Raw genomic sequence first — 57,671 nt, forward strand, 5'->3', positions numbered from 1 at the left:
CCGCTATTCTGGTGCCTACCACTATTCTGGCTTTACAGCATTTTAAAACCTTCTCTTCGCGCTTAAAAGATTTTCCGGTTACGGTTGATTACATTAACCGTTTTAAAACCAGTAAGCAGATTAAAGACACACTCGCTGAAGCCGCCGCCGGTAAGGTTGACATTTTAATCGGCACACACCGTTTGCTGAGCAAGGACGTGAAGTTTAAAGATCTCGGCATCATGATTATTGATGAAGAGCAAAAATTTGGTGTTACCGCAAAAGAAAGATTAAAAGCGGTACGTGTAAATGTCGATACTTTAACACTTACGGCTACGCCGATTCCGAGAACGCTACATTTTTCTTTAATGGGTGCAAGGGATTTATCCATCATCAGTACACCACCACCTAACCGCCAACCGGTGAGTACGGAATTACATGTTTTTAACGATAAGCTGATCCAGGAAGCCGTTCAATTCGAATTGGATCGTGGCGGGCAGGTTTTCTTTATCCACAACCGCGTAAACGACCTGATGCAGTTGGGAGGGTTAATCCAGAAACTGGTCCCAAAAGCAAGGATAGGTATAGCCCACGGTCAGCTAGATGGCGATCAACTGGAAGATGTAATGCTCGATTTTATTAATGGAGAAAAAGATGTTTTAGTGGCTACCACGATTATCGAAGCTGGTTTAGATATCCCAAATGCCAATACCATTATCATTAACCATGCACATATGTTTGGTTTGAGCGATCTGCACCAAATGCGTGGCAGGGTAGGCCGGAGCAACAAGAAAGCCTTCTGTTATTTGCTTTCGCCACCATTATCTACTTTAACTTCTGAAGCCCGAAAGCGCTTAAGCGCTATTGAAGAGTTTTCTGATCTGGGAAGTGGTTTTAACGTAGCCATGCGCGATTTGGATATCCGTGGAAGTGGAAATTTATTGGGCGCCGAACAGAGCGGTTTCATTGCCGAAATCGGTTTTGAGATGTACCACAAAATTTTGGACGAAGCCATCCAGGAATTAAAAGAAGCTGAATTTAAAGGCCTCTTCGAAAATGAGCCTGCGCGTCCGTTTGTAGGTTTTACACAAGTAGATACCGACTTGGAACTATATATTCCTGATGCTTACATCACCAATATTACCGAGCGTTACAATTTATATACCGAACTTTCTAAACTCGATAACGAGGCCGAACTGGCCATTTTTGAAAAACATCTGGCCGATCGTTTCGGACCGGTTCCTTCACAGGTGAAAACCATGCTGAGCGTGGTACGCCTGCAGTGGCTGGGTAAAAAATTGGGCTTCGAGAAAATCAGTTTCAAGAAAAATAGTTTGCGCGGTTATTTCTTAAGTGATAAACAATCGGCTTATTTCGACTCGAATACTTTCACCAGGATTTTAACCTTTGCTCAAAATCACCCTAGGATGTGTAATTTAAAAGAGGTAAAAAACACTTTAAGAATAGCCTTCGATAATATAAGTACCGTTGAGGAAGCGATTGAAACTTTAGAATTGATTGATTAAAAACATTAATTGAGTCAGTCGGTTGACTGAATTAACGTTAATTGAGTCAGTCTATTGACTGAATTAACGTTTTTTACTACATTTGGCTTAATGGAAAGTCAAATTATTAGATCTTTGAAGCCTATTATCCTCAATAAAATTGGGAAAAATAAGGTCATATTAATTTTCGGGACAAGGAGAGTAGGCAAAACCTGGCTAGTGGAAAGCATTATTAAAGATGCCAACATCAACCATCTTTCTTTAAATGGAGAAGATCAGGATGTACAGGTATTACTATCTACCCTTACTGCGGCTAACTATAAAAGAGTTCTGGGAGATGCCAAATTACTCATTATTGATGAAGCTCAGGTTATACCAGAAATCGGTAAAGTATTGAAATTGCTTATCGATACCTTTAAAGACCTTACGATTATTGCAAGCGGATCGTCTACTTTTGATCTTTCTAACCAAACAGGCGAGCCGCTAACGGGAAGAAGTTTAACCTATTATCTTTATCCAATAGCACAGGTTGAATTGAATAAGCAGGAAAATGCTTTACAAACCGCGCAAAACCTGGAAGAACGTTTAATTTTTGGTTCGTACCCAGAGTTATTCCATTTAAATTCAATAACAGAAAAAGCACAATATTTAACAGAGCTGGTTAAATCATACTTGTTAAAGGATATTCTGATGTATGAGAATATTCAGAATAGCGCTAAATTATTAGAATTATTAAAACTTATCGCCTACCAAGTGGGCTCAGAAGTTTCTATAGATGAGATTTCGCGCAACCTGGGCATCAGTAAAAATACTGTTGACCGTTATCTCGATTTACTTTCAAAGGTTTTCATCATCTATAAAGTTGGTGGATATAGCAATAACTTACGTAAAGAAATTACAAAATCTTCAAAATGGTACTTCCATGATAATGGCATCCGCAATGCAATAGTTAATGATTTCAGGTTAATTGCACTCCGGAACGACCAAGGGCTTTTATGGGAAAATTATTGTTTTAGTGAGCGTATAAAAAAAATGGAATACGAACAACACAATGCCACTTACTACTTTTGGAGAACCTATGACCAGCAGGAAATTGACCTAATAGAAGTAAAAAACGGAGAAATTTTAGCTGCCGATTTTAAATGGGGGAACCAAAAGAAAAAAATACCAGGCTTTTTTGCCAAAAATTACCCAGAAGCCACATTTTCTGTAATTAACAAAGAGAATTATTTAGACTTTATATTATAAATGTTAGACCCCGCCTTATTGCTCGATTTAGTGAAGATGCAAATGCCTTATGGAAAATATAAAGGTTATCTGATCTGCAATATCCCTGAAAGTTATTTGCTTTGGTATAAAGACAAAGGCTTCCCGAAAGGAAAATTGGGCGATTTAATGGCTACCATGTTCGAAATACGGGTGAATGGATTAGAGTATCTGTTAACACCATTGAAGAATCAAAATCGATAGTTAAGAATGATAGGTTAATGCGAACATTTATTCCGGGCTATTGTCTTCCCAAACCAAAAAGTGATAGTGGCAGATATAGAGGAATCGTCATTCCCAACTTGATTGGGAATCGTAATGCCTTAGTAGGGTCGCAGGTTGCATTAAGATTCCCGCCTGCGCGGGAAAGACGACCGTTTTGAATAGATCTCTCCATTGCGCTACGCTGCAGTCGAGATGACGACTAATCTGTAAAAACCGCAGATCAAAATGGCTTTCGCAAAAAATTTGCGGCGATCAGCGTAATCTGCGGGAAACAAATCTATATCGCACAACCATTCTCATCACAAACCGCATCATCATTTTTGTTTAATGAAGTCAGTGTTGTTTTGGGTTGAGCTTCTTTCCACTCCGTAAAACTTTGGGTAAGTGCATCGGTAAAAGCCTGAACAGGTTGGGCACCCGAAACGCCGTACTTGCGGTCCATTACAAAATAAGGTACACCGCGGATCCCTAAATTCTGACTTTCATAAATATCATAGCGAACAGCCTCGGCAAATTGATCTCCCTTTAAAACTTCTTCTGCCTCTGTGCGATCCAAGCCAATTTCTACTGCAAGATCAACCAAAACATCGGTTTCGCCGATATTTTTGCTGTTTACAAAATGAGCTTCAAACAGTTTCTCTTCGGCTAAATCCTGAAGCTTATGTTTTGCGGCCAAATGGATCAAACGGTGTGCATTAAAGGTATTTGCAGGGATATTGGTATCAAAATCGATGGTTAAACCGGCATTTGCAGCCATATCAACCACTTGTTTGGTCATTTGTTTGGCTTGTTCAACAGGCATTCCTTTGCTTCGCGAAAGGTAATCGTATACCGTTTCATTATTGGTATTATGGTATTCAGGGTTGAGCTGATAACTTTTCCAATCCACTTCAATTTCATTTTTGAACGGCAATTTTTCTATCGCCTGTTCAAAATGTCTTTTCCCGATATAGCAAAACGGACACATTACGTCCGACCAGATTTCTACTTTCATAACACAAAATTAAGGTGATTATACTTGCCCATAGTAAGGACAAAGTAAAAAGCCACTATCGTTCAGGATAGTGGCTTTGATATTATTATAGAATTGACATCCTGAGCCTGTCGAAGAACCGCCATAAATGCGTTTTTTCGCGTTTCGACTACTTGTCCCGATTCTTCGGGAAGCTCAACCTGACAAATTCGAGTAATTATAGATCGGATGATTTGTACAACTGGTTAAATATCAGTTTAAAAGTGCCATGCGTTTGTGCCCTGAAAGCAATTTCTGGCCCGAAAGCAAGCAATTTGCCTTTACCAACCTTAGCTTCAAAAGCGGTTACCCCGTCCTGCAGGTAAGCCTGGCCCCAGGCCCAGCCGCTGCGTAATGGTGTCGCATTTTCGAACCACATTAAAGGTTTAATCTTTCCGGCTACCATAGCATCGCCAGTGAGTTTAAAAACAGGACTATTGTCGAAGTATACATCTGCTTCTTTTTCCATGCCCCAATTGGTTGGTAAAGTATTATCAACACCAACGTTTAAAACACTTCCCGGAACATAATATTTTTCAGCAGGTAACCGCTTTTCCTCTCCATTTACAATTTCGACCATTGCATTTCGAACAGGGAGGTTTAAATGATAGGCTAAATTGGTACTACTACCAATGGTTACAATATTCCCACCGGCTTCTAAAAATTTCTTTAATTCAGGGATCGATTTATCTGCCGTAATCCTACCCAAACGATTTCTAAACTCCTGAGGGATTTCTTCTGCTTTTGGTCCGAAAGATCTGTTTCCAAACCCTCCGCCCTGAACAGCAGGTATTGCTCCGCCCACAAAAACAATTACATCGTATTTAGATTTTAAATTGCCCGCATCAATATCCTGTGGATAAATTACTGTTGCGTTATAATGGTATTGCTCCATTAAAAAGCGCACCCAACCCGAAGCCATAGAACCTCCATAGGTGTCCCAAAGGGCAATTCTTCCAGCAGAAATTTTAATTTTATCTTTTGGTACAGCTGCGCTTTTTAATTTGATATTCGCTTTTTCCAATATGGATTTCCCTGCCGATGAAACATAAAAATCGCCATTCTCCGTCGAACGATACACCTCAACTTTGTTTTTCAATAAGTCGTTTACTGCAGTATAAGAATCGTTTTGCGCCGCACTCAATACATAACCCGATCCATTTGGCAATTTATGCTCAAATTTCAATAAAGCACCATAAGGATTTCTCTCAAACGGCCCTGAAAAATCGTTGAGAATCCGATCGAACTTCACATCCATTAAATAAGCCAGGGTCCATCCTGCAGCATCATATGGTGGAATTGGTGCACCTCCCTCGTATTTAAAATCGTTCGGATGATCCTGAGGCTCGAACATATCCAAAACATGTGGACGAAACGCCTGATCGGTTTTAACCACATAACTTCCGGCAGGATAATTTTTGCCGGCAACAGTAAACGGAGCCGTCGCTTTTTGAACTACAATACCTGTCCTGATCAAAGCATTTAAAAACTTAACAGCAGAATTGAAGTCTGGCTGATCGGCTGATAAAATATATCCCCGTGGATCTCTGTTTACCGGTGCTTTCATTACGGTATCAAAAGCTTTCATGCTAATTTGCCGTCTTGCACCAAAATCGGTATCGCCCCCAGCAACCGAAGCACCTTTTTCGCCTTTAGCAGCATTATTAATGGCCTCTATTTTTTTTGGAGAAAAAGACCAGGTATCTTTCTTACCCCGCTCAATAGAATTTCTGCCCATCTGGTAAATATTAAACAGCAATTCATCGCGGTAACGTTGTGCATAATTTAAAACGGCATAATTTAACGATACCGAATAATCGATCGAGTTTTTAAAGTACCATTTCCTTGGGGTAATTGGGTTTGGTGAATCGCCGTTCGGCAATAATCTCGAAGGAACTAGTGGAATTTCAGCAGGTGTAGGGTTCCCGATAATTTCAGTTAACAGCCCAATCATGTTATGAAAATAGGTGGTGGTTCTTAGTCCACCATTGTACCAGGTAGAATAAACAGATCCCCCTCGCTGGGTATAACCAGGTTTGTTTTCTACGTTCATCCTATTGTGCATGGCCGCACCAACAGCATCTAAACTGGTTAACAGGGTTGGGTCGAAAACATAATTGAACGGGTCGCGGTAGGGTGGACCTGCCACAACGGTTCCCGCCGGACCAGCCTGATGGTGGTTATACATAATCTGCGGGATCCATTCAACAAAAAGCTGGCGTCCAATATTCTGCGTTTCTTTAAGGTTGAGCATAAAGAAATCGCGGTTGTTGTCGTGCCCTGCATATTTTTCATACAAAACAGGCAAGCCTGAGGTTGTTCTTTTCTTGGGATCTTTCTCTCGCATATACCAATTGCTCACCAGTTCTTGCCCATCAGGATTGGCATGGGTAAACAAGATGATTACATTATCCAAAATACGAAGGGTTTCAGGATCCTTTCTGGAGGCAAACTCATAAGCGGTTTCGATTAGCTGATGTGCACCCACTACCTCGTTTGCATGCAAGCCACCATCTATCCACACTACCGCTTTGCCTTCCTGGGCTAATGCTTTTGCCTGCTCAGGTGTAATTTCAGCATGCGCCAGTTGTTGCGAAATTTCCTTATAACGGTCTAATTTCTTCAGGTTTTCCGGTGAAGAAACAATCAGCATATACTGGCTTCTGCCTTCTTCGGTTTTACCGATATCAACCAGTTTAATGCGGTCAGAACTTGCCGCGAGTTTCTTAAAGTAAGCTTCAGTTTGGGTATAATTGGCCAGTTGGTAATCGTCGCCGATATCAAAACCAAAATGCGCCTTTGGCGTTGGTACTTCCTGTGCCAGCACCGCACAGCTATTTACCATTAAAAAAGCAATACAAAGCCTTTTAAAGTAGATTTTTATCATAATAAGGGTTTAGTTAGGTAATCAAATATAATAGAGAATAAGCTCCAAAAACGGCTTGCTGTAAATTTGTTACAAGTTTTAAATCCTAATCCATACATTTGCCCTGATGTAAGTTCTTAACTTTATTTTTCATCAACCGATACAGGTTCCCGGAATTACACCCGGGATTAATAGGGAATCGTGTGCAAATCACGAGCTGTCGCGCAACTGTAAATTCTGTCTTTATTTAAAAGACAACGGTCTTATCATTCATGCCACTGTGCCGTTTACCGGTATGGGAAGGCGATAAGATCGGGAATAAGCCAGGAGACCTGCCTATATTGAATTGACGGTGCTTTCGCGTTATAAAGTAATTGGTCAGGTCTGATTGTACACCATAAAATTAAAATTTTATAGGCTTGCTTTAAGCTTTTGGCTGATGAGTAGGCGGGCTGTGCCATAACCTTTCCTTTTAATTTTTAACATAAAGTATTACAAAATATTGCTTGAGGGCTTTTAAACGATTTATTTACTTAATCTTTAAAAGAGATGCTAACGCAAAATCTGGGCTATCCGCGAATAGGTAGCCAAAGGGAATTAAAGAAAATCTGCGAAAATTACTGGGCAGATAAAACTGGGTACAAAAATGTGCTTCAGGTGGGAAAAAACATTCGCCACGAAAACTGGAACCTTCAAAAAGAAGCTGGAATTGATGTTATTCCTTCGAACGACTTTTCTTTTTATGATCATGTGCTCGATCATTCTTTAACTTTTGGGGCCATCCCAAAAAGGTACAACGAAGTAATCCTGAAAAAAGGAAATTCTGAGCTTGATCTTTATTTTGCCATGGCCAGGGGTTATCAAAAGGAGGGATTGGATGTAGTAGCCATGGAAATGACCAAGTGGTTCGACACCAATTATCATTACATTGTTCCTGAATTTTATAAAGACCAGCCTTTTAAACTTTTCTCTACTAAAGTGATCGATGAGTTTTATGAGGCGAAACAATTGGGTATTACGACCAAGCCTGTTTTAATCGGTCCGGTTTCTTACCTTTTATTAGGAAAAGAAAAAGAAGCTGGCTTTGAAAAAATCGACCTGATCAAAAATCTCCTTCCGGTTTATATTGAGATTTTATCCCGGTTAGATGCTTTGGATGTAGAATATGTTCAGTTTGATGAGCCCTTTTTGACCCTAGATCTTACCGATAAAGACAAAAAAGCTTACGAATATGTTTATAAAGAGATCAGAAAGACTTTCCCAAGGCTAAAAATTGTTTTGGCTACTTATTTCGAAGGTTTGGGCAATAATTTAGCCCTAACGACTTCATTACCGGTAAATGTTTTACATATCGATCTGGTACGTGCTGAAGATCAATTATCGGCTGTTTTGGCTTCATTAAAAGAAGAGACCATCCTTTCGTTAGGTTTGGTAGACGGAAGAAATATCTGGAAAAACGATTTCGAAAAATCCGTTTCAATCATTAATCAAGTGGTAGAAAAAAGAGGATTAGATAAAGTTTGGATCGCTCCATCTTGTTCACTAATCCACTCACCGGTTGATTTAGACAATGAAACCAATGAGCAAAATCTTTCAGCAGAAATTAAACAATGGCTGGCTTATTCGAAACAAAAAATTTCGGAGCTAGCGACCTTAAAAAAGCTAATTACCAACGAAAGCCCTGCATCTACCCTGCAAAAACTGGAGGAAAACAAAATTGCCATTGCTAACCGCAAAGTTTCTAAAATCATCCATAACCCCGAAGTAAAAGAACGTGTATTAGGTTTAAAGGCGCAGGATGCAGAGCGTTTAAGTCCATTTTCAAGCAGAAAAATTAAGCAACAGGAACTTAATCTCCCTATTTATGCCACTACCACCATCGGATCGTTTCCGCAAACAGCAGAAGTAAGAAGCTGGAGGGCCAAACTTAAAAACGGAACTTTTACCGTGGAAGAATATGATGATCTGATCGCCAAAGAAACAGCAAAAGCCGTAAACTGGCAGGAAGAAATCGATCTGGACGTGTTGGTTCATGGCGAATTTGAACGTAACGACATGGTGGAGTATTTCGGCGAGCAACTGGATGGGTTTGCTTTCTCTAAAAATGGCTGGGTACAGAGTTATGGCTCACGCTGTGTAAAACCACCGATCATTTTTGGTGATGTTTCGCGCCCTAAACCCATGACCGTAAAGTGGACGGCCTATGCACAGTCGCTTACCTCGAAATACATGAAAGGGATGTTAACAGGTCCGGTAACGATTTTACAATGGTCGTTCGTCCGTAACGATCAACCAAGATCCGAAACCTGCACGCAAATTGCCCTGGCCATCCGTGATGAGGTTTGCGACCTGGAAAATGCAGGGATAAAGATCATTCAGATTGACGAGCCCGCCATCAGGGAGGGTTTACCATTACGCAAAGCCGATTGGCAAAACTATTTGAATTGGGCAGTTAAAGCCTTTAAAATTTCGGCCAGTGGCGTGAAAGACGATACACAGATCCACACGCACATGTGTTACTCCGAGTTTAACGATATCATCCAAAACATTGCCGATATGGATGCAGATGTGATCACCATTGAAACTTCACGGTCGCAGATGGAATTGTTAGACGCTTTTGCCGATTTTAAATATCCAAATGAAATTGGCCCGGGTGTATACGATATCCACTCTCCAAGGGTTCCGAAGCGGGAAGAAATGGTTCAGTTACTCAAAAAAGCAAAGGCTGTTATTCCTCCCGAACAACTCTGGGTAAACCCTGATTGTGGTTTAAAAACCCGTGGTTGGGACGAAACCAAAAAGGCTTTAATAGAAATGGTCGAGGCCGCGAAAGAGATGCGTAAAGCCGAAGAGGTTTTGGCTGCAGCTCTTCAGGCGAATTAACCCTGCTTATTTTTGCTACGGAAACACGGATTTTTCTATTCCTGTTATCCATAGCGAAGCTTTACTTTGACAACTTTCTAATAAAGAAAGTTGTCAAAGCTTTTTACAGCACCTATATTTAACCCATGACCCTAGAAGAAAGAATAGAAAATTCTAAAACCAGCATTTTTAAAGCCGTTTTCCCTAATACAACCAATCATTACGATACCCTTTTCGGAGGCACCGCCATGCACTTAATGGATGAGGTTGCTTTTATTACCGCAACCCGATTTAGCCGTCAGATTATGGTTACTGTAAGCAGCGACCGGATAGATTTTAAAAAACCAATCCCGGCAGGCACTATTGTAGAGCTTATCGGTAAGGTAAACCATGTGGGAAATACCAGTTTAAAGGTTAATGTAGAAATTTATATCGAGCAGATGTATGCTGAAGGAAGAGAGTTGGCCGTACATGGCGATTTTACTTTTGTGGCCATTGATGAAAATAAAAAACCGGTTCAGGTAATTAAATAATCTTATAAGCTTTGGCCAAAAAGATGTAAAAATCATACCGCCGGAATCTTTAAATTTGATTATGGAACAGCAACTTTCTGAGGAAGACTTAAAAAATATTGCCAGGCAATTGGCTTGTCCCGAAGGCGAACACGGCATTAAAACAGGTGAAATGATGCATGCCAATAATATCGGCATGACGACCGCTGCAATTGATTCACTTGATCTTCAAAACAATGAAACTGTTTTAGAAATCGGTCATGGCAACGGCGGACACATCGCTCAATTATTATCAAAAGCCGAAAACCTCCATTATTTTGGTGCCGATATTTCACCAACCATTATTGCTGAAGCCAGGAAGATCAATCAGGATTTCATAACAAAAGGAAAGGTTCACTTTCAGCTAACAGATGGCATTACATTGCCTTTTGATGATTATCGGTTTGATAAAATTTTTACGGTTAATACAATATACTTCTGGACAAATCCCAGCGAATACCTTAACGAAATTAAGCGAATATTAAAACCTAAGGGCACTTTTTCTATAGGTTTTGCTGATAAAACTTTCATGCAAAACCTCCCTTTTACCCCTTATGGCTTTACACTTTACGAAGTAGAAACCGTAAAAGAATTATTAGAAAAAGCAGGTCTTACCATTAAAAATACCCTTAAAAAATTAGAGCAGGTACAAAGTAAAACCGGCGAACAGCTGGAAAGGGAATATTACATTGTAACGGCTACTGCATAAAAAAAACATCATTGTCCTGCTTTGTAATGAGGATCTCATTCATCCCCGTTGCAAATGAGGGCGATAATAAGTTCAATTTTAATACAAAATCAGGTACAGATAAGCATAAACTACTGGAGCTGCCAGTAACAAGCCATCAAAACGATCTAACAAACCACCGTGGCCGGGTAATAAACCACCACTATCTTTCGTATCCAGGCTCCTTTTAAGCATCGATTCTACTAAATCGCCCAGTGTACCAAAGCAGGCAATCAATACAGCCATACCAATCCAAACCCAGGCAGGACTTTCGGTAAACAGAAATGATAAACCAAAAGCAACCAAAACACTGGTAAACATGCCTCCGAAAAAACCTTCCCAGCTTTTCTTTGGCGAGTGGCGCTCGAACAATTTGCGTTTACCATATTTTACGCCGAAAAGATATGCGCCTGTATCATTTGCCCAAAGCATCAGTAAAAATGCCAGGGGAAGATGAAAATTGTATTCGCTCCAGTTTTTTAAAAAACCCAGCGCATGAAAAAAACAGAAAGGAATGGTTACATAAACAAAGCCCACAAAAGTGTAGGAGATATTGGCGAATGGAATTTTGTTCTTTTTATATAACTCCGTAATAAAAACCGAGAAAATTAGCGGGATACAAAGCAAAAGGTATTTAACATCGTATTTGAGGTAGTGTAAACCTGCAGCCATTAAAAATATTAATGAGCTAGCCGCCAAACCAATATTGCGGTGTGGCCTGATTCCAGCGTTTTTAATCAGCTTATAAAACTCAAACAAAGCCAAAACACTTAAAACAAGATAAAAAATAGTAAAAGTATAACTCCCCAGTAAAATGGAGCCAAGCATTACAATGGTAAAAAAGAAAGCGGTTATTGCCCTGGTTTTCATTTAAGGTAAGAGGTAAAGGGTGTAAGGTTTAAGGTCATTATTACTACTCAATTTCGTTTTCAACGATGTATTCTATGGCTTTATCGAAATCTACCTTGTTCACCAAAACATTTATTTCGCCAATATTATAGGCCGAGAGCTGTTTATTCATCGTTACTGCCGGAATCCCGGCTTCTGTTAATCCCTGTTTTAATACCTCGGCCGCAAAGGCATCGCTGGTGGTATATACTTTAACCCAATTTTCGCTCACGTGTTGCGCTATCTTTAAAAAATTTAAACAAAGCTATGGTAATTATTGCACTAATTAAATAGCCATACCATGGAAAACCGATTGGTTCATCCGCTTTATCCAGTGGCATATGGTGTTTCTGCATATAAAAAGCCGCACAAACCGCATAAGCATTATTTATAAAGTGCGCCAGCATGGCATACCAGATGCTTCCGCTAAAATAATACAGGTAACCAAATCCTGCGCCCAATAACATACGGGGTACAAAACCATAAAACTGCACATGGATGGCACTAAAAATAATGGCTGATAACCAGATAGCCACATGGGGATTCTCAAAAGCCCTGTTTAACGATCGCTGCACGCCTCCACGAAACATCAGTTCTTCACCAACTGCAGGTATAACGGCAATCATGATGAGGTTTACAATAAAGTCGAAATTACTGCGTACGGTGATCAATTGAATGGTCATTTTCATTGCAATAGCCTCCTTTTCCTTCATCCACTGTTCTATCTGATGCAAAAAATCAGGCAAAACCATTTTCTGGTTCCAGATCACCGTCCACTCCATAAATGGCATACTCAGGATCATAATAGCGAGAACCAGCACAACCAATAAGAATTTTGGTTGCCTGAAAAGATAAAATTCGGTTACTTTTTTCCGCTCTGTTAAAGCCAGGGCGATTGGAGGTAAAATAAATGTTCCGATGGAACTTAATATTTGTATCACTTTAAAACCACCAATATACTTAGGATCACCAGCTAAAAGCATGTCCAGATTACTTACTATTCCTAAGCCATACATCATTAAAACGATGGCAATAGCCAGGATCCCAAATACAAGCCCGCCTATAACTGCGTAAAATAAAAGTAAAAGTAATTGTAAGAAAGGATTGATTTCCTCCTTGTTAGGTGTTACAAAATTCATTATTTGTACCTTTGTATGTTTTATTAATCGTTGAAGATAGAAAATGTCTGTTAAGATAGGAAATATAGATTTAGGTGAGTTCCCGTTATTGCTGGCTCCAATGGAGGATGTAAGCGATCCGCCATTCCGTTATGTATGCAAAAAAAACGGAGCTGATATGATGTATACCGAATTTATTTCTTCGGAGGGTTTGATCCGTGATGCTGCAAAAAGCATACAAAAGCTTGATATTTTCGAGTACGAAAGACCAATTGGTATCCAGATTTTTGGTGGCGATATCGATCACATGAGAGAAGCATCAGAAATTGCCTCTGCTGCAGGACCCGATCTCGTAGACATCAATTATGGCTGTCCGGTTAAAAATGTAGTATGTAAAGGCGCAGGTTCCAGCCTGTTACAGGATATTGATAAAATGGTAAAAATGACCGAAGCGGTAGTTAAAGCTTCACATTTACCTGTTACAGTTAAAACCCGCCTGGGTTGGGACGATAACACCAAAAACGTTTACGAAGTGGCCGAGCGCCTTCAGGATGTGGGCATCCAGGCCCTTACCATTCATGGCAGAACAAGAGCACAGTTATATAAAGGCGAGGCCGACTGGTCGCTTATCCGCGAGATTAAACGCAATCCACGCATCAAAATCCCCATTTTTGGTAATGGGGATGTAGACAGTCCTGAAAAAGCAGCTAACTGGCGCATGGAATATGAGATAGATGGCATTATGATTGGTCGTGCTGCAATTGGTTATCCATGGATTTTCCGCGAGGTAAAACACTTTTTTAAAACAGGCGAGCACCTTGCCGGACCAACTATTGAAGAACGTATTGAAGTTTGCCGTACACACTTAGATAAATCGCTGGAATGGAAGGGTCCTAAAACAGGAATTTTCGAAATGCGCCGCCATTATGCCAACTATTTTAAAGGCCTGCCAGATTTTAAACCTTACCGTATGCGTTTGGTGGCCGAGCCAGATATCAACAACATTTACAGTATTTTAGAAGAAGTGGCAGAAAAATTTGCCGACTACGATGCCACTAAAGTACTGGCTTGATTTTTGAAAGGTTTTTTTATACATTCGTAAATCATCATGGTTACAGCTATCACAGACGGGGTTAAAGTTTCAGTTGAAACAGTTTACCAGCCAGAATATTCAAATCCGGCCAACGAACATTATATGTTCGCTTATCGCGTAGAAATTTCTAATCTTTCTGATTATGCTGTGCAATTGATGCGCCGACAGTGGTTTATTTTCGACTCGAACAGTAGCCGAAGAGAGGTAGAAGGTGAGGGTGTTGTTGGTTTACAACCCATTATCCAGCCTGGCGAAACGCATGTATATGTTTCTGGCTGTAATCTGAAAACCGATATGGGCAGCATGAAAGGTGCCTATTTAATGAAACGCGACATTGACGGATCTGAATTCGAAGTTGATATCCCAGAGTTTCAGTTAATCGCGCCTTATAAACTGAATTAATTCTTAGAAAAATCGTCATTTCGACTGAAGTGAAGCGAAATGGAGAAATCTCTGAAGCAAATTAGCTCTACAGGTGCCTCAACAATGCTGTAAACAGCAACCAATCTCTTTTATCTATTCTTTAGAAAAACAATTGCAGCATTCTATTTTAGTGTCAGTCCTGCTTTTTGTTTCAAGTCCTCGCTGCGCTGTGGGCTTTTCACGTCAATCAGGTTTAAAAGCAGTGACACTGCAATTATTAAAGCTTAACTCATCATGCAGGTAAAATCCTATTTCTGCACCCGGCTACCTCAAATAGTATAACTATCAGTGCCACCTAAACCCGATAGGAGCGAACACGAAGTAAAGCGGATAGCGGGACTGCATCAAACCGAAAAGCTTCCAAACCTGCTTTCCAAAAAAGAGAAAGTAAAGATTCTATTTTCCAAACCGATAAAAACCAAAAACGGCCAGGATTAACCCGGCCGCTCTGTGCTTTTCATAATTAAATATCTCTAATCTCTGCTTCTTCCAAAAAGCATCGATGCGTAATACAATAAATTGGCTAATGCACCTACAGCTGCTACCACATAAGTCATGGCTGCCCACCAAAGTGCATCTTTGGCCTGCGCATTTTCTTCTTGTGTTTGCATTACACCGTTATTGTTTTTTAGCCAGGCCAATGCACGGTTACTGGCATCAAATTCGACTGGCAGGGTAATGATACTAAAGATGGTTACCAATGCCAAACCGACTACACCAATAGCCAAAACAATTGGATTTCCGGTAAAACCGATCAGCAATACACCAATTAATAATACCCATTGTAAAAGATTAGATGATATACTTACCACCGGAACCATACTGCTTCTTAACTGTAACCAGTTATACGATTTCGCCTGTTGTACGGCATGTCCACATTCGTGGGCCGCTACAGCCGCGGCAGCAACGCTTCGGCTATAATATACATCTGTACTTAAATTAACGGTTTTATCTGATGGATTGTAATGATCTGTTAATTGTCCTTCGGTACTCATCACCTTCACGTCGTATATCCCATTATCATGTAACATTCTTTCTGCTACCTCTTTGCCCGATAAACCAGAGCTAAGTTGCATTTCTGCATATTTAGAAAATTTATTTCTAAATCGCCATTGTACAAACATGCTCAGCAATAATACCGGGATGATTAATATTAAATAAACTCCCATTTTCTTCTGTATGTTTTTCGCTTAGCATATATCAAAAAGCGTTCCCATATTATTTGAGTGTTAAAAAATGCTACATTTATACTATGCCAACAGCGTTTTCATATTGGGAAAAGGAGTCGTTTTTTACTTACGATATCATCATTATCGGCAGTGGAATTGTAGGTTTAAATGCGGCTATCCAGCTTAAAAAAACAGCGCCGACTTTAAAAATAGCCATACTGGAAAGGGGCTTTTTACCAAGTGGGGCCAGCACCAAAAATGCGGGTTTTGCATGCTTCGGTAGCATTTCTGAACTGATTGAGCAAGAAGAAAGTGCTGGCTTGGATGGCCTTGCATTACTTATAGAAAAACGCTGGAAAGGCCTGCTTAAACTGCGGAGTTTGTTGGGAGACAAAACCATTGATTACCAATGTTTAGGCGGCTATGAATTATTTAAAAAGGGTGACATTCTTTTGGCCGACACATGTGTATCCAAAATTGAACATTTTAACCGTCTCATTAACGATGTTATTGGTGAAGATGCTTTTGGCCTTGCCAATAAGAAGATTAGTGACTTTGGTTTTGAAGGCGTCAGCACTTTAATCGAAAACCAATACGAAGCACAGATTGATAGTGGTAAAATGATGTTTGCCTTAATTCAATACGCACAAAAAATTGGTGTTAGCCTTTTTAATAACTGTACGGTAGAAGAAGTTCATTCCGAAATATCCGGTTCGCGACTAATAACCAAAAATGGATCCTTTTTTTGCAAGCAACTGGTGGTCACCACAAATGCATTTATTAAAGATTTATTGCCCGATATTGATATTAGTCCGGGTCGTGGCCAGGTATTAATTACCAAACCCATTAAAGCGTTAAAAATAGCAGGTACCTTCCATTACGATAGCGGTTATTACTATTTCAGAAACATAAATAAAAGGATTTTATTAGGTGGTGGCCGAAATATTGATTTTAAAGCCGAAGAAACAACCGAGTTTGGTCAAACTGAACCGGTTCAGCTGGCACTGGAAGATTTATTGAAAAATGTAATCCTCCCTAAAGTTAATTATGAAATCGATTATCGATGGAGTGGTATTATGGCCTTTGGAAAAATTCTGGAACCATTCATAAAAGAGGTTAAGCCCAATATCTTTTGTGCTACGCGCTGCAATGGAATGGGCATAGCCATTGGTTCGCAAACAGGAGAAGATGTGGCCAGGCTTCTCCTGAATACATGGTAAGCTATCATTAAAATCTGCAATATCTGCCATTAACCAGCTGAATAATTACTTTTTAAGCATGGCCTGCATTTTTTCTATTTTACCTAAATAGTTATTATCCTTAACGATCCACCTTTTTACCTCGTTGCTCCAAATATTAAACTTTTTCACATCTGCTATGATGTAATACTGGTAAGCTATATTATAAGCCATATCGGCTTTAGCCGTTTCATCATCGCAATTCCTTATCGCATCGATGTAGGTAAGCTGCGCCTCCCTCATTTTTTTGGCCTGTGTGAGCCAAAAAATTTCCTGTTTATAGCTATCAGTATAATTGCCGTTAAAGGCTTTTATTTTACGCGTTTTTTGGGGACTTGAGACCGTTTCAGTAACAAAATCTCCCCCATCAAAATAAAAATGAGTATAGGTACCACTTGCTAAATTCTCGAACTTATCTGCTAATTTATACCTCTTCCATTTTTTGTAGGTTTGTGCCAGTTTACCATAACGGTCTCTACTATTATTTTTACCTATATATTCCAGCTCGCCTGGCGATTCCTCTACTTTAAGCTCAGCCAGTCTTTTAGCAGGAATAAGCGAAACTTTCATTTCAGTTGGTTCAATTCTACTCTTTACTTCAGCCGTATGTATTGGCAGATAAACATCATTTTCGATCGTAAAAGTCCCTTTCTGTTTAAAGCTAAGTCCTGCAGAATTATCCAGGTAAACATAACCAAATGTGTAGGGGGCACCGTCATCGAGTGATATGGCGATCCATTTGTTTTCGCAATCGATTAGCAGTTTGTTGAACTTTAGCCCATTCTGGGCTTTGGCGCCGACGGCGCATAGCAATAGCAGGATGAATAAATATTTCATTTTTCAAGTCATTTGTGTGTACTTAAATATAGAAATTTATTTACATACAAAACAGCTTGTGAAGCCGATGGAAAATGCGGTGGGTATTGCAATTGGTTCGCAAACAGGAGAAGGTGGCTACATCTTCTCCTGAATAAATGGTAAGCTATAATTTACCAGCCATCATTTTTATTTTATCTCTATAAATATCCTGAGGTATAATCCATCTGTTTATTTCTTTACACCAAAAATCGAATTTTTCTCTGTTTGCATTTTTATAATACTGGTACGTGATATTGTATGCCATATCTGCTTTAAATGCTTCATCACTACAATATATTAATGCGTGCAAATAGGTCTGTTCGGCCTCTTCCATTTTATTTGCCTGTGTAAGCATAAAAATATCCTTCTTATAGGCTTCTGCTTTTTTTGCATAATTGCCAAAGTTAGCCGTGGTTATTTCAAATGTTTTACGGATTTTTTTATTTTTATCAATTGGATCTTGTTCTATATAACTTGGAGCACCACGTTCTGTTTCTGATAACGCCAATACATATTTGGAAGCCACATTGTACTCTTTCCAACTGTTATATATTTGAATAAATTTGATGTAACGGTAATTCGTGTTGCTATTTCCAGCATAGTTTTTATACTTAGTGGGAAATTCTTCAACGGCCAATTCTTTTAATCTTTCAGCTGGAATAATAGCTACTTTAACTTCGGTTGGCTGAATCCTACTTCTCTGATTATCCACTGTTTTAGGCTTGTATATACCACTATCAATCGTGAATGATCCATAGCAATCAAAGGTAAGCCCTGCCGAATAATCCAGATATACAAAACCGTAGGCATAAGTGCTTTCACTATCAAGAGACATAGCGATCCACTTATTTTCACACTCCAGTAAACGTTTGTCGAATGTTAACCCATTCTGGGCTTTGGCGCCGACGGCGCATAGCAATAGTAGGATAAATAAATATTTCATTATCAAGTTATTTGTGTGTACTTAAATATAGAAATTTATTTAAACCAATTCAAAAATTACAATAACATGGATTGTATTTTTACTCCATTTACCGCCAAACACTTAGCACCTAACGCCAAGCGCTTACTTAAACACAATCGTCTTATTTCCACTCACAAAAACGCGGTCTTCAAAAATAAGTTCCAGGGCTTCTAACAATACTTTTTTCTCTATTTCTTTACCTGCACGAACCATTTCTTTCACCCCAAAGTTATGATCCACATGATTGGTATGTTGGGTAATAATCGGTCCTTCGTCCAGGTTATCGGTAACAAAATGGGCAGTAGCACCAATAATTTTTACACCACGTTCAAAAGCCTGACGGTAGGGATTGGCACCTATAAAAGCGGGCAAAAACGAATGATGGATATTGATGATTTTACCTGCATAATCTTTTACAAAATCAGCGGATAGAATTCGCATAAATTTGGCCAGCACCAAATAATCTACCCCGAACCGGTTGATAATTTCTTTTACTTCAGCTTCAAATGCACTTTTATCTTTATTCGTATGATCGACGTAAAAATAGGGAATACCCAATTTTTCAGTAAAATCCCTCAGGCTTTCATAATTACCAATTACACACCTAACATTGGCCCCTAAAGTTTTAAACTGATTTTTAATCAGTATCTCGGCTAAACAATGGTACTCTTTAGTGACCAAAACAGCAATCTGTTTTTCCTGCTGGGTAATTAAATTTACCTCGGCAGCATTGGGCAAATTTTCTAAAAGTTTTTCTCTTAATTTATCTGCATCCTCTAAATTTCCGGTACAGGCAATACGGGTAAAAAAAGATTTATTGGCTTCATCTACAAACTCGCGCATCGCAATAATATTCAATTGATGTGCAGCCAGCACCCGGGTAATATTTGTAACTAAACCAACTTGATCGGGGCAGGATATGAGGACTGTTAATGCATTCATTTATAATATACTAATGTTCAATTATATAAATTTTTTTCCGTTATACCCCATTCACAATAACTAAAAATTTTTGGTATATCTATTTTAAATATTCATTTTTGCTAAAATTTTTATCATTATGGAGATCGCCGGTATTGCTTTACTAATCGTTATTTTAATTGTTTTGGTACTTTTATTCTTAAAGAAACCACAGGCTGCGATTTCTATTATCTCGGTAGAAGATTTCGAAAGAATAAAAAGTGAAAATGAATCGTTAAAAATTAGTTTAGCCAAAGCCGACGAGCGTGTTTCTAATTTATCGGTTGAAAAAGAACACATTACGATTTTGCTTAAGCAGGAGCAGCAACGATTGATTGATGAATTACAGGCTGAACGCGATCGGCTTGCAGATGCCAACCGTGAACTGGAAAGCACGCGATCTTTTTACGTCGCCGAAAAAGAAAAGCTTGCCGAACAAAAGCTAAGTTATGAGCAATCGCAAGAAAAACTGAACAAAGACTTTGAATTAATTGCCAATAAAATCCTGGAGGAAAAATCGAGTAAATTTATTGAGCAAAACCGCACCAATCTGGATATTATTTTAAATCCTTTGAAAGAAAACATTAAAGCCTTTGAAGATAAGGTAGAAAAAGTTTATAAAGCGGAGTCAGACGAAAGAAATACCTTAAAAGGTGTAATTTCTTTATTAATGGACCAAAGCAAACAGATCCAGGAAGATGCCAATAATTTAACCAAAGCATTAAAAGGCGATAGCAAAAAACAAGGCAACTGGGGAGAAGTAATTTTAGAAAAAGTTTTAGAACGCTCGGGTTTAGTGCGCGATCAGGAATACCGCATTCAAGCCTCGCATGTATCCGCCGAAGGCGGTCGCTACCAGCCCGACGTGGTGATAGATCTTCCAGACAACAAACATCTTGTAGTTGATGCTAAGGTATCGCTGGTTGCTTATGAGCGTTCTGTATCAGCAGAGACGGATGAAGAGCGTGACGGCTTTATAAAAGCCCATTTAGCCTCGATCAAGAATCACATATTAGAGCTCTCTTCTAAAAATTACCAGGATTTATATAAGATCAATTCTCCGGATTTTGTTTTGCTGTTTGTTCCGATCGAATCTTCTTTCAGTATTGCCATACAAAAAGATGCCGAACTATTCAATTTCGCATGGGATAGAAGGGTAGTAATCGTGAGTCCATCAACCTTATTAGCCACCTTGCGTACCATTGCCAGCATGTGGAAACAGGAACGCCAAAACCGGAATGTAATGGAAATTGCCCGTTTAAGCGGCAGCATGTACGATAAATTTGTAGGCTTTGTTGCTGACATGGAAAACATTGGTAAACACATCAAAAATGGACAGGATGCCTATGATAAAGCCATTAATAAATTATCAGTCGGCGCCGGAAATTTAACCAACACTTCTGAAAAGATTAAAAAACTTGGAGCAAAAACCACCAAACAGATTGATACAAAATATCTGGATGCCAATGAGGATTAGTGTTTAAAGCGGTTTTTAAAATTTTGAGGCGAAGCCTCCCGATTTTTAGAAATGGTATTACTTAAAAAATGATCACAAAAACTTGCAAAGTTAGTGATTTTTTGTGAGAGCCTGTGAACGATTTTTTTTAAAATTTTTCTATTTTCAGTGAATACTTTAGTCTTTTTAGAATTCAAAGAAAAAACCGTCATTGCGAGGAAGAATGACGAAGCAATCTTTTTAGTGAGAAAGATTGCTTCGTCGGCTAAAAAAGCCTTCTCGCAATGACGAATATATAATAATTACTTATTAAAAGCATTCCATCCCTGGGCTTTCAACTCATGTACTTTTTCCGATTTTGAAACCATTTTACAGCCCGAATTTTTATCGGTAACATGGCCAATCACGGTTATGTCTACATCATGTTTCAGTTTTTTATAATCTTCCTGACTGATGGTAAACAATAACTCATAATCTTCGCCACCACTTAAAGCACAAACTGTCGGGTCTAAACCTAACTCGCGGGCCGTTTCATAAGTCATTGGATCTAAAGGTATTTTTTCTTCATAAATGGTTATTCCTTTATCTGATTGTTCTGCCAAATGCAAAATTTCAGAAGCTAAACCATCCGAAACATCAATCATCGAAGTGGGTTTGATATTCATTTCATCTAAAAGTGCAACAATATCCATCCTTGCCTCTGGTTTTAATTGTCTTTCGATGATGTAATCTTTACCTTCTAAATCTGGCTGTATTTGTGGATTTTCCAGATAGATTAATTTCTCTCTTTCTAAAATTTGCAAGCCTAAATAAGCACCGCCCAAATCTCCAGAAACACACAATAAATCATGCTCCTGAGCACCATTTCTGTACACCACTTTATCGGCATCGGCATAACCAATACTGGTAATACTAATCACCAAACCTTGCTTGCTTGATGAAGTATCTCCACCAATTAAATCGATGTTGTATTTGTTGCAGGCCAGTTCAATTCCTTTGTAAATTTCTTCAACTGCTTCTAAGGGAAATTTACTCGACAAACCCAGCGAAACTGTAATCTGACTAGCTTTTCCGTTCATGGCATAAATATCACTCAAATTTACCTGAACAGCCTTGTAACCTAAGTGCATTAAAGGCACATAAGCCAGATCAAAGTGGATTCCTTCCAGCAATAAATCGGTTGAAATTAAGGTTTGCTTTCCTTTAGCATCTAAAACAGCCGCATCATCCCCAACTCCTTTTACCGAATAATCATTTTTAATTTTAAAATTAGTAGTCAGGTGTTTAATTAACCCAAACTCACCTAATTCATTAATATCTGTACGCTCTTTATTCTCAAACATAAATTATATTACAATTATCGTCACGCTGAACTTGTTTCAGAGCCTTACTAATAAGATGCTGAACTAAATTCAGCATGACGGATTTATCTATTTTATTTACTCTCCATCCAATTTTTACCTTCGGTAAATCTGGCAATTAACATCGCTGCAACATTATCACCCGTAGCGTTTAACAAAGTCGCCATCGGATCAACCAACGTTCCAATAATCATAGCCGGTGGTAAAGCTTCGGGTGGCAATTGGTAAGCCGAAATCATTAATAATTCGCCAATATAGCCCCCATTTGGTATTCCGCCCTCAACAATACTGACTAAAACGGTAATGCCCAAAGCCAAAATTATGGTATCAACATGAACCAAATCTTTACCAAAAATGGCAAAAACAACCGCAATTTTAACAATAGAACTGATACTCGAACCATCTTTATGCAAGGTTGAACCTAAGGGAATCGTCACATTGGTAATGTAATCGGGCACCCCCATTTTTCGGGCACCATCTAAATTCGCCGGAATCGTGGCAATACTGCTACAGGTTCCGATAGAAGTTAAAGACGGCACAATATTATTTTTCCAAAATACTTTTATCGCTTTAAACCCACCTGCAACAAAAGCAAATAAGGTGAAAAAGACGATAAAATAAAATGCGCCTACACCATAATACAAACCTAAAGCTTTGGCATAAGTTCCAAAAAGCTGTGGCCCAAAAACCCCAACCTGATAGGCAAAATAAGCACCCAAACCAATTGGCCCCAGTTTCATAATTAAAATGATGAGTTTTTTCATCACTTCATTGCCCGAAACCAGGAAGTTTTTAAAGCCATCGCCCTCTTTCCCAGAATATAGTGTAGAAAAACCCACTAATACTGAAAAAATAATGAGAGCCAGCATATTTTTTCTACTGCCAATCTCAAAAAATTCTCCTACGGTTAAAAGTTGGGTCATTTGTTCCCCAAACGACTGTATTTTTTCTGGTTCAGTTGGTAAAGGCGTATTTCCCAATTGCTGATGAATGGGGAAAATCCATGTGGCAACCAGCGTTAAAACCGCAGAAATGAGTATGGTAGAAAGAAAAACCAAAACCATAATGGTTAATAATCTTCCTAATTTCTTTGTCCGGTCTATATTGGCAATTGCCGACGAAACTGCAAAAAATACCAATGGAATAACGGCAGTAAACAACAGGTTTAAAAATATATCACCTAATGGTTTTATACTCTCTACACTTTTCCCAAAAATTAAACCCACTATACTTCCAACAGTTATACCTACCAAAAGCCATAATAAGCCTGAATAATTTTTAAGGATGTTGTTTTTTTCCATAAATATTTCAATAAACCTTACAGGTTTTTGAAACCTGTAAGGTTTGGTAATTTTTACAAACCCAATTCCGCCGAAATATCCAGCATTCTTTGAATCGGCTTACGTGCCTGCTCGATAATATGCCCAGGTACAGTAACTTCTGGCAAACCATTTTTAATACATAAATATAGTTTTTCTAAAGTATTTCTTTTCATGTAAGGGCAATCGTTACAGGCACAGCTATTATTTGGCGGTGCCGGAATAAATGTTTTTGTTGGATTTGCCTTCTCCATCTGGTGGATAATTCCACTTTCGGTAGCTACAATAAATTCTGTTGCCGGATTGGTAATGGTATATTTTAAAAGTCCGGTTGTTGAACCAATATAATCAGCCATTTTCAAAACCACTTCTTCACATTCCGGGTGGGCAATAAACTTAGCATTCGGATGGCGTTCTTTCAGCTTGGTAATTTTCTCCTGTGAAAAAATTTCGTGTACCATACAGGCACCATTCCACAATACCAGATCGCGACCAGTTTTCTTGGCCACGTAAGCACCTAAATTCCGGTCGGGGCCGAATATTATTTTTTGATCTTTAGGTAAACTCTCTACAATTTGAACCGCATTGGTACTGGTACAAACAATATCACTTAAAGCTTTTAATTCGGCCGTGCAGTTTACATACGTGATCACCAGGTGATCTGGATATTTTTCTTTAAACTTTCTAAACAAATGCGGTGGGCAACTATCTGCTAATGAGCATCCTGCTTTTACATCTGGCAATAAAACCGTTTTATTCGGTGATAAAATCTTCGCCGTTTCGGCCATAAAATGCACACCTGCAAACACAATTACATCAGCATCCGTTTTTGCAGCTTCCTGAGATAAGCCTAAACTATCGCCAATATAATCTGCAATATCCTGTATGTCAGGCTCTTGGTAATAATGTGCAAGAATGATGGCATTCTTTTCCTTTTTTAATTTCTCAATCTCCGCAAAAAGATCGAGTGTAGGATCAATTTCTTCTTCTGCGAAACCTTTTTTGTTGATTTCTTCTAAGACATCTATGTTCATTTTAAAATTTTCCTTTTTTGAATTTTGACGTTGGCCAAAGATAAAGCTTTCAACGTCTCAATAATTAATAAGTATTTTTAAATAAATAAATCTTGTTTGTTTATTAGTGTGTTAGTATTGTTGACAAGTTTCAAAAAAAAGTTCTTTTATATAAGTTGTTAATCGTTTACTAACATTTAGATTACATTTCTATAATATCATGAGTTTGATTTTCAGCACTATCGAAAAGTTGCCTAATTTTTATCAATACCCGAATGTTAATTGTTTATAAGTGGGTAAAAAGTTAATTACTTGTACAAAGGTGCTCAAAAATTACTTAAAAGATTGTGGCAAATTGTCTTTTTAGAGTAGCTTTAAACATTCAAATTTATTTGTTAGGATAATTTAGACACAGAGTTAACATTTATCAACTAGTTGTTAACATCGTGGATAAAGTAAATGTTTTTATTAATGAGGAAAGTAGATTTTCTGGTAATTGGTTCAGGTATAGCGGGTTTGAGTTTCGCGCTTAAAGCGGCAAAGTTTGGTAAGGTTTTAATTGTTACTAAATCGAACGAAGACGAATCGAATACAAAATACGCTCAGGGCGGTGTTGCAGTTGTGGTAGATAAAGGTGATTCTTTTGAGAAACATATTGATGATACCTTGATTGCCGGCGATGGATTATGTGATGAAAAAATTGTGGAAATCGTTGTAAAAGAGGGGCCTCAGCGTATTCAGGAGATCATTGATTATGGTATAAACTTCGATAAAGATAACGCTGGTTTCTATGATTTAGCTAAGGAGGGAGGACACTCTGAACACCGTGTTTTACACTATAAAGATATCACCGGATACGAGATTGAACGGGTGTTGCTAAATGAAATTCATGAGAATAACAACATAGAGATATTAACACATTACTTCGCACTGGAGTTAATTACCCAGCATCACCTGGGTGAGTTTGTGGATAAACGTACCGAAGATATTAACTGTTACGGCATATATGCCTTTAACACAGAGCTTAACGATGTGGAAAAGATTGTGGCAAATGTGACTGTGATGGCTTCGGGTGGTGCCGGACATGTGTATTCGGCCACAACAAATCCGGTTATTGCAACAGGTGATGGGATGGCAATGGTTTATCGTGCAAAAGGAAAAGTGAGAAATATGGAGTTTATTCAGTTCCATCCAACAGCCTTATACCATCCCGGAGAGTATCCATCCTTCTTAATTTCGGAAGCAGTTAGGGGTTTTGGTGGCGTTTTAAGGCGTAAAAATGGTGAAGAGTTTATGCATGAATATGATGAGCGTAAATCGTTAGCACCACGTGATATTGTAGCCCGTGCGGTAGATAATGAAATGAAGAAATCGGGTGATGACTTTGTTTACCTGGATATTACGATGCGTAAGAAAGCAGATATTCTGAAACACTTTCCTAATATATATGCCAAGTGTTTATCAATAGGGATAGATATGACGAAAGATTATATCCCGGTTACCCCTGCATCTCATTATATGTGTGGTGGTATTCTGGTTGACGAATATGGTCGTTCTTCGATTAAAAATTTATATGCCTGTGGAGAGTGTTCTTCAACTGGCCTACATGGTGCTAATCGTTTGGCATCCAATTCTTTACTGGAAGCTACCGTTTTTGCACACCGCATTTATCAGGATGCCATAGAAAACTTTAAAAATAATGTCATCCCCGAGAACATTCCTGAATGGGATTCGAAAGGTGTTACGCAAAGCAACGAAGATGTATTGGTAACACATAACCTTAGGGAGCTACAAAAAATAATGGGCGATTATGTAGGTATTGTACGTTCTGATTTTCGTTTGGAGCGGGCACATCGCCGCTTGTTTTTAATCTATCAGGAAACAGAAGAATTTTATAAAAAGAATAAGGTTTCGGTTAAACTTTGCGAATTGCGTAATGTAATTCAAACTGCTTATCTGGTGATTAAATCTGCAATGCAACGGAAAGAGAGCAGGGGACTACATTATACTACTGATTATCCTGAGCATGCAAAAGAATTAGTAGATACCGTTTTTTAATGTAGAATCGTCATGCTGAATTTAGTTCAGCATCTAAATATCACATATACAATACTTAAAAAGACCCTGAAATAAATTCAGGGTGACGTAAAATAATGTTATGCCTTTAATATTACCCGTAAAAAATAAATACCCTGAAATAGGAAAAGATAATTTTATTGCTGAAAACGCCACCATTGTTGGTGATGTAATAATCGGTGATAAATGTTCAGTGTGGTTTAATGCCGTGATTAGAGGCGATGTAAATGCCATTACAATCGGAAATGAATCGAACATACAAGACGGTGCTGTAATTCATGCTACCTATTTAAAAGCATCTACACACATCGGTAACCGGGTATCTGTAGGGCATAATGCAATAGTACATGGTTGTACCGTCCAGGATAATGTTTTAATCGGTATGGGTGCAATTGTAATGGATCATGCGGTGATAGAGGAGTATTGTATCATTGCAGCGGGATCTGTAGTGCTAGAGAATACTGTTTGCGAAAAAGGTTATTTATACGCGGGTACACCAGCTAAAAAAATAAAGCCCATTACTGAGGAGCAAAGGGCTTTATTGAATAAATTGCCTGATAATTATATCATGTATTCGGGTTGGTTTACCCAATAGTTTCCGTCATTTCGACTGAAGTGAAACGGAATGGAGAAATCTGTTTCGAGATAGATCTCTCCGTTCCACTGTGTTCCAGTCGAGATGACGACTTTTTTTATTTAGTTGGTGGCGCAGGTATCGCCAATGGATCTTCGCGTTCCCAATTCGGTTTTAAATCCATTAAAGCTTTTAAATACCAGACTTTTTCGGGCTGGTATCCTTCCTTTACATTTCCGGTATCCCATATTCCGTTTTTATTTTCATCATAAATTACCCTGAGCATATATTTGCCAGCCGGATATTTAGAAAAAGTAACTTTCGAATTTTTGCTTACCGGAAAAGATTTTATAATGTCCTTTTTTTCATTTAAAAACTGTACAACATATCTTTTCGAAGTATCCGGAACAGTTACATTTAATACCAGGGTGGTATAAGCATCCGCGCTTTCTAATGAAAAACGTTTGGTTACATCTTTGTTTTTAGCGTTAAATATAGCTGTAAAGGCACCTGCAGCTAATTTTAAATCATAAGTTCTTTTATTTTTCCAGGGGTATTTGATGTAATATTTAAGAAAATCTACACTGTCTTTTACCACCTCAAAAGTTGTTCGTTTTACAGAATCTTCTAAAAGCGTGATTTTAGATGGATCTGCAGCAGTCATCGGAAAAGGAAAGGTTAGGGTCAACTGCTGAAAAGGATTTAGTTTACCACCGGATAAATTATCAGAAATCGCTACATCGCGTGTATAAGTATCTTTTTTACCCCTGGTAAAGTTTAAAGTCTGTAAAACCTTACCCTGATCTTGTATGGCAACTTTAACCGAATCGAAACTTAAATCCTTTAGCCAGATTTTGGCAGTATCATTATTTTTTGAAAAATGGACAAACTTGCCTACATCTACAGCTGGCGGGTCTGTAATGGTTATTTTAGGACTTTTAAGCTGCTGATTTAAGCTGATTGATATACTTCCATCATTATTTAATTTTCGGTCTAATACGCGGAATTCTGGTGCTAACTCTTTAAATATTTGCAGGTCTATATTCTCAATATTTTTATCTATTACAATCGGTTCTTTTATAAATCCAACTTCATCCGAAAGCTGCTGGTATATTTTGTCGCCTCCCCCGCTACTTTCTTTAACCGCATATACTTTATAGGTGCCTTTCCTTAAGTTATTCAATTTGTACGTTCCTGCACTGTCAGTGGTCGTGTAAATTGAAGGACGTTTTTTCCCGAAAATAGTATCTCTTTCCAAAGGCAAAATAAATACGGTAACTTCTTTCTCGGGTTCATCGGTTAACGAATTAATTACTTTACCACTTAATGATAGCGAATCTATTTCGGGTCCGGTGGAAAAAACATAGGATAAATTTTTAACAACATTTCCTTCGTTCACATCGGCAACAGATTTTCCGAAGTTTAAAGTATAAGTTGTATTTTTTTCTAAAGTATCTTTGAGATTAATTTCTAATCTCTTTTGTCTTTTTTTTAGTTCGGGAAGTTTTTCCTGATCGGGAGAAATGGAAAATTCTTTAAACTCATCCTTAAGGTTAAAATATTCATCAAACTCGATTACTATTTTTTTAGCATTAAAATTCCTTGTTTGATTTTTTGGAGTCATGCTTAAAACTTTTGGTGGCTTGGTATCTTTTGGTCCGCCCTGAGGCGTTTGGATACTTGCACAACCAAAAAATAGGAGTATGGTTACCACAACCGCTAAATTTTTAAGGTTAAAATACTGAGCTTTTAAATTTGGCATATTTTAAACGTTCTGACGAATTTTTATACTTTTTGGAACCGTAACATTAAAAAATCTTTTTTTTAGCTTATATCGCTTTATTTTAAGTCTGTTTTAAAATAGTTAAAGTGTTGATAATCAATTACTTATTGATATAAACCATTAAAACCGATATATCTGAAGGTGAAACGCCTGAAATTCGTGAAGCCTGACCTAAAGTACGTGGTTTGATCTTAAATAATTTTTCACGAGCTTCTTTTGAAATGGAAACAATTTTATTGTAATCGAAATCTGGTTTAATTTCTTTGTCTTCCATCTTCAACATCTTGGCTACAATCTCATTTTCCTTCTCAAAATAACTTTCATATTTAATTTTGATTTCTGCCTGCTCAATCGTTTCGTTGTCTAAATCTTTGGTAGCTTCAGCAAGAGGTTTGCTTACCTTAATTAAATCGGGTAATCCAACATGAGGTCTTCCAACGAGACTGTGTATTTTTACATTTTGATTTAAAACACTCGATCCTAAACTTTCAAGCATTGGATTGGCATCGCTCATTTCGATTCCCTGGTTTCTGGTGAACTTAACCAAAGCATCAGCATTTGCAATTTTCTGATTTACCTTTTCTAAACGCTCGTCAGAAATTAAACCCAACTCATGTCCGATAGGAGATAGGCGGATATCGGCATTATCTTGTCTCAATAATAAACGGTGTTCGGCTCTGGAGGTAAACATGCGATAAGGTTCTTCCGTTCCTTTAGTTACCAGGTCATCAATTAAAACACCAATATAACTGTCAGATCTTTTCATGATCAGTTCGTGTTTATCCGTGATTTTTTGATGTGCATTTATGCCGGCCATGAAACCTTGACAAGCCGCTTCTTCGTATCCTGTAGTTCCGTTAATTTGTCCTGCTAAAAATAAATTGCTGATCAATTTAGTTTCTAATGTTAAAGACAATTGGGTAGGTGGGAAGAAATCGTACTCGATGGCATAGCCCGGCCTGAACATTTTTGCCTGCTCAAAACCTGGTATTAATCTCAAGGCTTTAAATTGTACATCTTCGGGAAGTGAAGTTGAAAATCCATTTACATAAATTTCGCAAGTGTTCCATCCTTCAGGTTCAACAAAAATCTGGTGTCTGTCACGTTCCGCAAAACGATTAATTTTATCTTCGATAGATGGGCAGTACCTCGGGCCCAAACCTTTAATTCTTCCGGTAAACATGGGCGATTTTTCGAAGCCTTCTTTTAAAGTTTCGTGAACATCCCCATTGGTATAAGTGATCCAGCAACAACGTTGATCGGTAGAAACTTCAGTATCTGTGTAGGAGAATTTACCTGGGTTTTCATCTCCCCATTGTTCTTCCATTTTGGTATAATCTAAACTTCTTCCATCCACACGTGGGGGAGTACCAGTTTTCATACGGCCTGCTTCCATACCCAATTCTACCAGCTGTTCGGTAATTCCGGTTGAAGCTCTTTCTGCGGTTCTACCACCTCCAAATTTCTTTTCTCCGATGTGCATTACGCCATTTAGAAATGTACCGTTAGTCAGGACTACTGCTGTACTTTCTATCTCGATACCTAAAGAAGTTTTAACGCCGTATACCGTATTATCTTTTACTAATAGGCCTACCACGCTATCCTGCCATATGTCAAGATTAGATGTTCTTTCTAATGCTAAACGCCACTCTTCAGCAAAACGCATTCTATCAATTTGTGCTCTTGGGCTCCACATAGCAGGACCCTTTGATTTATTGAGCATTCTAAACTGAATGGTCGATTTATCAGAGATGATGCCTGAGTATCCGCCCATTGCATCCACCTCGCGAACAATCTGTCCTTTAGCTACACCACCCATGGCAGGGTTACAACTCATCTGGGCGATGGTGCCCATATTCATTGTGATTAATAAAACAGATGACCCTAAATTGGCAGCGGCAGCAGCAGCTTCACAGCCTGCGTGACCAGCACCAACAACAATCAAATCGTATTTTGAAAACATTTTATTTTATATTTCTTTAATTGTTCCACGTGAAACAATTGGTTTTTATCTTAATATTACGAGATGCTGATTTTATTTTCAGCATGACGATTTGTTGATGTTCCACGTGAAACATAACGCGGAAAACATCTTAGAATTGCGCTTTCGTTATTCTGATAGTTCAAGCCAACGCATGGTGAATTCGTCGAGCTTTACCTGAAGCGATTCTATTTCTGCTGAAACTTCTTGAATTTTCACATAGTCGGTCGCGTCAATTTTAACAAGACTTTCGTTAAGCGAAGCTATTTTATTTTCCATTTCTGCGATGCCTTTTTCGCTATCTTCTAATTCTTTTTGTTCTTTGAAACTCAATTTTTTTGCTGCTTTCACTGGTGCTTGTTCTACAACAGGAGCAGGGCTTTTCTTGGTTTCAGTTTTAACTTTTGGTTGTTCTAAACTCAAACGATATTCGGAATAATTACCATTGTAAATTTTAACGACGCCTTCACCCTCCATGATAAATAGCTGATCACTCATTTTATCGAGTAGGTATCTGTCGTGTGAAACCAACATTAAAATGCCTGGGAAATTCTCTAAAAATTCTTCAAGAACATTTAAGGTGTCGATGTCAAGATCGTTGGTGGGCTCATCCAAAATCAAAAAATTTGGATTTTGCATCAACACCTTCATCAGGTTCAAACGCTTCTTTTCACCACCGCTTAATTTCTCTACCATGCCATGTTGCTTCTTAGGCGGGAAAAGAAATAAGGTTAATAGGGCAGAAGCAGTAATCACTGAGCCGTCGGCCATCTTGATATATTCGGCATCAGACTTTACAATATCAATTACTCTTTCCTTCGGATCGAAAGTTAAACCACCCTGTTTATAGTAGCCAAATACGGTTGTTTCTCCAGTATCAACTTTACCATTGTCCGGTTTCAATTGACTGGTAATAATATTCAGCAGGGTAGATTTTCCTGTTCCGTTTTTTCCGGCCAGGCCAATACGATCGCCTTTTTTAAAGGTGTAACTAAAATCATTGATGATCGGACGCCCGTCAAATGCTTTTTGAACATGTTCCAGCTCAATAATCTTCCCGCCTTGACGAGACATCTTCATTTGGAGGTTAATACTCTGATTATCAGTCTTTTTCTTGGTTTTTTCCTCTAAATCGTAAAAAGCATTAATTCTAGCGTTAGATTTCGTCGCTCGGGCTTGTGGCATACGCCTCATCCACTCTAATTCTTTCTTCAATAGCTGTTGGTTCTTATGTAAAACCGTCGCGTCTAAAGCCTCCCTTTCGCTTTTCTTTTCTAAGAAGTAAGCATAATTTCCGTTATAGTTAAATATTTTTCCCCTGTCTAACTCTACAATGGTATTGCAAACATTATCTAAAAAGTACCTGTCGTGGGTAACGAGTAATATTGTTTTTTGTCCGGTAGTTAATAATTTCTCCAGCCATTCAATTGTGTCAATATCCAAGTGGTTGGTTGGCTCATCAAGCACCAAAATTTCAGGATCCTCAATTAAGAGTTTAGCCAAAGCCAAACGTTTCTTTTGTCCACCAGATAACGTTGATATTTTCTGCTGAAGATGAGTAATGCCCATTCTGTTTAAAATGGTCTTGATCTCATGTTCATATTCCCAGGCGTTATGCTCACTTAATTCTTCATATAAACGGTTAAGTGTTTTCTCATCCGGGTTTGGATCTTCAATTAACTCCTCATATTCCTTAATCAATTGTTGTTGTTTATTCTCCAGCGAGAATATGTGGTCGCTAATAGAAAAACCCTCCGTAAATTGAGGCTCCTGGTCGAGGAAACCGATTTTAACAGCTTTATTTTTTACAATTTTACCTTCGAGCGGAGGGAACCTTTCTGCCAATAATTTCAAAAGTGTACTCTTACCTGCACCATTAATTCCAACCAACGCCACGCGCTGACCAGAGTTAATACCCAAGGTTAAATTTTTAAATAGCCATTCGTCATGATAACCATGCCCTAAGCCTTCTGCCGCAATTAGTGTGCTCAATTTTTTTGTATTTCGGATTTATAAAGGAAAATTAGTGCAAAAGTAAGTATAAAATATTTGGAACGGCATAATCAAATTGTAAAGCAATCTGTATCAGGCTAAAAATGGCCTGTTATTGATGATTTATCTATCTGGAAAGTATGGATTTATATCGCATGCGGTTGTATATAAAAGAAAACAGCGGTCGGACTCGCTCCACCGCTGCTTCAATCATTAACTAAAACTAAACTTTATCTTGTATGATGACTAGAAAACAGGTTTAACAACCTCAACTCTTCATCTTTTTATTGTTGCTTTTTAATATAAGACTGCAACAGGCCATAAAAGTTGCAGCGGTTTTTGATGTATTATACCAGTATAGCCTAATAGTCGACGAACGCCCGTAACTTTTAGACGAACGCCATAAAAAAATAGGGAAGGAAATAATTGTTTTTTAGTTTGTATTAGTCATCGTCACCCTGAACTTATTTCAGGGGCTTGATCGTATGAACGATGCTGACCACCTAGTAGCTACAAGACAATTGAAAATACTACTTCTACTTGTAAAACAAGTTCAGCATAAAGATCGTATTAGAAAAAATGGAAAAAAGAGAAATTAAATCAACCCCAGAGTGGCACCAAGTAGAAGAAATAATAATTTAAACTAAGCCGGCTTCAGCTCTGTAACCCAAATACTCATCTTCTTTTTGCGTCATGAGGGTTTTGGCTACTTTTCCTTTGTCTTTGTAACCCAATAAATGAAGGGTTCCATGGATCATAATGCGGCAAACCTCATCAAATTCCGATGTTTTAAAGGTTTTGGCGTTTTCTTTAACACGCTCAATGCTGATAAAAATATCGCTTACAATCTGTTTTTCTTCTTCAGAATTATCGAAAGTAATGATATCTGTGTAGGTATCGTGGTTTAAATATTGTTGGTTAATGCCCAACAGGTATTCGTCGCTACAGAAGATAAAATTAAGCTCCTGCAATTTAAAACCTTCTTTTTCGATGGTTGCTTTAATCCATTTCTTCACCTTAAGTTTCTGAGGAAGATTATAGCTAACTGATTCTGTGAAAAAGGATATTGCAGGCATATTGTGGTGTTTATGGCTGCAAATTTAAGAAATATTCCGACAGTCGTCATGCTGAACTTGTTTCAGCATCTTTTGGACAAAGACCCTGAAATAAATTACCTCCGGTGAGCTCGCTTAAAGCTCGGGTTACTCCGTAGCTTTCCGCTGCGCTACAGGTCAGGGTGACGCGCAACTCCTAACATTATCGAACCATATTCAACGATTTTAAATACTCAGCAATCTTATTTTTATAGTAGTAATTTAAACTTGGCGGCAGTTTCTGCAACATATCGTTGCCGTTTTGTTGTTGTTTTTTATACTGATCGACCATTTTTTGATAAGATGGCGGAAACTCTTTGGCAGCTTTACTTTCACGTTTGGAATCCTCTTCCTGGTCGCGTTCTGCTTTTTCGGCTTCTAGTAGTTTGGTTAATAGTTCTTTCTGTCTGTTTAAGGTTTCCTGCTGTAAACGTTTGTTAACCAGATCGCTCTCGGTTTGTTTCATTTCTTTAATGGCTTCGTTTAGGTTGCCCATTTTACCTGTACCATCTTTATTTTCTTCACGGTTTATTTTTTCTAAAGCCTGACGGATCATTTGCTGCTGCTGAGCCATTTTACCAAACTCCTGGCTCATTTGTCCTTTCCCTACCGTGCCTTGATTGCCGCCCTGTTTTTGCATCTGTTCGCGGGCTTTCTGCATGCTTTTATTCAGTTGATCCTGCAGCTGCGAAAGCTGTTTCATCCCTTGTTTTTGTTTCTTTCCACTGCCGCCCTTACCGTTTTTCTGCATATTTTGCAGCTGACTTAAGGCCTCGCTCAACATCAGGGTTAAATTATTGATAGAAGTCATGGTAAACTGCTGGAAACGATTGGCTTCGGGAGTTCTTCTATCGCCCAAACTTTCTAAACTTTTATCCAGGTTGAAATTAATCTTGTTCATTTCCTCATTTACCGTCGATTCTATCTGTGGAACCCTTTTGCTTAAACTGTACAAGCTATCGGCAATGGTTTTAAGGTTATCTTTAATGCTACGTTGTTTCTGGACATTACTGGTATAGGATGGATCGGCAGCAGTCATTTTCTTTAAGGCAAGCATAACTTTTTCCTGATCGAAAGAGGTGGTTAACAAGTTTTCCAGTAACTGGCGTAACTCTTTAGCGTTTAAGTTATTTTCCATCTCTTCGCCCTGCTGCTGCATATCGCTCATTTTTTTAGATAATTTCTCCATTTGCTCAGCCGCTTTTTGCTGTTTCTGGCTTGCATTTTTCGAATCCTTTTTATCTAAAGCATCTTTACTGTCTTGCTGTTCTTTTTGTATATCCTGAACATCTTTCTCAGGATTTTCGAAGGGATTTGGCCTTTCAAGCGATTGATTTTTTTCTTCCAGTTTTTTCAAATCGTCTTTCAGATCTTTCATCTCTTTGTTAAGCGCGTCCTGTTTTTGCTTTAACGATTCGTTATCCTGCTTTTTATCTTTGGTTTGCTCAGCAAGTTCCTTTTGTTCTTTAGCCAGCTCATTTAAACGGTCGATATCTGTTTGAAGATTTTGTTCAAATTCTAACTGTTTGTAAAGCTCTAAAATCCGGTCGAGTTCATTTTTGAGGGTTTTATTGTCCAATTGCATCTTCGAAAGTTCGTTTTGCGTTTGGTCTTTATTTTTCTCATTCATCAGGTTTTGCAGCTTTTTCAAAAGTTCTTTTGTTTTCTCATCCAGCACATTATCAAACAGATCCTTAATCTGTTTCTGTTTTTCTAAAAGCTCTTCCGTTTGCTTTTGGTCTTCCTGTTGCTGAATATTTTTATCGTTCTGCTCTTTAATTTCCTTAACGGCCTCATCAAGTTGCTTTTGTTTGTCTAAAAGGGCTTCAATCTGTTTTTTATCTTCGAAAGAAATCTGTTTTTTATCGATGAGGCTTTCGGCCACTTTTTTACTTTCTTTTTCGATGGTATTGGCTAAACGTATGGCCGACTGCATTTTTTGTTTTAATGCCTGGTTACTGGCGTTGACCTGTTCGGCGGTTTCTTTTTTGGTGGGTTGTTTAAAGGTTTTAATTTCCGATCGGGTAATTTTTGCACCATTTACACCATCATTATCGGCTACTTCAAAATAATATTCAATTTCCTGACCCGGCCTGGCTGATGCTGTTTTTAAATCCCAGAAATAGAAAAAGCTATTTTCGGTCGCATTGCCTTTAATGGCAATATTTTTGGTAACCGTACCGACAATGCGGTTATTTTCTTTGATATTGTATTTAAAACTTAAGCGGCTAAAACCGTAATCATCCGTTACTTGTCCGCTAAAATATAAGGCTTTATTACTAACTGAATCGGGCTTTTCTTCTACGATAATCCCCGGAGCCTGATCTTTAACTACCGTGATTTGGTGTGAAAGCGAATCTCTGATGGTAACGTATTGATTTTTAGGGGTAATACTGTATTTTGAATTGTTCCGGATGGTGGCATTAAAGGCTGATTCATTATCCTCAACTTTTAAAATATTTTCGGTTCCATTTAAAACAAACAGAAGGGAACTGCTTTGTCCGGTTTTAAAATTCCAGGTCACTTTGGTGCCTTCGGGCAGGAGCATATCGCCAACATTGGCAATCAACTCTTGTTTTTTGCCCAGGTAAGCGGGGTAATTTAAAGTTGCGGTTGCATTGAGTAGCTCGGGGCGTGGTTTAACGGAAACTGTAAACACCGCTGAACTAAAGCCGCCACCTTTAAAAATCAGTTTTTTATCGCTCTGTATATTTTTGATGCTGTAATGAAACTTCGTGATGTTCTCTTTTTCAAGTTTATAGGTGTTTTTTCCGTCTTCCACATAAATTTCGGCAGGGAGTTCGTCGCCTGTCAGTTTTACGTTTAAGGTTAAATCATCGCCTTGTGTAACCGTTAAGCTTTTATTTAAAACCGTAAAACTAAATGGAGCTTTAGGTGCTATGTACTCATCGTACTTAAAGAAACTGTACGTGCCCTCGCGTAAAATAGTCGGCGCAATAATGGCAATAAGCAGAATGATTGAAAGGGGAATAAAAAGATATTTTAAATATTTCCGGTTATCGTTAATGCTAACGGCGGTGTAAAAGGGGACAGGTTTAAGCTCAAGGATCTTTTGATCGATACTGGCGAGAATAAGGTGGTTGTTTTCAGGATGATTTTCGGATAAATGATGAAGTTGTAAGGTATTCAATAATTTATCCTTAATATCGGTAAAGTGATTTCCAATGATAACCGATGCTTCATCGAAGGTAAGGTGTTTGCCCAGTTTGAGCATGGAAAGCAAGGGTTTGATGATTAAAAAGCCAACCAGTAGAATACCAATGAGGAGATAGGCAAAAAATACAAAGGTTTTAAAACCAGCAGTTGGATTGAGGTAATACAGGCTCAGGAAAACCAGGAGATACAACCCTAAAAGTATGGCTGCAGCATAAATACTGCCACGCAAAATTTTATTCAGGTAAAATTTGCGGATAAACTCATCTATCTTCCGTAATAAATCACTGTAGTTATTGCTCACCATATCACCGTAAATGTAAAAATAGTTCTAATCAATTGAAAGAAATCTGATATTAGGATAACGTGTTTATTACAAATTGGTTATCAATTTTAATTATTTGCAGGTTTTTAATCGAAATTCTTATAAAATGATGAAAAAGGTAAAAATAAGACAAACGTTTGATTAGTAATGAGAAGCTATTTTTTTTATTAAAATGCGTGAAAAACTTAACAATGGGTTGATTCTTATTTAATGAAAAAATATCTTTGGCCTATCATCCGCTCCGAATAACTAGTAAAATCACCCTTTATATTTTCTCAGGAATCCCTATTAATGGACTATGTTGTTGATTTAGCGTCGGGTTGCTTACAAACTTTTCAAACAGTTTACCGTTTGTTCAACCAAAAACTTTACGCTTATGTACTGAAAAAAACAGGTTCAGTTTACATGGCCGAAGAGGTGGTGCAGCTTACTTTTATCAAACTTTGGGAAAAGAGAGAAAATCTTTCCATGGAGTATAGCTTATCGGCACAGATTTTCCGCATTGCGGGTACGATCCTTATCGATCAGCTTAGAAAGGAGGCGGTTGGCAAAAAACATTTGACTTTAGTAGAAAATGATTATGCTTTGCGGACAGAAGTTGATCAGCCAGAAGTGCATCATGCATTGGAGCAGGCGATCGAACAAATGGCACCCGTTAGAAAAAAAGTATTCAAATTAAGTAAGGTAGAGGGTTATTCTTATAAAGAAATTGCAGAAATGCTTTCTATTTCTCCTAAAACGGTCGAAAATCACATATCACAGGCATTAAAACAGCTAAGAGCTGCATTTTCTTCTATTATTTCTTTGGCCATCATCATGTCGGCCATTATTAATAAATAATTATTGCCTTTTTTGGCCAAAAAACTGCTTTTTTCAGAAATTATATAAAATAATTTCAGCCCTATAGGGGTAAAGTGCTTTCAAAAACGTAATGTAGTTATGCAAATCAACCAAAAGCTTGTTGAGAAGTTTTTTGCCGGCCAATGTACTGCCGAGGAAGCCCGCATGGTAAGTAAATTTTTAGCTGACGGAGACAACCGCGAAATTTATTTAAACAGCGAGGAATGGGAGCATTTTGAACCGAAAGAAAAAGTTGATGGCGAAGTATCAGACCGGATTTATGTAAATGTATTAGATCATATCCACGATACTAAAGAAATGAAGAGAAGCCGGTTGCGTTATTTAGCTTATGCCGCCTCGATCGCATTGATTGCTACTATCGGATTGGTGGTTTATAAATTTAACAGTAATCAGGTTTCTACCTCTAATGTTGCTGCTTTAACTAAAGCGAGGGTACCTGCAAGGGTTGCTAAGTTTGTGACCAATACCTCTCAGGTAAAACAGACGCACACGCTTCCGGATGGAACTATTGTTGAACTAGATCCAAACAGTGAGGTGAGTTATTTTCCGTTTGATCAGGGAAAAAGAGATGTGGTTTTAATCGGACAGGCACTATTCAGGGTGCATAAAGATAAGACCAAACCTTTTACAGTTTTTGCCAATAACCTGGCTACTACTGCTTTAGGTACGGTTTTTAAAATAACCGCCTTTAAAAAAGGGCTTTACACTAAAGTGAGATTAATTGAAGGAAAGGTGGTGGTTAAGGCTCAACATAAATTGCTGGCGGCAGGAGTTAAAACAGTGTATTTATTACCGGGAAAAGTATTTACGGTGAATATGCAAACCTATGCTGCAAATGTGAAAGAGGTTAATATCCTGCCAGCTAAGAAACTGGAAATTTTAGATCAGAATAAGGCTATTGTTACCGAAAACGCCATTATTTTCGATAACGAATCTCTAGCCGGCGTTTTTGATGCACTTGAAACGAAATTGAACATTAAAATAAAATATTCTGCAGGTCAGTTAAACAAAAAAGTATTTACAGGACAATATGAATTCGGACGCGATGACATTGACTCTTTCTTAAATATGCTTTGTTCGCTCAATAACCTGACCCCAGAAAAAACAGAGGTGGGATATAACATAAAGAAGAAGTAAATAAAAACCCTAAACACAACTAGACCAAACTAACTAACTTCATGATTAAAATTTTTACTAAAAGGAACGTTCCAAAACGTGTCTTACTGCTACTGCTTTGCCTTTATCTTGGGCTAAGCGCCTATGCACAAACGCCATCTGTTAAAGGGGTTATTAAAGACGCAAAAGAAACCATTGTAGGTGCAACTGTTATCGCTCAAAATGTGCAAACAGGGATTAAAACAACAACCTCATCAGATAAGAACGGCGTATTTAGCTTTCCAAGACTAGCGGCAGGGCCATACAAGTTCACCATCAATTTTATTGGTTACGAAACAAAAACAGTTACCGGTGAGGTAAGGGATGGTGGTACTTTTTCGCTTTCGGTAGTTTTAAAAGAAAGTTCGACTAGTTTGGATAAAGATGTTATTGTAACTGGCACGGGTATTACAAGAAATAAAAACAGTTTTACAGGTGTAACTGCAACGTTTTCTGGAGAAACCTTAAAAAGTATTGGGAATAATAACATTATTCAAAGTTTAAGAACCCTTGACCCGTCTTTTATTTTGATGGAGAACAATTTGGCTGGAGCTAATCCAAATGTTTTGCCTGTTATTGAAGTGAGGGGTAAAACAAGTGTTCCAACAGCCACATTGAAAGATCAATTTGGTACAGATCCTAACCAACCCTTATTTATTTTAGATGGATTTGAAACGACACTCCAGAACATTGTGGATTTGGATATGAACAGAGTTGCTTCAGTAACTATTCTAAAGGATGCTGCTTCAACAGCATTGTATGGGGCCCGGGCATCAAATGGAGTTGTTGTTGTTGAAACTATTCGTCCAAAGGCTGGCCAACTTCAGTTTACTTATTCTAATGATTTTAGAGTAGAGAGCCCGGATCTTTCGGGTTACAATATGATGAATGCAGCTGAAAAACTACAATTTGAAAAGCTTGCTGGCCGATATAATTATTTCGTTTCAAATGCAACGTATCAGCAGATCGGTTTAGATCAAATTTATAATAACCATCTCGCCGCGGTAAAAAGAGGGGTTGATACTTATTGGCTAAATGAACCTGTACAGACTGGGATAACGGAAAATAATTCCATTTACGCACAAGGAGGAGACCAGGCTTTTACTTACGGGGTGGGGTTAAACTATAAAACGCAAAGCGGCGCAATGAAAGGTTCTGGCAGAGATACCTGGAGTGGAAATATAAACTTAACCTATAGAAAAGGAAAGTTTAATATTAATAATATCCTATACGTTCGAGGTTATAGTTCAACAGATTCACCATATGGATCATTCTCTAATTTTGTAAATGCTAATCCATATTATATTAAAGATCCTTCGCAAAGATATTTGGAGGTTAGCAATACCTCTACTTATAGCGAGCTAAAAGTTAGAAACCCTTTGTATGATGCATCGTTACCGAATACCAGTACAGCTGAAAACCTAGAAGTTCAGAATAACTTTCAATTAAACTACGATATCAGTTCAGATTTGCAGATTAGAGGTGGGCTACAACTGGTTAAGGGGTCGGTAACTGCTGTTAGTTTTCTTGCACCAGAAAATAGTGTGTTTGAAGAAGTGGGGGCTTTACAAAGGGGAAAATACACAAATTCTAAAACAGATAATTTTTCCTATCAGGGCAATATGCTTTTAACATATGGAAAAGTATTTGGTGGAAAGCATTCTGTTACAGCGAATGCAAGGGCAGAAATAAACAATCGTGATTTTAGGGCTGTGGGCTTTGTTGCAGAAGGTTTTCCTGAAGGAAGTACAGGCAACCCAAGGTTTGCTTATAGCTATCAATCCAATGCTGCCCCAACCGCATCTTCTAGTGTATACCGTACTGCCAATGCAACGCTATCTGCAAATTACGCCTACGATATGCGGTATTTGTTTGATTTTTCCTATCGCTTGGATGGTTCTACGGCTTTTGGTAAAAACAAGCAGTTTTCTCCGTATTGGTCGAGTGGAATAGGATGGAATTTAAACCGGGAGCATTTTTTTGCTAATACACGTTGGATAAACAGGCTTAAGTTATATGCAAATATCGGCGTAACCGGTAATCAGAATTATGGGAATATTACATCAGTTTCTGTTTATAATTTTAATAGTTCAACCAATTACAATCAGTTTGGTCAAGGTGTAAGTTTGGCTACGCTTGGTAATCCTGATCTTAAACCACAAAAAACTACCCAGATTAGTGCTGGTTTGGATTATTCATTATTTAACGACCGGTTATTTGGTTATGTTTCAGTCTATAATAAACGTACAGATCCACTGGTGGTAGCAGTTGATTTACCATCTTCAACGGGTGTATTTAATTATCCTTTAAATGTGGGGATTTTAAATAATAAGGGAATGGAGTTTAAATTAAACTATGCACCTATATACAATATCGAAAAAAGAATAGTTTGGGTTGTTGGTGCATCTGGAAATCTAAACAAAAGCAAATATGATGGCTTTGGAAATGCATTAAGATCACTGAACAAGCAACAGGAAAACAATAAAACTTTGTTGCGCTTTACAGATGGTTATAGTCCGGATGATATTTGGGCAGCAAAGTCTCTGGGTATAGATCCTGCAACTGGTAGAGAGATGTTTTTAAGAAATGATGGACAATATACGTTTGACTATAGTTTAGGAAGTGTTCAGGCCGTTGGCAACACGAACCCGGTAATTGAAGGGATTTTCACAAGTACTTTTTCATTTAAGGGATTTAATCTGGGTGTATACCTCAGATATCGTTTAGGTGGAGATATTTTCAATACTGCACTTTACAATAAAGTGGAAAATATTACATATACCAATATTGCCTCAAATCAGGATAAACGGGCACTTTATGATCGCTGGCAGAAACCTGGTGATGTAGCGCAGTTTAAAGGGATTTCGCAAACAGCAACAACACCAATGTCGTCCCGTTTTGTGCAAAAAGAAAATACCATTAGTGGAGAATCGATCAGTATGGGTTATACGTTTGACAGATCGGCTTGGTTAAAGAAGTTTGGTATGAGATCGCTAAATCTTTCAGCGCTCACTAACGATATTTTCAGGATTTCTTCAGTTAAGAGAGAACGCGGTATCGATTATCCTTTCGCCAATACAGTTTCATTTACTTTAAGAGTATCGTTTTAATCATGAAAAGAATTTATACTACATTAATGATGATGTTAATCGTCACAGCGACTTTAACATCATGTAAAAAATTTCTTGACGTACAACCAGAGGATAAAGTTTTAGAAGAGCAGTTGTTTTCTACGAAGCAAGGTGTTAATACAGCATTGAACGGTTTATATCTAAACCTATCAAAAAATAATCTTTATGGAGATAATTTAACCTTATCAACCGTTGAAATTCTGGCACAGCGTTATAACATCACCACAATTCATGATCAATATAAATCGAGCATATATGCCTATGGAGATGCTCCGATTATTTCGAGAATTGACGCCATTTGGACAGGAGCATACAGTACAATTTTAAACATTAACGCTTTCGAAGAGAACCTGATTAAATACTCCGGGGCAATTAATGCCAAAACAGACTCTATTTACCGTGGGGAGGCCATTTGCATGAGGGCAATGTTGCATTTTGATTTGTTACGTTTATTTGGTCCGCGATATAATACAGCAGATTCTACAAAAAATTCTATTCCATATTATACGCAGTCGGGATCTGCAATTGGCCCATTACTGCCCGCCAATGTTATAATGAATTTGATTACGGCTGATCTGGCCAATGCCGAAAAGCTATTAAAGGCAGATCCGGTTATTGTAAATGGAGTAATGCCCGGGGCTTTGAATGATGGTACCGATTTTTTACGCAATAGAAATTATCGATTTAATTATTATGCCGTTAAAGCCTTGCAGGCAAGGGTAAATATGTATAGGGGGAATAAGGTGGCTGCCCTGGCTGCAGCTAAAGAGGTTATCGCTAACAGTGGAAAATTTCCCTGGGTAACGGTTGCTAATGCACTAAGTGAAAAAGTTAATCCAGATCGTGTATTTACTACAGAAATGATTGTAGGAATCCAGTGCACTCAACTGTATAGCAATTATCTGGCGATATTTGATCCGGATTTAGCTGAAAAAACCATTTTAGCGCCGCTTTCTGGTAGGCTTGCAACAGTATTTGAATCAAACGAGAACGATTATAGATACAATCTAAACTGGATCGTTCCTTCCAATGGAGGTAAGACCTATCGTACATTCTATAAATATGCCGATGTTCAGGATAAAACGAAAACATTCCGCTTTACGGTACCGCTAATAAAAATTAGTGAAATGTACTATATCGCAGCGGAAAGTGAAACGGATTTAACTCAGGGATATGCTAATCTAAATACCGTCCGTAACAATAGAGGGCTCACCAGTTTAGCCACGGGCACAGCAGCTACTCTAAATACAGAGTTACAAAAAGACCATCAGAAGGAATTTTTTGGCGAAGGCCAACTTTTCTATTACTATAAGCGGCGAAATATAACCACCATTCCTAACGGTGCTGTGGCAAGTGGTAACGTTACCATGAATGCGAGCACCTATGTTTTACCATTACCATTATCAGAAACTCAAATCAGACCATAATGAATTTAGCAATGAAAAAAATTATTTATAGTATTTCAACCATTATGGTTCTTTTCACCTTAGTTTCTTGCGAAAAACAATTGATGACCTATGAGGGTAAACCTAGTATTTATTTTAATGAAGCAGGAAAGCAACTTATTTATGGTAGTGATGTCAATACAGATTCCATCAATATATCCTTCTCACTGGTTAAAGGAACTGACTCTATACAAAAGGTTATTTTAGCTACTACTGGCGCAATGTCAACAGCAGATAGGGCTTACCGGTTAGAAGTAGATCCGGCTTCTACGGCAATTGCAGGGAAACATTATGATGCTCTACCAACAGCTTTTTTTATAAAAAAGAACCAAATTAAGGACACTATTCAGGTTAAGATTCATAGAACAGCTGATATGCTGACCAATAGCTACGTACTTTATCTCAACTTAGTGGAGAATGAAAACTTTTCTATCGAGATGAAAGATAAAGTGATCAATGCAGCCACTGGTAAAAGAATGAGCTTTATTAAATACAAGATAATTATAAGCGATATTTTAAAAAAACCAACCCGATGGTTAGATACCTATTTCGGTTCTTTCAGCCGAAAAAAACTATTTCTGATCTGCGACTATCTAAATATAACACCGGCCTATTTAGATACATCTATTTCTGTGGCAGAAGCGAATGCATTTGGGAAGTTAATGCAGCGTTACCTGAACGAGCAAAAAGCCGGAGGTAATATTATTTATGATGAAGACGGTACAGCGATGATTATGGGTGTAAGTGTTCAATAATTAGAAATTTATTAAATCGAAAAAGATGTTAAAGAAAATATACTTATGCTTTTTACCCTTTATTGCCATTTTTTTATTGGTTTCTTGTAAAAAGGATCTTGGTAATTATGATTACAATGAAATTAATGCGGTTAAAGAATTTATCGGAATACAGGATGTAACGGCTATTTACGGCAAAAGATTTATTATGAAACCAGAAGTAAGCTTTACGCAGGATAACGGAACTGACACCTCCAAATATAGTTATGAGTGGGCTTATTACACCAGCTTTGGATCTTCAGATGCAGTGTTTGTACTCGCCAATACAAGATATTTAGACGTGAACATGTCGCTTGTTACCGGAACCTATTATTTCTACTATGGAGTAACAGACAAAGCCACAGGCGTTAAATACAGAAAAGCGTTCAAAATGAGGGTAGAAAATGAAATAAACGAAGGATGGTTTTTGATGTGTGACGTTAATGGCTCAGCAAGGCTTGATATGCTGGCAAAAACAACAACAGGATTTAACGTAATAAATGACCTTTTAACCACCACTGGTTCGGGTTTAGTTCTAAGTGGAAGTCCTAAAATGGTATATAACTATGAAATGGGCGTATCTACGGGGCCAGGTTTAAATGCAGGTTACGCAATATATGTCGGTACTAACCAGGGTACAGAAAGAATTGATCCTGATAATTTTAAATGGAAAAGTAACTATACACTCAAAAATGAAATATATGGTCCGGTTGCTTCAAATTTTTATGCAGACGTGGTTCAAAGATCTGGATCAACAAGATCGTATATGATTGGAGGAGGAGACGCATATCTCTATGATAGGGTAAATCAGATAAGGTACAGTGCCCCGCTAAATATTATTAATGGCGAGCTGAAAGCCTTTAACATCGCACCATTTATTGCAACCAATGAAGTAGAGACTATTGCAATACCTGCTATATTTTACGATACGGATAATAAACGTTTTGTAAAGCACATAGGAAGTGCCGGATCCTGTACTGTAATCCCTGATCCGGCAGCAGGCAAACTATTTAGTTTTTCTACAGGGTTAGATTTGGTTTACATGACCTATGTAACTTTTAATGGAGGCGAAGTTTTCAGCGTGTTGAAAGATCCACAATCGGGGAAAAAATATTTGGCCCGTTTTAACGGTACAAACAATGCTCAATCATACTATGGCGAAATAACAGGAGCTGATATTGATAAAGCAGAAAATTTTGCCGTAAGTCCTGATTTTGGATATTTGTTTTACAGTGCTGCAGGTAAAGTTTACGAGTTTGATATGTCTCTAAAAACAACCAAACTTATGTTAGATAAAGGAGCTGATAGGGTTTCGTTATTAAAATTTCAAACTTTTATTAATACTACCAAATATCCTGATGGTAATAAGCTTATTGTTTGTAGCTATAACCCCACACAAGAAGAGGGAAAAAATGGCAAAATGGAAATTTTTGAAGTACCCTCAATTAATGGCGATATAGTTCTGGCAAATACCTATAGCGGTTTTGGAAAGGTTAAAAGTCTGGTTTACCGTACACGATAGTTTTCTGTATAAAATCAAAACATACAAATTAAACCAATTAAAATGAAAAAATTATTAAGCGCCGGACTTTTGTGCTTGGCCTCTTTAACAACAATGGCACAGGCGCCAGTTGAAGTAAAAGGTCTTTTAAAAAAGAAAAGATCATCAGCCGTTAAACTGTTTAAGGTAAAATACGGAAAGAGCATAGAAATTGCGAATGCTAGCCCGAGTGCCACTGGCCAGTTTGGTTTTTTGTTCTATCCCGAGTATGAAGGTTTATATGTAATCGGCACAGGAAATGAAGGAAGTCCGAACGATAACTATAAATTCTATTTCAAGGGTGGTGAGCAGTTATCCGTAAGTCTATTGGATTCGAGCTATGTGCTAACGGGTAAATTAAACTCTAAAGAAAACACAGTACTTACCCAATGGCACGACCTTACTTTCCCGCTTGAGCAGAAAGCCATCAACTTTATGAAAGTGCAAAGTACTTTTGTCGATTATTTTCCTGAGCAGGAAGAGATTGTCGCGAAGAGCAAAACTTTCTTAAACGGAAAAAGCACGGGTAATGCAAAATTTGATAAACAGATTAAAGACATCATGGCTTTAGATCTGGCTAGCTATGCAACTAACTTTTTAAATACACCGCGTTCGGCACATCCTTCGGTTGAAGAGTACAGCAATTTTTACAGCAGTTTAAAAGCAGTAGATTTTGCAAAAACAACCGACAAGGTGTAGAATTACCCATGGGGCTACCGCACCCTTTCGGGCATCATCAGCGTAAATATGCGTCAGGATGGCAAAGCCTATAAAAGAGGGGTAGAGGGCGTGGATATTTTTGCTTCTTATCTTCCAAATGATACTTTAAAGGGTGATTTGGCTTTAGAAAATGCTGCCAGTTATAAAACAATAGGTGATTATCAAACCTTAATGGCAAAATATGATAAATACGTGATTACCAAAGCACAAAAAGAACGTAGCAGCAACATAATGAACCCTTTATTAACCTATAAACCAGGTACCGATGCTTACGAATTTTCTTATGCAGATAACAATGGTAAAATGCATAGCATGAAAGATTTTAAAGGAAAAGTAGTGTTGGTTGATACCTGGGCAACATGGTGTGGACCTTGCAAGGCTGAAATTCCATTTCTAAAGAAGTTAGAAGAGGAGATGAAAGGGACAGATGTACAGATTATCAGTTTATCTACCGATGCAGAAAAGGATAAAGAAAAGTGGCTTAAAATGATCAAAGATGAAAATTTGGGCGGCTTACAGCTTTTTGCCGGCGGACCAGCTAATGAGTTTTCTAAATATTATAAAATTAATACCATTCCCCGTTTTTTGGTTTTCGATAAACAGGGCAAAATTGTAACCGTTGATTCACCACGCCCTTCTCAGCCAGAGTTAAAAGCATTATTACAAAAAACTTTGGCCAATTAGGTCATTGCTTTGCCGCTATATCGGCGGCAAAGCTTTTTACATTTTCTTACTTCTATGATAACAATAAAAAAACTATTGCTGGCTACGCTTTTGCTCTTTTTTTTACCCAAAGCCTATTGCCAGAATGATAGTATACAAATTAGCGGGCAGCTTAAAGGCCTGGGAAATAAATCGGTTTGGATTTCTTTTGCTGATGATGCTGGTGTATCGAGAAGTTACAGAGCAAATGCCATTAACGATATTTTTTCTTTAAAAGTGCCCCGCTTGCAGAGGCCGGCTATCGCACGGTTTGACGTTTCGATATTAAGGGGGGTAAACGCTACAAGCAAGGACAAAACCTTTTCGAATCCATCGCCCGTGCTCGATCTGTTTGTTTTTGATAAAGGGATTAAAATAACTGGCGATGCCTTATTAGTTCAGTTTGCTAAAGTAAGTGGAGATGAAGAAAACAATGTGTTTGACAACTATAAACAGCTGGTAAAAAAGGAAGAAATGCGTAATTATGAAATTATGCAGTTGCTTTTTAATGGAGAAAAAAACACTAATGCGGCGCAATCAAAGGCACTTAGTGCGGAGGCCACTGCAATTAACAGAAAGTTGGTTAACGTAAAGCGCGACTTTGTTAAAAACCATCCGGATGCCTTTGCTTCTGTATTTTTATTAACCCGAATGCAAAACCTGTATACCGCAGGCGATTTTATTTCCACGTGGAACAGTTTATCGTCCAAATATAAAAACCATCCTATTGCAGAGAGAATCAAGGCGTACATCAAAAAAATAAGTACTACACCTGAAGGGTCGGATGCCATTGGTTTTCAGAAAACCGATAATCACGGCAAAACCATCAATTTGGCTGATTTTAAGGGAAAGACTGTGCTGCTCGATTTTTGGGGCAGCTGGTGCGGGCCTTGCCGGGCCAGTAACCCACATCTTAAGGCATTATACGCAAAATACCAATCCAAAGGTTTTGAAATTATAGCCATTGCACAAGAGCAGAAAAAGAATCTTGAAGAGGCAAGAGGGCTTTGGCTTAAAGCCATCGCAGAGGATGCATTACCTTACATCAATGTGCTTAATAATGAGGATATGGATAAGCAGAATCTGGTAAAAGACTATAACATTATGGCTTTTCCAACCAAGATACTGCTCAGCAGCGAGGGTAAAATAATACTCCGTATTACCTCGAGTGCTACTGATGATATTGACCTGGCCCTCGAAAAAATTTATGGATTTTAAATCCACCTACTCAGATAAAATGAAAATTAAAGCAATACTGTTTTTGGGCGTCTTGGTATCGGCACTAAACGTGCAGGGACAAAACGCGAAAACGATAATCGAAAGCATGAACAAAATGTTCGCTCAAAAATCTATCGATCCCATAATGGAAAACTTAGGTAGCAATTTTTCTATTGCCGCTTACTCCAGACCATCAACCGATAGAATGTTAAAAGCGATTTTGGAACGTTACGCCTGCGATTCGCTTCAATTGAAAAACGAGGTAAAACAGAATGGAAATGTTCAGCTTACCGTGATACCGTTTAACAAAGGAAAAGCAGGTAAAGAAAGTTCCATTTATACCGATGCGCAGTATAAAATCCTTTACACTGATATTTTCGATCAACGCTATGGCATGAACTGGTATAAAAAATCGGTATTGGTTGCTAAAATCCCTTTCGAAGTGCACGATGGCGCTATCATTTTAACGGTTAAGGTAAACAATAACCAAAGACCATTAAAATTGCTTTTCGATACCGGTGCAGATGGAATGGCCATTACCAAAGCCCTTGCCGATTCTGTGGGCATAAAAGCCAGCCGACAGCAGAACACCTCCGTTGTTGGAGGCAATATGCAGATATCGGTTTCAGAAGGAAATACCATTCAGCTCGATACTTTTAAGCTAAAAAACCAAAGTTTTGCCATTTTCCCCGAAATGCACAAGGGAACTGACGGGATTATTGGAAACAGCATTGCCAAAAACTACATCACCAAGGTAGATTTTGATAAAAAAGAACTTTCGCTCTACAATTTCGGCGATTATGAATATCAGGACCAGGGAACTTCTGTGCAAGTAACCGTTCCGGCGGGTTTGTTTATTATCCCAAGCGAGGTTAGTGTAATGCCCGGACAAGCTAATAGCGGTGAATTTGTTTTCGATACCGGTGCGTCTTACAACCTGATTTGTTTCAGGCCATTCGTAAAAAAGAATAAACTATTAGTAAGTGGTTTTAAACCCGAATATAATGGTACCACAACCAGTATGGGCATCAGTACACCTACCTACAGTGGCCGGGCAGCATCATTTTCTTTTTCAAAGATGCCTAAGCTAACCGATTTTCCGGTTACCCTGATGGCAGGCGGTGGTCAGAGTGAAAACTGGAATCCGGGTTTTGATGGATCAATTGGCATCAGGACCATTGGGCGTTACAACTTCACCATTAACCTGCAGAAAAAGGAAATCCATTTTGTGCCTAACCATACCATTAACTTTCCAAACGATTTTGTTTTGGGCGCTTATTTATTCGGCTTCGATCAGGATGGAAAATTAAAACTGTTAAGTGTAGTTGCTCCGGTGGAAAGTGAACCAATAAAAGCAGGGCAGACAATTGAAAGTATTGATGGCGTCGCCGCATCAGTTCTGCTTAAAGACAGCAAAAAAATGCTTTCGGTTTTAAGTGCTCCATCAGGTAAAATCTTCAAAATGGTCTACACTGTAAATGGAGTGAAACAAAATATTTCAATAACTAAAAAATAGATTTATGAAAAAAATAATCCATACCATTTGCCTGATGTTCGCTGTTATAGGCTGTCTGGCACAAAATCAATCCTTAAACAGTGTATTAAAACAAGCCAAAAAAGAAAACAAACTCATTTTTGTTGATTGTTATTTCACAGGCTGCATCCCATGTGCTCAAATGGACGAAAATGTTTTTCCAAACGAGCTGGTTAAAGCCGAAATGAATAAAAATTTCCTGATGCTCAAAGTAGATATTTTTAAGGATAAACTTGGCGATACCTTAAAAGTGCAGCATATTTTAAATGGCTTCCCTACTTTTTTAGTCTTAAATGGCGATGGGAAACTAATAAGCTCATCATCGGGCTATAAAGATCCGGGGAATTTGCTCGCCTTGTTTACCGATGCACGTCAAAAAGCAAATCAACAGCAGTTTTTAGCTGGTTTTTCTACACAATATGACGAGAAAAAATATCCCTCGTTTTATGTAGAATTCTGTAAAACCCGGAAGGGAATAACTCCAGCTATCTTAGCAACCTATAGCGATACTTTAAAAAACTTTAAAGCCGAAAATGCCTTGTTGCCTTATCTGGTTACCAGATCGGCAGACGAAAAGGCTATTGAAACCATCTTTGCTGATTACAATGGTTTTGTATCGCTTTATGGAGCCGATGTATTGCAGCCTGTGATCGATTATGGCTTAAACCTCAAGTTGGCTAAAGCACTAAAAACAAATTTGAATGATGCTGCTTTTGAAGACTTTTTAGGGGGGCAGAAAAAATATTTCACAGAAAAAACATGGAAAATATGCCTGCAAACTTTGGGAAATAAATACTTCCTGGCGATGAAAAAAGATACCGTAGGTTTTCTGAAATTCGCTATAAAAAATCCTGTTTTATACCAATATCACTTCAATGCGCTTTATAGCACATTATTGGTTAAAAACGGTTTTACTCCGGAAGTGGTGAAGCTCTTTTGTAAATGGGCTGATGCCATTGTTACAGATGATAGTGGTCTTGAGTTTATGAAAACAGCTGCGGCTGTAAATAAACGCGCGCAGGACGAAGCCGCTTATAACAGATTTATGAAAATGGCTGCTACCTATGCCAGTAAGTATAAAATGAAAACAGAATCCGTTAATGAAACCGGTTCTGAATAAATAAGAATTACACCTTGTAGAAGGGGTGCATGTTAAATAGTTAATGATCGAAAAGCTTATCTGGATGGGTAAGCTTTTTGTTTTTGTTCATATAATGGTTACATTAACTTTATTTTGTATTCGGGCTAAAAATCTACTTTTGATCTTTCATCCCATAAAATTATTTTCAATGGAGATGGGACAATCATGATTTTCAGGTCAATCATCATAAAACCAAAATATGAAACGAGTATTTATTTCTGCACTAATGTTGTTCATTTTTACTGCCTCATTTGCTCAAAAATTTAACTGGAATAAAAACCAGGTAATTGCCCACCGTGGCGCATGGAAGAAAAATAATTTCCCTCAAAATTCAATAGCCTCTTTAAACGAAGCAGTAAAGTTGGGTTGTTATGGTTCGGAATTCGATGTATGGATGACCGCAGACAATGTTTTGGTCATTAATCACGATCCTGAATTTCAGGGTTTGGTTATCGAAAAAGTAAATTATGCTGATTTATTGACCAAAACGATGAGTAATGGCGAAAAGATCCCAACACTCGAAGCCTATTTATTGGCGGGTAAAAAGCAAAGAACCACTAAACTGATTTTAGAGATCAAACCTTCGTTAATCAGCAAAGACCGGGGAATTGAGGTGACCAATAAATGTGTTGAAATGGTTCAGAAACTCGGGGTAGTGGAGTGGACAGAGTACATCAGTTTCGACTACGATTATTGCAAACGCATTTTAGCATTAATGCCGAAAGCAAAAGTGGCTTATTTAAAAGGTGAAATCAGTGCCGAACAAATGAAAGCCGATAAATTAACCGGTGTTGACTATCATTTTAGCGTTTACCAAAAAGATGGGTGGATCGAAAATGCCCACAAATTAGGATTAACGGTAAACGCCTGGACGGTAAATACAGTTCCCGAAATTCAATGGCTTTTGGCACACCAGGTTGATTACATTACCACCAATGAGCCAGAATTAACTTTCGAAGAACTTAAAAAAACACCAGTTGCAACAGGCTGGAAACTGAAGTGGGCTGATGAATTTAACGATGCCGGATTACCTTTAACAAAAAACTGGAGTTATGATGTTGGCGGAAAGGGTTGGGGCAATAACGAACTTCAATATTATACCGATGCCGACAGTACGAATGCCGTTGTAAAAAAAGGGAATCTGAATATTACTGCTGTAAAAGCAGATAAGGAAAACAACCATTATACTTCGGCCAGATTAGTCACGAAAAATAAATTCGATTTTAAATATGGAAGGGTAGAAGTCCGCGCTATGTTACCCAAAGGCAGGGGCTTATGGCCTGCAATATGGGCTTTACCAACTGATTGGAAATATGGTGGCTGGCCAAAAAGCGGTGAAATTGATATTATGGAACATGTGGGTTATGATCCGGATAGTGTTCATGGAACGGTACATACCGAAAAGTTTAACCATGTCATAAAAACGCAGGTTGGCAAGGCTTTAAAGGTTGATCATCCTTATACCGAATATCATATTTATGCGGTAGAATGGTATGCCGATCGGATCGAATTCTTTATCGACAATCAAAAATACCTCACGTTTAAGAACACCAAAAAAGGATCCGGCGACTGGCCATTCGATCAAAACTTCCACATTATTTTAAATGTAGCCGTAGGTGGCGGTTGGGGTGGACAAAAAGGCGTAGATGAATCTATTTTCCCCGCAACAATGAAAGTGGATTATGTGAGGGTATTTCAGAAGTAATGGAAGAGGAGATAGATGATGGTTTATAGTTTGATCAGTCATGGTGCTTAGTTAAATTGACTAAGGACTTCGGACTAACTTGAGCTATAAATTTAACTGTCAACTGAAAAATGCTAACTGAAAACTATAACTTGCGGTATCTAAGCTATATTGTATAATTTATGGACTCACGTAGAGAATTTCTAAAAAAAGCGGCCTTGTTTGCCGGAGCCACTGGTATGGCCAATACCTTGCCCAGTTCGGTGCTAAAAGCCATGTCAATTAACCCTGAACCGGGTAGTACATTTTACGACGCAGAGCATATCGTTTTCCTGATGCAGGAAAACAGGTCCTTCGACCATATGTTCGGTAAAATGAAAGGTGTTCGCGGATTTAATGATCCCCACCCACACATTCAACCTGATGGAAACAAAGTTTGGTTGCAAAAAGATGGTCAGGGATATACCTATGCACCCTTTCATGTCGACATTAACAAAACGAAAATCACCTGGCAAGGTGGTTTACCCCATTCGTGGAATGACCAGGTTGCTGCAAGAAATGGTGGCCGTTACGATAAATGGCTGCCGGTTAAAACACCCATGACATTGGCTTATTATGATCGGAATGATATTCCGTTCTATTATGCCATGGCCGATGCTTTTACCATTTGCGATCAGCATTTTTGCTCATCGTTAACCGGAACAACACCAAACAGACTGTTCTTTTTTACAGGAACCGTTCGCGGAGAAAAAAGCGCCAACCGGGTTGCAGTGGTAAACAACGATCAGGCCGAATCGCAAAATAATGTATTCGTCGATTGGCCAACCTTTCAGGAAACATTAGAAGATAATGGTATCGATTGGCGCATTTACCAAAATGAACTGTGGACCTCCAAACTCCCGGAAGGTGAAATAGATGATTGGTTGGGTAATTATGGTGATAATCCGGTTGAGTACATCAGCAGGCACAATGTTAAATTATCGGCCTACTTTAGAAAAAATGGCGATAACACCGTTAAACCTGCATTAACCGCAAAAGAGGTTCAGGAGAAATACGATAAATTATCTCAAAAGGAAAAAAACTTAGTAGATAAAGCATTTACTACGAACATTTCTCAAAAAGATTATCTCGATCTTGAACCGTTTACCTTTAAAAATGACCAGGGTAAGTCTGAAACCATTAATGTGCCTAAGGGCGATATTTTTCACCAGTTTAGAAAAGATGTAGACAGCGGAAAATTACCAACGGTTTCGTGGCTGGTTGCGCCTCAGCGTTTTTCTGATCACACCAGTTCTCCTCTGTACGGAACCTGGTATGTGAGCGAAGCCCTGGATATCTTAACTAAAAACCCAGAGGTTTGGAAAAAAACAATTTTTGTTTTAACCTACGATGAAAATGATGGTTACTTCGATCATCAGCCCCCTTTCGTGGTGCCAAACCCTGATGATTCAACCAGCGGAAAGGTATCTGAAGGCATAAACTATGCTACCGATTTTGAATCAAGAAAAGGAAGTCCGATCGGCTTGGGCTATCGTGTTCCATTAGTTATTGCCTCACCCTGGAGCAAGGGTGGTTTTGTAAACTCGCAGGTTTTCGACCATACCTCATCATTAATGTTTATGGAAAAATGGCTGGCTAAAAAAACAGGTAAAGCCATTAAAAGCAATAACATTAGCGATTGGCGAAGAAATATATGTGGCGATTTAACCTCCGTATTTAGACCATATAACGGAGAGGAAATCAAATCTCCGGAACCATTAAAACGTGATGTTGTGGTAACTAATATCGGTAATGCTAAAAATAAACCCGCACAGGTTGGGCCTACCGCACTTAATAAAACCGATGTTGCAAAAATAAATAAATTCGAATCCTTTTCTCCTGAAACATCTAACCATGCACCTAAACAGGAAAACGGAACAAAACACGCCTGTGCCTTACCTTATCATTTAATGGTTGATGCCAATCTGGTTAATAATGAAATCGCACTTACTTTTCAATCGGCAAAAACCTTGTTCGGTAGTGAAACAGAAACGGTTGGTGCGCCTTTCAACATGAATACCATTGCCAAATTTAAAGGTGTTGTGGGCAAAACATGGGCCTATGCAGTGAAGGCTGGTGATGTGTTAAAAGACAGCATTAAACTGGATGATTTTGATAACGAAGTTTATGACCTGACAGTAAGCGGTCCTAATGGTTTTTACAGGCATTTTACAGGCAGCAAAAAAAATCCTTCCATTGTGGTAAAAGCATATCCGGAGCAAGGAGGTTTGGTGTCCAAAAAATTAACAGGTACCCTGGTTTTCGCTATAGAGAACAAAGGCGCTGCTTTAGTTACACTCCAAATTGTAGATAACAAATACAAATCGGGGATTAAAACCGTAACAATTAAGCCAAAATCGAGCAGCAATATTTCATTTAATCTGGCTAAAAACGCGAACTGGTACGACTTCAGTATTGTACAGACGGGTAATATTACCTTTAAACACCGTTATGCCGGTAAAATAGAAACCGGAGAAATTACCCAAACCGACCCATACATGGGCAACGCATAAAAAATATCCCCCAAAAAGGGGGATGGCTTTTGAAAGAAATTATGCTTATTTTGTATTACATGTGCAGTAAACTGTCTATAATCAAGATAAATTTCATAGTTTCTTTCATTTTGCTTTTTAGCCTGAAGCTATCGGCCCAAAGCTATAATTTTACCAATTACAGCCTGAAGGATGGCTTGCCTCAGTCGCAGGTAATGGTAATTTTTCAGGCAAAAGACAGGACGCTCTGGCTTGGCACTTTTGGCGGGGTAAGTAATTTTGACGGCAGGCAATTTACCTCGTATAGCAAAGCTGATGGATTAGGATCGAACTCCGTAAACTGCATTGCAGAAGATAACCAAGGTCAGGTATTTTTTGGCACCGAAACGGGCATTAGCATCCTGAAGCGCGGAAAAATAAGCACCCTGTTTTCAGGTAAAGGGGTAAGCCATTTGCTTAAAGACAAAGAGGGTGTTATTTGGGGAATAAGTGAACATAAACTTTTCAAAATTGTAAAGGATAAAATTATTTCTTATTCCATCGCCGGTAAAAATATCCATACCATAAACAGCGACAGTTCTGGAAACCTATATGCTGTAGTATCAGGAAGCGGGATTTATCAATTAAAAAATAACAATTGGGCAATCTACCAGGAGTTACCGCCAGCCATCAATACTTTATCGATCCGGAAGATTTTATTTGATAAAACGGTAAAGAACAAAATTTATCTCTTAACCTATCGTAGTGGAATTTATGTACTGGAGAATGGAATAGTTAAACCATTTTTTAAAAAAGCTGGTATTGATACCTATTATTCCATCGCGCAGGATCATCGTGGAAATATGTGGGTAGGTTCTGAAAAAGGGGCTTATTTCATCAATAAAACCGGGGCAGTCATTAATTTTAACGGAGAAAATGGATTGAGCGATAACCAGGTAAATGAAATATTTAGCGATGCCGAAAATAATATCTGGATATCTTGTTTTAGTGATGGCATTTACAAATATGAAGGCGATGCTTTCATCAGGTACAACAGGTTTAAAGGCAAGAACCTGGCTTATCCAATAAGCGGAATAGCAGCCGATAAAAACGACAACCTCTGGTTTGGCACTTTTAACAAGGGTGTTTTTAAGTACGATGGTAAAGATGTACAAAATGTCGATATCCCCGCTTTTAAGGATAAAAAAATCTACTTCGTTTATGCCGATAGAGCAAAAAACGTTTGGTTTTCTACCTATGGCCAGGGTATTTGGAAATACAACGGACAGAAATTTAGCCAGGTATTAAAGCCAGAGCGATTTGATAACAGCGCGATAGCTGAAGACGAGGAAGGTGGAATCTGGATAAACGGACTCATGTGGACTACTTATTTAAAGGATGGGAA

The 57,671-nt window shown here is 38.3% G+C and carries 42 protein-coding genes, 1 pseudogene and 1 riboswitch (2 of these 44 only partly in view); of the genes and pseudogenes, 25 read left to right on the plus strand and 18 right to left on the minus strand.

The window, feature by feature from the left end; translation table 11 throughout:
- The 3 genes from CA265_21070 to CA265_21080 form a co-directional block, all read left to right on the plus strand.
- On the plus strand, positions 1-1,505 hold the 3' end of the coding sequence (locus tag CA265_21070) for a transcription-repair coupling factor (protein ARS42011.1). Its footprint begins 1,834 nt before the window's first position; 1,505 of the gene's 3,339 nt are visible here — the last part of the coding sequence; its start codon lies beyond the left edge, outside the window; its stop codon occupies positions 1,503-1,505.
- 90 nt (positions 1,506-1,595) lie between these two features.
- Positions 1,596-2,732: an ATPase gene (locus tag CA265_21075; protein ID ARS42012.1), complete on the plus strand. Its 1,137-nt coding sequence runs from the start codon at positions 1,596-1,598 to the stop codon at positions 2,730-2,732.
- The gene (locus CA265_21080) at positions 2,733-2,954 is read left to right on the plus strand and encodes a hypothetical protein (GenBank protein ID ARS42013.1); all 222 of its coding nucleotides are present in this window, start codon (positions 2,733-2,735) and stop codon (positions 2,952-2,954) included.
- Positions 2,955-3,252: 298 nt separating this feature from the next.
- On the opposite strand, the gene CA265_21085 is transcribed toward CA265_21080, so the two are convergent.
- Together CA265_21085 and CA265_21090 are read right to left on the minus strand one after the other, a co-directional pair.
- Positions 3,253-3,969, minus strand: a complete 717-nt coding sequence (locus CA265_21085; GenBank protein ID ARS42014.1) for a disulfide bond formation protein DsbA — start codon at positions 3,967-3,969, stop codon at positions 3,253-3,255.
- 196 nt (positions 3,970-4,165) lie between these two features.
- On the minus strand, positions 4,166-6,874 hold the full coding sequence (locus CA265_21090; GenBank protein ID ARS42015.1) for a peptidase: 2,709 nt from the start codon (positions 6,872-6,874) through the stop codon (positions 4,166-4,168).
- A gap of 126 nt (positions 6,875-7,000) precedes the next feature.
- Positions 7,001-7,208: riboswitch (cobalamin riboswitch) on the plus strand.
- A 194-nt stretch (positions 7,209-7,402) separates the two neighbouring features.
- Here CA265_21090 and CA265_21095 point away from each other — a divergent pair.
- The 3 genes from CA265_21095 to CA265_21105 all read left to right on the plus strand — a co-directional run bounded on the left by CA265_21095 (position 7,403) and on the right by CA265_21105 (position 10,975).
- The gene (locus CA265_21095; protein ARS42016.1) at positions 7,403-9,736 is read left to right on the plus strand and encodes a 5-methyltetrahydropteroyltriglutamate--homocysteine S-methyltransferase; all 2,334 of its coding nucleotides are present in this window, start codon (positions 7,403-7,405) and stop codon (positions 9,734-9,736) included.
- Positions 9,737-9,861: 125 nt separating this feature from the next.
- Positions 9,862-10,248 carry an acyl-CoA thioesterase gene (locus CA265_21100; GenBank protein ID ARS42017.1) on the plus strand — a complete coding sequence of 129 codons (387 nt, stop codon included), beginning with the start codon at positions 9,862-9,864 and terminating at the stop codon, positions 10,246-10,248.
- 61 nt (positions 10,249-10,309) lie between these two features.
- Positions 10,310-10,975 carry a 16S rRNA (cytosine(1402)-N(4))-methyltransferase gene (locus CA265_21105; protein ID ARS42018.1) on the plus strand — a complete coding sequence of 222 codons (666 nt, stop codon included), beginning with the start codon at positions 10,310-10,312 and terminating at the stop codon, positions 10,973-10,975.
- 78 nt (positions 10,976-11,053) lie between these two features.
- On the opposite strand, the gene CA265_21110 is transcribed toward CA265_21105, so the two are convergent.
- The 3 genes from CA265_21110 to CA265_21120 are packed head-to-tail and all read right to left on the minus strand — an operon-like array spanning position 11,054 to position 13,020.
- Positions 11,054-11,863: a phosphatidate cytidylyltransferase gene (locus CA265_21110; GenBank protein ARS42019.1), complete on the minus strand. Its 810-nt coding sequence runs from the start codon at positions 11,861-11,863 to the stop codon at positions 11,054-11,056.
- 43 nt (positions 11,864-11,906) lie between these two features.
- On the minus strand, positions 11,907-12,125 hold the full coding sequence (locus CA265_21115; GenBank protein ARS42020.1) for a hypothetical protein: 219 nt from the start codon (positions 12,123-12,125) through the stop codon (positions 11,907-11,909).
- Entirely contained in the window at positions 12,094-13,020 is a 927-nt protein-coding gene (locus tag CA265_21120) for a CPBP family intramembrane metalloprotease domain-containing protein (protein ID ARS42021.1), read from the minus strand. The genes CA265_21115 and CA265_21120 overlap by 32 nt, the downstream gene beginning before the upstream one ends.
- 43 nt (positions 13,021-13,063) lie before the next feature.
- Between CA265_21120 and CA265_21125 the strand changes: the two genes are divergently transcribed.
- On the plus strand, positions 13,064-14,071 hold the full coding sequence (locus tag CA265_21125) for a tRNA dihydrouridine synthase DusB (GenBank protein ID ARS42022.1): 1,008 nt from the start codon (positions 13,064-13,066) through the stop codon (positions 14,069-14,071).
- 36 nt (positions 14,072-14,107) lie between these two features.
- A complete protein-coding gene (locus CA265_21130; protein ID ARS42023.1) occupies positions 14,108-14,494 on the plus strand; it encodes a Co2+/Mg2+ efflux protein ApaG in 387 nt (128 codons plus the stop codon).
- 494 nt (positions 14,495-14,988) lie between these two features.
- Here the strand turns inward: CA265_21130 and CA265_21135 are convergent, their stop codons facing one another.
- Positions 14,989-15,684 (minus strand): hypothetical protein, encoded by a 696-nt coding sequence (locus CA265_21135; protein ID ARS42024.1) that lies wholly within the window; start codon positions 15,682-15,684, stop codon positions 14,989-14,991.
- Positions 15,685-15,767: 83 nt separating this feature from the next.
- Between CA265_21135 and CA265_21140 the strand changes: the two genes are divergently transcribed.
- Positions 15,768-16,904: an FAD-dependent oxidoreductase gene (locus CA265_21140; GenBank protein ARS42025.1), complete on the plus strand. Its 1,137-nt coding sequence runs from the start codon at positions 15,768-15,770 to the stop codon at positions 16,902-16,904.
- A gap of 45 nt (positions 16,905-16,949) precedes the next feature.
- Here CA265_21140 and CA265_21145 read toward each other — a convergent pair whose 3' ends face one another.
- The 3 genes from CA265_21145 to CA265_21155 form a co-directional block, all read right to left on the minus strand.
- Positions 16,950-17,759, minus strand: a complete 810-nt coding sequence (locus CA265_21145; protein ARS42026.1) for a hypothetical protein — start codon at positions 17,757-17,759, stop codon at positions 16,950-16,952.
- A gap of 145 nt (positions 17,760-17,904) precedes the next feature.
- A complete protein-coding gene (locus CA265_21150) occupies positions 17,905-18,615 on the minus strand; it encodes a hypothetical protein (GenBank protein ID ARS42027.1) in 711 nt (236 codons plus the stop codon).
- Between the two features lie 231 nt (positions 18,616-18,846).
- Entirely contained in the window at positions 18,847-19,686 is an 840-nt protein-coding gene (locus CA265_21155; protein ID ARS42028.1) for a formyltetrahydrofolate deformylase, read from the minus strand.
- A gap of 118 nt (positions 19,687-19,804) precedes the next feature.
- Between CA265_21155 and CA265_21160 the strand changes: the two genes are divergently transcribed.
- Complete coding sequence (locus tag CA265_21160; protein ID ARS42029.1) at positions 19,805-21,181, plus strand: DNA recombination protein RmuC; 1,377 nt, start codon at positions 19,805-19,807, stop codon at positions 21,179-21,181.
- Here CA265_21160 and CA265_21165 read toward each other — a convergent pair.
- From CA265_21165 to CA265_21180, 4 genes are all read right to left on the minus strand, one after another.
- On the minus strand, positions 21,178-21,372 hold the full coding sequence (locus CA265_21165) for a hypothetical protein (protein ARS42030.1): 195 nt from the start codon (positions 21,370-21,372) through the stop codon (positions 21,178-21,180). The two genes, CA265_21160 and CA265_21165, sit on opposite strands and share 4 nt — an antisense overlap.
- 90 nt (positions 21,373-21,462) lie before the next feature.
- Positions 21,463-22,503 (minus strand): thiamine-phosphate kinase, encoded by a 1,041-nt coding sequence (locus CA265_21170; protein ARS42031.1) that lies wholly within the window; start codon positions 22,501-22,503, stop codon positions 21,463-21,465.
- A 92-nt stretch (positions 22,504-22,595) separates the two neighbouring features.
- The gene (locus CA265_21175) at positions 22,596-23,828 is read right to left on the minus strand and encodes a sodium:proton antiporter (protein ARS42032.1); all 1,233 of its coding nucleotides are present in this window, start codon (positions 23,826-23,828) and stop codon (positions 22,596-22,598) included.
- A gap of 47 nt (positions 23,829-23,875) precedes the next feature.
- The gene (locus CA265_21180; protein ARS42033.1) at positions 23,876-24,874 is read right to left on the minus strand and encodes a quinolinate synthase; all 999 of its coding nucleotides are present in this window, start codon (positions 24,872-24,874) and stop codon (positions 23,876-23,878) included.
- A gap of 450 nt (positions 24,875-25,324) precedes the next feature.
- On the opposite strand from CA265_21180, the gene CA265_21185 reads away from it, so the two are divergent.
- Positions 25,325-26,911, plus strand: coding sequence for an L-aspartate oxidase (locus tag CA265_21185; GenBank protein ARS43081.1), 1,587 nt, complete (start codon positions 25,325-25,327; stop codon positions 26,909-26,911).
- Positions 26,912-27,011: 100 nt separating this feature from the next.
- Positions 27,012-27,524, plus strand: coding sequence for a gamma carbonic anhydrase family protein (locus tag CA265_21190; GenBank protein ARS42034.1), 513 nt, complete (start codon positions 27,012-27,014; stop codon positions 27,522-27,524).
- Between the two features lie 97 nt (positions 27,525-27,621).
- Here the strand turns inward: CA265_21190 and CA265_21195 are convergent, their stop codons facing one another.
- The 5 genes from CA265_21195 to CA265_21215 form a co-directional block, all read right to left on the minus strand.
- Positions 27,622-29,265: a hypothetical protein gene (locus CA265_21195; protein ID ARS42035.1), complete on the minus strand. Its 1,644-nt coding sequence runs from the start codon at positions 29,263-29,265 to the stop codon at positions 27,622-27,624.
- A 121-nt stretch (positions 29,266-29,386) separates the two neighbouring features.
- Positions 29,387-31,249 (minus strand): tRNA uridine-5-carboxymethylaminomethyl(34) synthesis enzyme MnmG, encoded by a 1,863-nt coding sequence (locus CA265_21200; GenBank protein ARS42036.1) that lies wholly within the window; start codon positions 31,247-31,249, stop codon positions 29,387-29,389.
- A 147-nt stretch (positions 31,250-31,396) separates the two neighbouring features.
- The gene (locus CA265_21205) at positions 31,397-33,259 is read right to left on the minus strand and encodes an ABC transporter (GenBank protein ID ARS42037.1); all 1,863 of its coding nucleotides are present in this window, start codon (positions 33,257-33,259) and stop codon (positions 31,397-31,399) included.
- 638 nt (positions 33,260-33,897) lie between these two features.
- On the minus strand, positions 33,898-34,335 hold the full coding sequence (locus CA265_21210) for an rRNA maturation RNase YbeY (protein ID ARS42038.1): 438 nt from the start codon (positions 34,333-34,335) through the stop codon (positions 33,898-33,900).
- 181 nt (positions 34,336-34,516) lie between these two features.
- Positions 34,517-37,834, minus strand: a complete 3,318-nt coding sequence (locus tag CA265_21215) for a hypothetical protein (protein ARS42039.1) — start codon at positions 37,832-37,834, stop codon at positions 34,517-34,519.
- 309 nt (positions 37,835-38,143) lie between these two features.
- Between CA265_21215 and CA265_21220 the strand changes: the two genes are divergently transcribed.
- From CA265_21220 to CA265_21280, 13 genes and pseudogenes are all read left to right on the plus strand, one after another.
- On the plus strand, positions 38,144-38,692 hold the full coding sequence (locus CA265_21220; protein ARS42040.1) for a hypothetical protein: 549 nt from the start codon (positions 38,144-38,146) through the stop codon (positions 38,690-38,692).
- A gap of 99 nt (positions 38,693-38,791) precedes the next feature.
- Positions 38,792-39,850 carry a hypothetical protein gene (locus tag CA265_21225; protein ID ARS42041.1) on the plus strand — a complete coding sequence of 353 codons (1,059 nt, stop codon included), beginning with the start codon at positions 38,792-38,794 and terminating at the stop codon, positions 39,848-39,850.
- A gap of 41 nt (positions 39,851-39,891) precedes the next feature.
- Positions 39,892-42,978 carry a hypothetical protein gene (locus CA265_21230; protein ID ARS42042.1) on the plus strand — a complete coding sequence of 1,029 codons (3,087 nt, stop codon included), beginning with the start codon at positions 39,892-39,894 and terminating at the stop codon, positions 42,976-42,978.
- Positions 42,979-42,980: 2 nt separating this feature from the next.
- The gene (locus CA265_21235; GenBank protein ARS42043.1) at positions 42,981-44,426 is read left to right on the plus strand and encodes a hypothetical protein; all 1,446 of its coding nucleotides are present in this window, start codon (positions 42,981-42,983) and stop codon (positions 44,424-44,426) included.
- Positions 44,426-45,199: a hypothetical protein gene (locus CA265_21240; protein ARS42044.1), complete on the plus strand. Its 774-nt coding sequence runs from the start codon at positions 44,426-44,428 to the stop codon at positions 45,197-45,199. The genes CA265_21235 and CA265_21240 overlap by 1 nt, the downstream gene beginning before the upstream one ends.
- A 25-nt stretch (positions 45,200-45,224) precedes the next feature.
- On the plus strand, positions 45,225-46,739 hold the full coding sequence (locus CA265_21245) for a hypothetical protein (GenBank protein ID ARS42045.1): 1,515 nt from the start codon (positions 45,225-45,227) through the stop codon (positions 46,737-46,739).
- Positions 46,740-46,781: 42 nt separating this feature from the next.
- Positions 46,782-48,161: pseudogene (locus tag CA265_21250) on the plus strand (thioredoxin).
- A gap of 54 nt (positions 48,162-48,215) precedes the next feature.
- Positions 48,216-49,397 (plus strand): hypothetical protein, encoded by a 1,182-nt coding sequence (locus CA265_21255; protein ID ARS42046.1) that lies wholly within the window; start codon positions 48,216-48,218, stop codon positions 49,395-49,397.
- Entirely contained in the window at positions 49,357-50,913 is a 1,557-nt protein-coding gene (locus CA265_21260) for a hypothetical protein (GenBank protein ARS42047.1), read from the plus strand. The genes CA265_21255 and CA265_21260 overlap by 41 nt, the downstream gene beginning before the upstream one ends.
- A gap of 4 nt (positions 50,914-50,917) precedes the next feature.
- Positions 50,918-52,051, plus strand: a complete 1,134-nt coding sequence (locus CA265_21265) for a hypothetical protein (GenBank protein ARS42048.1) — start codon at positions 50,918-50,920, stop codon at positions 52,049-52,051.
- Positions 52,052-52,271: 220 nt separating this feature from the next.
- Entirely contained in the window at positions 52,272-53,777 is a 1,506-nt protein-coding gene (locus tag CA265_21270) for a licheninase (GenBank protein ID ARS42049.1), read from the plus strand.
- Positions 53,778-53,938: 161 nt separating this feature from the next.
- Positions 53,939-56,308 (plus strand): phospholipase C, phosphocholine-specific, encoded by a 2,370-nt coding sequence (locus CA265_21275; protein ID ARS42050.1) that lies wholly within the window; start codon positions 53,939-53,941, stop codon positions 56,306-56,308.
- A gap of 41 nt (positions 56,309-56,349) precedes the next feature.
- Positions 56,350-57,671, plus strand: partial view of a hypothetical protein gene (locus CA265_21280; GenBank protein ARS42051.1) — the start only. It continues 1,612 nt past the right edge of the window; the window shows 1,322 of its 2,934 coding nt (coding positions 1-1,322); the start codon lies at positions 56,350-56,352; the stop codon falls past the right edge of the window.

Source organism: Sphingobacteriaceae bacterium GW460-11-11-14-LB5 (assembly GCA_002151545.1).
Lineage (GTDB): Bacteria > Bacteroidota > Bacteroidia > Sphingobacteriales > Sphingobacteriaceae > Pedobacter.

What these genes read in the sequence shown, in the direction of transcription:
- CA265_21180 (ARS42033.1), bottom strand. Translation starts at nt 24,874, where the DNA reads ATGAACATAGATGTCTTAGAAGAAATCAACAAAAAAGGTTTCGCAGAA.
- CA265_21145 (ARS42026.1), bottom strand. Translation starts at nt 17,759, where the DNA reads ATGAAATATTTATTCATCCTGCTATTGCTATGCGCCGTCGGCGCCAAA.
- CA265_21260 (ARS42047.1), top strand. Translation starts at nt 49,357, where the DNA reads ATGATATTGACCTGGCCCTCGAAAAAATTTATGGATTTTAAATCCACC.
- CA265_21160 (ARS42029.1), top strand. Translation starts at nt 19,805, where the DNA reads ATGGAGATCGCCGGTATTGCTTTACTAATCGTTATTTTAATTGTTTTG.
- CA265_21195 (ARS42035.1), bottom strand. Translation starts at nt 29,265, where the DNA reads ATGCCAAATTTAAAAGCTCAGTATTTTAACCTTAAAAATTTAGCGGTT.
- CA265_21090 (ARS42015.1), bottom strand. Translation starts at nt 6,874, where the DNA reads ATGATAAAAATCTACTTTAAAAGGCTTTGTATTGCTTTTTTAATGGTA.
- CA265_21110 (ARS42019.1), bottom strand. Translation starts at nt 11,863, where the DNA reads ATGAAAACCAGGGCAATAACCGCTTTCTTTTTTACCATTGTAATGCTT.
- CA265_21200 (ARS42036.1), bottom strand. Translation starts at nt 31,249, where the DNA reads ATGTTTTCAAAATACGATTTGATTGTTGTTGGTGCTGGTCACGCAGGC.
- CA265_21270 (ARS42049.1), top strand. Translation starts at nt 52,272, where the DNA reads ATGAAACGAGTATTTATTTCTGCACTAATGTTGTTCATTTTTACTGCC.
- CA265_21150 (ARS42027.1), bottom strand. Translation starts at nt 18,615, where the DNA reads ATGTCTCTTGATAGTGAAAGCACTTATGCCTACGGTTTTGTATATCTG.
- CA265_21225 (ARS42041.1), top strand. Translation starts at nt 38,792, where the DNA reads ATGCAAATCAACCAAAAGCTTGTTGAGAAGTTTTTTGCCGGCCAATGT.
- CA265_21105 (ARS42018.1), top strand. Translation starts at nt 10,310, where the DNA reads ATGGAACAGCAACTTTCTGAGGAAGACTTAAAAAATATTGCCAGGCAA.
- CA265_21130 (ARS42023.1), top strand. Translation starts at nt 14,108, where the DNA reads ATGGTTACAGCTATCACAGACGGGGTTAAAGTTTCAGTTGAAACAGTT.
- CA265_21095 (ARS42016.1), top strand. Translation starts at nt 7,403, where the DNA reads ATGCTAACGCAAAATCTGGGCTATCCGCGAATAGGTAGCCAAAGGGAA.
- CA265_21275 (ARS42050.1), top strand. Translation starts at nt 53,939, where the DNA reads ATGGACTCACGTAGAGAATTTCTAAAAAAAGCGGCCTTGTTTGCCGGA.
- CA265_21190 (ARS42034.1), top strand. Translation starts at nt 27,012, where the DNA reads ATGCCTTTAATATTACCCGTAAAAAATAAATACCCTGAAATAGGAAAA.
- CA265_21085 (ARS42014.1), bottom strand. Translation starts at nt 3,969, where the DNA reads ATGAAAGTAGAAATCTGGTCGGACGTAATGTGTCCGTTTTGCTATATC.
- CA265_21220 (ARS42040.1), top strand. Translation starts at nt 38,144, where the DNA reads ATGGACTATGTTGTTGATTTAGCGTCGGGTTGCTTACAAACTTTTCAA.
- CA265_21080 (ARS42013.1), top strand. Translation starts at nt 2,733, where the DNA reads ATGTTAGACCCCGCCTTATTGCTCGATTTAGTGAAGATGCAAATGCCT.
- CA265_21185 (ARS43081.1), top strand. Translation starts at nt 25,325, where the DNA reads ATGAGGAAAGTAGATTTTCTGGTAATTGGTTCAGGTATAGCGGGTTTG.
- CA265_21215 (ARS42039.1), bottom strand. Translation starts at nt 37,834, where the DNA reads ATGGTGAGCAATAACTACAGTGATTTATTACGGAAGATAGATGAGTTT.
- CA265_21230 (ARS42042.1), top strand. Translation starts at nt 39,892, where the DNA reads ATGATTAAAATTTTTACTAAAAGGAACGTTCCAAAACGTGTCTTACTG.
- CA265_21240 (ARS42044.1), top strand. Translation starts at nt 44,426, where the DNA reads ATGAATTTAGCAATGAAAAAAATTATTTATAGTATTTCAACCATTATG.
- CA265_21120 (ARS42021.1), bottom strand. Translation starts at nt 13,020, where the DNA reads ATGAATTTTGTAACACCTAACAAGGAGGAAATCAATCCTTTCTTACAA.
- CA265_21210 (ARS42038.1), bottom strand. Translation starts at nt 34,335, where the DNA reads ATGCCTGCAATATCCTTTTTCACAGAATCAGTTAGCTATAATCTTCCT.
- CA265_21140 (ARS42025.1), top strand. Translation starts at nt 15,768, where the DNA reads ATGCCAACAGCGTTTTCATATTGGGAAAAGGAGTCGTTTTTTACTTAC.
- CA265_21100 (ARS42017.1), top strand. Translation starts at nt 9,862, where the DNA reads ATGACCCTAGAAGAAAGAATAGAAAATTCTAAAACCAGCATTTTTAAA.
- CA265_21255 (ARS42046.1), top strand. Translation starts at nt 48,216, where the DNA reads ATGATAACAATAAAAAAACTATTGCTGGCTACGCTTTTGCTCTTTTTT.
- CA265_21075 (ARS42012.1), top strand. Translation starts at nt 1,596, where the DNA reads ATGGAAAGTCAAATTATTAGATCTTTGAAGCCTATTATCCTCAATAAA.
- CA265_21170 (ARS42031.1), bottom strand. Translation starts at nt 22,503, where the DNA reads ATGTTTGAGAATAAAGAGCGTACAGATATTAATGAATTAGGTGAGTTT.
- CA265_21165 (ARS42030.1), bottom strand. Translation starts at nt 21,372, where the DNA reads ATGACGGTTTTTTCTTTGAATTCTAAAAAGACTAAAGTATTCACTGAA.
- CA265_21235 (ARS42043.1), top strand. Translation starts at nt 42,981, where the DNA reads ATGAAAAGAATTTATACTACATTAATGATGATGTTAATCGTCACAGCG.
- CA265_21125 (ARS42022.1), top strand. Translation starts at nt 13,064, where the DNA reads ATGTCTGTTAAGATAGGAAATATAGATTTAGGTGAGTTCCCGTTATTG.
- CA265_21155 (ARS42028.1), bottom strand. Translation starts at nt 19,686, where the DNA reads ATGAATGCATTAACAGTCCTCATATCCTGCCCCGATCAAGTTGGTTTA.
- CA265_21265 (ARS42048.1), top strand. Translation starts at nt 50,918, where the DNA reads ATGAAAAAAATAATCCATACCATTTGCCTGATGTTCGCTGTTATAGGC.
- CA265_21135 (ARS42024.1), bottom strand. Translation starts at nt 15,684, where the DNA reads ATGGGAGTTTATTTAATATTAATCATCCCGGTATTATTGCTGAGCATG.
- CA265_21245 (ARS42045.1), top strand. Translation starts at nt 45,225, where the DNA reads ATGTTAAAGAAAATATACTTATGCTTTTTACCCTTTATTGCCATTTTT.